60 protein-coding genes (2 of these 60 only partly in view) are annotated in these 56,367 nt (G+C 53.6%); 24 read left to right on the top strand and 36 right to left on the bottom strand.

What is annotated here, in order from left to right:
* The 6 genes from iolC to ACR0IU_RS09020 form a co-directional block, all read left to right on the top strand.
* Positions 1-299, top strand: the 3' end of a protein-coding gene (gene iolC / locus ACR0IU_RS09045; RefSeq protein ID WP_480716014.1) for a 5-dehydro-2-deoxygluconokinase. The gene continues 679 nt to the left of window position 1, outside the view; the window shows 299 of its 978 coding nt (coding positions 680-978); its start codon lies off the left edge, out of view; the stop codon is at positions 297-299.
* A 12-nt stretch (positions 300-311) separates the two neighbouring features.
* Positions 312-1,169: a 5-deoxy-glucuronate isomerase gene (locus tag ACR0IU_RS09040; RefSeq protein ID WP_170542102.1), complete on the top strand. Its 858-nt coding sequence runs from the start codon at positions 312-314 to the stop codon at positions 1,167-1,169.
* Positions 1,166-1,996: a class II fructose-bisphosphate aldolase gene (locus ACR0IU_RS09035; RefSeq protein ID WP_480716013.1), complete on the top strand. Its 831-nt coding sequence runs from the start codon at positions 1,166-1,168 to the stop codon at positions 1,994-1,996. The genes ACR0IU_RS09040 and ACR0IU_RS09035 overlap by 4 nt, the downstream gene beginning before the upstream one ends.
* 1 nt (position 1,997) lies before the next feature.
* Positions 1,998-2,987: an inositol 2-dehydrogenase gene (gene iolG, locus ACR0IU_RS09030; protein ID WP_480716012.1), complete on the top strand. Its 990-nt coding sequence runs from the start codon at positions 1,998-2,000 to the stop codon at positions 2,985-2,987.
* Positions 2,988-3,367: 380 nt separating this feature from the next.
* Positions 3,368-3,712, top strand: a complete 345-nt coding sequence (locus ACR0IU_RS09025; protein WP_480716128.1) for a tyrosine-type recombinase/integrase — start codon at positions 3,368-3,370, stop codon at positions 3,710-3,712.
* A gap of 120 nt (positions 3,713-3,832) precedes the next feature.
* Positions 3,833-4,753 carry a hypothetical protein gene (locus ACR0IU_RS09020; RefSeq protein ID WP_480716011.1) on the top strand — a complete coding sequence of 307 codons (921 nt, stop codon included), beginning with the start codon at positions 3,833-3,835 and terminating at the stop codon, positions 4,751-4,753.
* Between the two features lie 882 nt (positions 4,754-5,635).
* Here the strand turns inward: ACR0IU_RS09020 and ACR0IU_RS09015 are convergent.
* Positions 5,636-6,505, bottom strand: coding sequence for a MurR/RpiR family transcriptional regulator (locus ACR0IU_RS09015; RefSeq protein WP_480716010.1), 870 nt, complete (start codon positions 6,503-6,505; stop codon positions 5,636-5,638).
* A 267-nt stretch (positions 6,506-6,772) separates the two neighbouring features.
* Here ACR0IU_RS09015 and ACR0IU_RS09010 point away from each other — a divergent pair, with 267 nt between their 5' ends.
* The 7 genes from ACR0IU_RS09010 (at position 6,773) to ACR0IU_RS08980 (ending at position 13,616) form a co-directional block, all read left to right on the top strand.
* Entirely contained in the window at positions 6,773-7,291 is a 519-nt protein-coding gene (locus ACR0IU_RS09010) for a TRAP transporter small permease (RefSeq protein ID WP_480716009.1), read from the top strand.
* Positions 7,288-8,571: a TRAP transporter large permease gene (locus ACR0IU_RS09005; protein WP_480716008.1), complete on the top strand. Its 1,284-nt coding sequence runs from the start codon at positions 7,288-7,290 to the stop codon at positions 8,569-8,571. Before ACR0IU_RS09010 ends, ACR0IU_RS09005 begins: the two co-directional genes overlap by 4 nt.
* A 36-nt stretch (positions 8,572-8,607) precedes the next feature.
* Positions 8,608-9,648, top strand: a complete 1,041-nt coding sequence (locus ACR0IU_RS09000) for a TRAP transporter substrate-binding protein (RefSeq protein ID WP_480716007.1) — start codon at positions 8,608-8,610, stop codon at positions 9,646-9,648.
* An 88-nt stretch (positions 9,649-9,736) separates the two neighbouring features.
* Positions 9,737-11,203, top strand: a complete 1,467-nt coding sequence (locus ACR0IU_RS08995; RefSeq protein WP_480716006.1) for a M81 family metallopeptidase — start codon at positions 9,737-9,739, stop codon at positions 11,201-11,203.
* Positions 11,200-12,255: a D-TA family PLP-dependent enzyme gene (locus tag ACR0IU_RS08990; RefSeq protein WP_480716005.1), complete on the top strand. Its 1,056-nt coding sequence runs from the start codon at positions 11,200-11,202 to the stop codon at positions 12,253-12,255. The genes ACR0IU_RS08995 and ACR0IU_RS08990 overlap by 4 nt, the downstream gene beginning before the upstream one ends.
* Positions 12,256-12,310: 55 nt before the next feature.
* Positions 12,311-13,225 carry a sugar kinase gene (locus tag ACR0IU_RS08985; protein ID WP_480716004.1) on the top strand — a complete coding sequence of 305 codons (915 nt, stop codon included), beginning with the start codon at positions 12,311-12,313 and terminating at the stop codon, positions 13,223-13,225.
* Positions 13,218-13,616: a RidA family protein gene (locus ACR0IU_RS08980; protein ID WP_010443239.1), complete on the top strand. Its 399-nt coding sequence runs from the start codon at positions 13,218-13,220 to the stop codon at positions 13,614-13,616. Before ACR0IU_RS08985 ends, ACR0IU_RS08980 begins: the two co-directional genes overlap by 8 nt.
* A gap of 289 nt (positions 13,617-13,905) precedes the next feature.
* Here ACR0IU_RS08980 and ACR0IU_RS08975 read toward each other — a convergent pair whose 3' ends face one another.
* From ACR0IU_RS08975 to ACR0IU_RS08965, 3 genes are all read right to left on the bottom strand, one after another.
* Entirely contained in the window at positions 13,906-14,076 is a 171-nt protein-coding gene (locus ACR0IU_RS08975; RefSeq protein WP_480716003.1) for a hypothetical protein, read from the bottom strand.
* 621 nt (positions 14,077-14,697) lie between these two features.
* Positions 14,698-15,165 (bottom strand): lytic transglycosylase domain-containing protein, encoded by a 468-nt coding sequence (locus ACR0IU_RS08970; RefSeq protein ID WP_260023805.1) that lies wholly within the window; start codon positions 15,163-15,165, stop codon positions 14,698-14,700.
* Positions 15,166-15,273: 108 nt separating this feature from the next.
* Positions 15,274-16,260 carry a DMT family transporter gene (locus tag ACR0IU_RS08965; protein WP_480716002.1) on the bottom strand — a complete coding sequence of 329 codons (987 nt, stop codon included), beginning with the start codon at positions 16,258-16,260 and terminating at the stop codon, positions 15,274-15,276.
* 243 nt (positions 16,261-16,503) lie between these two features.
* Between ACR0IU_RS08965 and ACR0IU_RS08960 the strand changes: the two genes are divergently transcribed.
* Positions 16,504-18,114 (top strand): arylsulfatase, encoded by a 1,611-nt coding sequence (locus ACR0IU_RS08960; protein WP_480716001.1) that lies wholly within the window; start codon positions 16,504-16,506, stop codon positions 18,112-18,114.
* A 118-nt stretch (positions 18,115-18,232) separates the two neighbouring features.
* Here ACR0IU_RS08960 and ACR0IU_RS08955 read toward each other — a convergent pair whose 3' ends face one another.
* The 7 genes from ACR0IU_RS08955 to ACR0IU_RS08925 all read right to left on the bottom strand — a co-directional run bounded on the left by ACR0IU_RS08955 (position 18,233) and on the right by ACR0IU_RS08925 (position 22,195).
* On the bottom strand, positions 18,233-19,111 hold the full coding sequence (locus ACR0IU_RS08955; protein ID WP_480716000.1) for a CopD family protein: 879 nt from the start codon (positions 19,109-19,111) through the stop codon (positions 18,233-18,235).
* On the bottom strand, positions 19,108-19,452 hold the full coding sequence (locus ACR0IU_RS08950; protein ID WP_480715999.1) for a copper resistance CopC family protein: 345 nt from the start codon (positions 19,450-19,452) through the stop codon (positions 19,108-19,110). The genes ACR0IU_RS08955 and ACR0IU_RS08950 overlap by 4 nt, the downstream gene beginning before the upstream one ends.
* Before the next feature lie 12 nt (positions 19,453-19,464).
* On the bottom strand, positions 19,465-19,929 hold the full coding sequence (locus ACR0IU_RS08945; RefSeq protein WP_480715998.1) for a c-type cytochrome: 465 nt from the start codon (positions 19,927-19,929) through the stop codon (positions 19,465-19,467).
* Positions 19,929-20,396 carry a DUF411 domain-containing protein gene (locus tag ACR0IU_RS08940; protein ID WP_480715997.1) on the bottom strand — a complete coding sequence of 156 codons (468 nt, stop codon included), beginning with the start codon at positions 20,394-20,396 and terminating at the stop codon, positions 19,929-19,931. The genes ACR0IU_RS08945 and ACR0IU_RS08940 overlap by 1 nt, the downstream gene beginning before the upstream one ends.
* A 58-nt stretch (positions 20,397-20,454) precedes the next feature.
* A complete protein-coding gene (locus ACR0IU_RS08935; RefSeq protein WP_480715996.1) occupies positions 20,455-20,790 on the bottom strand; it encodes a hypothetical protein in 336 nt (111 codons plus the stop codon).
* A 209-nt stretch (positions 20,791-20,999) separates the two neighbouring features.
* Entirely contained in the window at positions 21,000-21,539 is a 540-nt protein-coding gene (locus ACR0IU_RS08930) for a luciferase domain-containing protein (RefSeq protein ID WP_480715995.1), read from the bottom strand.
* 65 nt (positions 21,540-21,604) lie between these two features.
* Entirely contained in the window at positions 21,605-22,195 is a 591-nt protein-coding gene (locus tag ACR0IU_RS08925) for a YceI family protein (protein ID WP_480715994.1), read from the bottom strand.
* A gap of 124 nt (positions 22,196-22,319) precedes the next feature.
* Here ACR0IU_RS08925 and ACR0IU_RS08920 point away from each other — a divergent pair, with 124 nt between their 5' ends.
* On the top strand, positions 22,320-22,901 hold the full coding sequence (locus ACR0IU_RS08920; protein WP_480715993.1) for a TetR/AcrR family transcriptional regulator: 582 nt from the start codon (positions 22,320-22,322) through the stop codon (positions 22,899-22,901).
* Between the two features lie 810 nt (positions 22,902-23,711).
* A complete protein-coding gene (locus ACR0IU_RS08915; RefSeq protein ID WP_480716127.1) occupies positions 23,712-23,966 on the top strand; it encodes an isochorismatase family protein in 255 nt (84 codons plus the stop codon).
* 237 nt (positions 23,967-24,203) lie between these two features.
* On the opposite strand, the gene ACR0IU_RS08910 is transcribed toward ACR0IU_RS08915, so the two are convergent.
* Positions 24,204-24,824: a TetR/AcrR family transcriptional regulator gene (locus tag ACR0IU_RS08910; protein ID WP_480715992.1), complete on the bottom strand. Its 621-nt coding sequence runs from the start codon at positions 24,822-24,824 to the stop codon at positions 24,204-24,206.
* A 171-nt stretch (positions 24,825-24,995) separates the two neighbouring features.
* Between ACR0IU_RS08910 and ACR0IU_RS08905 the strand changes: the two genes are divergently transcribed.
* The gene (locus ACR0IU_RS08905; protein WP_480715991.1) at positions 24,996-26,390 is read left to right on the top strand and encodes an aminotransferase; all 1,395 of its coding nucleotides are present in this window, start codon (positions 24,996-24,998) and stop codon (positions 26,388-26,390) included.
* 64 nt (positions 26,391-26,454) lie between these two features.
* Here the strand turns inward: ACR0IU_RS08905 and ACR0IU_RS08900 are convergent, their stop codons facing one another.
* From ACR0IU_RS08900 to ACR0IU_RS08870, 7 genes are all read right to left on the bottom strand, one after another.
* Entirely contained in the window at positions 26,455-28,023 is a 1,569-nt protein-coding gene (locus ACR0IU_RS08900; protein ID WP_480715990.1) for a trimethylamine methyltransferase family protein, read from the bottom strand.
* Positions 28,024-28,048: 25 nt separating this feature from the next.
* Positions 28,049-29,248, bottom strand: coding sequence for an aromatic ring-hydroxylating oxygenase subunit alpha (locus ACR0IU_RS08895; RefSeq protein ID WP_480715989.1), 1,200 nt, complete (start codon positions 29,246-29,248; stop codon positions 28,049-28,051).
* A gap of 8 nt (positions 29,249-29,256) precedes the next feature.
* A complete protein-coding gene (locus ACR0IU_RS08890) occupies positions 29,257-31,323 on the bottom strand; it encodes an oxidoreductase (protein ID WP_480715988.1) in 2,067 nt (688 codons plus the stop codon).
* Positions 31,324-31,417: 94 nt separating this feature from the next.
* Positions 31,418-32,473, bottom strand: coding sequence for an extracellular solute-binding protein (locus ACR0IU_RS08885; RefSeq protein ID WP_480715987.1), 1,056 nt, complete (start codon positions 32,471-32,473; stop codon positions 31,418-31,420).
* Complete coding sequence (locus ACR0IU_RS08880) at positions 32,470-33,585, bottom strand: ABC transporter ATP-binding protein (RefSeq protein WP_480715986.1); 1,116 nt, start codon at positions 33,583-33,585, stop codon at positions 32,470-32,472. The genes ACR0IU_RS08885 and ACR0IU_RS08880 overlap by 4 nt, the downstream gene beginning before the upstream one ends.
* Positions 33,586-33,605: 20 nt before the next feature.
* On the bottom strand, positions 33,606-34,400 hold the full coding sequence (locus ACR0IU_RS08875; protein WP_170568088.1) for an ABC transporter permease: 795 nt from the start codon (positions 34,398-34,400) through the stop codon (positions 33,606-33,608).
* Positions 34,397-35,260 carry an ABC transporter permease gene (locus ACR0IU_RS08870; RefSeq protein WP_480715985.1) on the bottom strand — a complete coding sequence of 288 codons (864 nt, stop codon included), beginning with the start codon at positions 35,258-35,260 and terminating at the stop codon, positions 34,397-34,399. Before ACR0IU_RS08870 ends, ACR0IU_RS08875 begins: the two co-directional genes overlap by 4 nt.
* Before the next feature lie 191 nt (positions 35,261-35,451).
* On the opposite strand from ACR0IU_RS08870, the gene ACR0IU_RS08865 reads away from it, so the two are divergent.
* Both ACR0IU_RS08865 and ACR0IU_RS08860 read left to right on the top strand, forming a co-directional pair.
* Complete coding sequence (locus ACR0IU_RS08865) at positions 35,452-36,093, top strand: TetR family transcriptional regulator C-terminal domain-containing protein (protein ID WP_480715984.1); 642 nt, start codon at positions 35,452-35,454, stop codon at positions 36,091-36,093.
* A 322-nt stretch (positions 36,094-36,415) separates the two neighbouring features.
* Positions 36,416-36,748, top strand: a complete 333-nt coding sequence (locus tag ACR0IU_RS08860) for a hypothetical protein (RefSeq protein ID WP_480715983.1) — start codon at positions 36,416-36,418, stop codon at positions 36,746-36,748.
* Positions 36,749-36,820: 72 nt separating this feature from the next.
* Here ACR0IU_RS08860 and ACR0IU_RS08855 read toward each other — a convergent pair whose 3' ends face one another.
* From ACR0IU_RS08855 to ACR0IU_RS08830, 6 genes are all read right to left on the bottom strand, one after another.
* A complete protein-coding gene (locus ACR0IU_RS08855; RefSeq protein WP_480715954.1) occupies positions 36,821-37,495 on the bottom strand; it encodes a DUF411 domain-containing protein in 675 nt (224 codons plus the stop codon).
* A 212-nt stretch (positions 37,496-37,707) separates the two neighbouring features.
* Positions 37,708-38,943, bottom strand: a complete 1,236-nt coding sequence (locus ACR0IU_RS08850; protein WP_480715953.1) for an adenylate/guanylate cyclase domain-containing protein — start codon at positions 38,941-38,943, stop codon at positions 37,708-37,710.
* Positions 38,944-38,993: 50 nt separating this feature from the next.
* The gene (locus ACR0IU_RS08845; RefSeq protein ID WP_480715982.1) at positions 38,994-40,013 is read right to left on the bottom strand and encodes a glutathione S-transferase C-terminal domain-containing protein; all 1,020 of its coding nucleotides are present in this window, start codon (positions 40,011-40,013) and stop codon (positions 38,994-38,996) included.
* A gap of 10 nt (positions 40,014-40,023) precedes the next feature.
* Positions 40,024-40,590, bottom strand: coding sequence for a hemerythrin domain-containing protein (locus ACR0IU_RS08840; protein WP_480715981.1), 567 nt, complete (start codon positions 40,588-40,590; stop codon positions 40,024-40,026).
* 372 nt (positions 40,591-40,962) lie between these two features.
* Complete coding sequence (locus ACR0IU_RS08835; RefSeq protein WP_260023721.1) at positions 40,963-41,778, bottom strand: alpha/beta fold hydrolase; 816 nt, start codon at positions 41,776-41,778, stop codon at positions 40,963-40,965.
* A 201-nt stretch (positions 41,779-41,979) separates the two neighbouring features.
* The gene (locus ACR0IU_RS08830; protein ID WP_170495084.1) at positions 41,980-42,825 is read right to left on the bottom strand and encodes a LysR family transcriptional regulator; all 846 of its coding nucleotides are present in this window, start codon (positions 42,823-42,825) and stop codon (positions 41,980-41,982) included.
* 86 nt (positions 42,826-42,911) lie between these two features.
* On the opposite strand from ACR0IU_RS08830, the gene ACR0IU_RS08825 reads away from it, so the two are divergent.
* The 4 genes from ACR0IU_RS08825 (at position 42,912) to ACR0IU_RS08810 (ending at position 46,359) form a co-directional block, all read left to right on the top strand.
* The gene (locus ACR0IU_RS08825) at positions 42,912-43,379 is read left to right on the top strand and encodes a c-type cytochrome (RefSeq protein WP_170782186.1); all 468 of its coding nucleotides are present in this window, start codon (positions 42,912-42,914) and stop codon (positions 43,377-43,379) included.
* 13 nt (positions 43,380-43,392) lie between these two features.
* Entirely contained in the window at positions 43,393-44,301 is a 909-nt protein-coding gene (locus ACR0IU_RS08820) for a c-type cytochrome (RefSeq protein ID WP_480715980.1), read from the top strand.
* A gap of 153 nt (positions 44,302-44,454) precedes the next feature.
* Positions 44,455-45,336, top strand: coding sequence for a cation diffusion facilitator family transporter (locus ACR0IU_RS08815; protein ID WP_480715979.1), 882 nt, complete (start codon positions 44,455-44,457; stop codon positions 45,334-45,336).
* 159 nt (positions 45,337-45,495) lie between these two features.
* Positions 45,496-46,359 (top strand): hypothetical protein, encoded by an 864-nt coding sequence (locus ACR0IU_RS08810; RefSeq protein ID WP_480715978.1) that lies wholly within the window; start codon positions 45,496-45,498, stop codon positions 46,357-46,359.
* A 75-nt stretch (positions 46,360-46,434) separates the two neighbouring features.
* Here the strand turns inward: ACR0IU_RS08810 and ACR0IU_RS08805 are convergent, their stop codons facing one another.
* The 11 genes from ACR0IU_RS08805 to ACR0IU_RS08755 form a co-directional block, all read right to left on the bottom strand.
* Complete coding sequence (locus tag ACR0IU_RS08805) at positions 46,435-47,082, bottom strand: response regulator (protein WP_260023726.1); 648 nt, start codon at positions 47,080-47,082, stop codon at positions 46,435-46,437.
* The gene (locus tag ACR0IU_RS08800; RefSeq protein ID WP_480535661.1) at positions 47,079-48,482 is read right to left on the bottom strand and encodes a sensor histidine kinase; all 1,404 of its coding nucleotides are present in this window, start codon (positions 48,480-48,482) and stop codon (positions 47,079-47,081) included. Before ACR0IU_RS08800 ends, ACR0IU_RS08805 begins: the two co-directional genes overlap by 4 nt.
* 103 nt (positions 48,483-48,585) lie before the next feature.
* The gene (locus tag ACR0IU_RS08795; protein ID WP_480715977.1) at positions 48,586-48,852 is read right to left on the bottom strand and encodes a MerR family DNA-binding protein; all 267 of its coding nucleotides are present in this window, start codon (positions 48,850-48,852) and stop codon (positions 48,586-48,588) included.
* Positions 48,831-49,265: a hypothetical protein gene (locus ACR0IU_RS08790; protein ID WP_480715976.1), complete on the bottom strand. Its 435-nt coding sequence runs from the start codon at positions 49,263-49,265 to the stop codon at positions 48,831-48,833. The genes ACR0IU_RS08795 and ACR0IU_RS08790 overlap by 22 nt, the downstream gene beginning before the upstream one ends.
* 227 nt (positions 49,266-49,492) lie before the next feature.
* Positions 49,493-50,134, bottom strand: a complete 642-nt coding sequence (gene otnC / locus ACR0IU_RS08785; protein WP_170547443.1) for a 3-oxo-tetronate 4-phosphate decarboxylase — start codon at positions 50,132-50,134, stop codon at positions 49,493-49,495.
* Complete coding sequence (otnK, locus tag ACR0IU_RS08780) at positions 50,131-51,408, bottom strand: 3-oxo-tetronate kinase (RefSeq protein ID WP_480715975.1); 1,278 nt, start codon at positions 51,406-51,408, stop codon at positions 50,131-50,133. The genes otnC and otnK overlap by 4 nt, the downstream gene beginning before the upstream one ends.
* Positions 51,402-52,202, bottom strand: a complete 801-nt coding sequence (locus tag ACR0IU_RS08775; RefSeq protein ID WP_480715974.1) for an N-acyl homoserine lactonase family protein — start codon at positions 52,200-52,202, stop codon at positions 51,402-51,404. The genes otnK and ACR0IU_RS08775 overlap by 7 nt, the downstream gene beginning before the upstream one ends.
* A complete protein-coding gene (locus tag ACR0IU_RS08770; RefSeq protein ID WP_480715973.1) occupies positions 52,199-52,486 on the bottom strand; it encodes a putative quinol monooxygenase in 288 nt (95 codons plus the stop codon). Before ACR0IU_RS08770 ends, ACR0IU_RS08775 begins: the two co-directional genes overlap by 4 nt.
* Complete coding sequence (locus tag ACR0IU_RS08765) at positions 52,486-53,997, bottom strand: tripartite tricarboxylate transporter permease (protein ID WP_170547435.1); 1,512 nt, start codon at positions 53,995-53,997, stop codon at positions 52,486-52,488. Before ACR0IU_RS08765 ends, ACR0IU_RS08770 begins: the two co-directional genes overlap by 1 nt.
* 4 nt (positions 53,998-54,001) lie before the next feature.
* The gene (locus ACR0IU_RS08760) at positions 54,002-54,751 is read right to left on the bottom strand and encodes a hypothetical protein (protein ID WP_480715972.1); all 750 of its coding nucleotides are present in this window, start codon (positions 54,749-54,751) and stop codon (positions 54,002-54,004) included.
* 57 nt (positions 54,752-54,808) lie between these two features.
* Positions 54,809-55,816, bottom strand: coding sequence for a Bug family tripartite tricarboxylate transporter substrate binding protein (locus ACR0IU_RS08755; protein ID WP_480715971.1), 1,008 nt, complete (start codon positions 55,814-55,816; stop codon positions 54,809-54,811).
* A gap of 135 nt (positions 55,817-55,951) precedes the next feature.
* Here ACR0IU_RS08755 and ACR0IU_RS08750 point away from each other — a divergent pair, with 135 nt between their 5' ends.
* On the top strand, positions 55,952-56,367 hold the 5' portion of the coding sequence (locus tag ACR0IU_RS08750) for an isocitrate/isopropylmalate dehydrogenase family protein (protein ID WP_480715970.1). Its footprint extends 673 nt past the window's final position; 416 of the gene's 1,089 nt are visible here — the first part of the coding sequence; its start codon is at positions 55,952-55,954; the stop codon falls past the right edge of the window.

Here is a 56,367-nt window from a genome sequence, read left to right as displayed (position 1 = left end):
ACGGCAAGATGGTGGTCTACAAGATGGGCCATGAAGGAGCCATCACCCTGACCGACGGGCAAGAGATCCGCACTGGAATCTACCCGGTCACCGCGGTGAAACCCAATGGCGCAGGCGATAGCTTCTTGGCCGGTCTGCTGGCCTCAATCGCGGCGGGGCATGACCTGCGCAATGCTGTGCTGCGCGGCTCGGCCTGCGCGTCCATTGTCGTGTCGAAACCCGGTTGTGCCGGGGCCATGCCGACAACGCCCGAACTGGACGAATTTCTGGCCCGACACCCGGGCCCCACGGATACCTGAAAGGAGACGCAGATGCATATCGCGCCCCATGACAACCAGAACAAACCTATTGTCGATGCCGACAATGATCTGGTGCCGCTGAACTATTTCAACATCGTCAAGCTAAAAAAGGGCGAAGTGTTCGAATACGCCGTGCCAGGCTATGAGACTTGCATTGTGCCTGCCACCGGCACTGTGGATGTGGATGTGGACGGCGCGATTTATACCAACCTCGGCAACCGCACCATCGACGTCTGGGATGGCGACCCCGAAGGTGTCTATGTACCCGTCGGCGCCAAAGTTCGTGTCACCTGCGTGACGGACGAGACCGAGACCTTCATCGCGGGCGCGAAGTTCGACCGCGTGCTTGAGCCTTTTGATGTCCGCGTGCCCGAGCTGGATCTGGTTCAATACGGTTCTGACGACACCAAAACGCACCGCAAGATCAAACACATTCTTGGCGCAAACCACCACGACAAGGTGGGTCGCCTGCTGGTGTCTGAACTTTTCACCGTGGGTCAAGGCGGTTGGTCTGGCTTTCCTAGCCACAAACACGACACCGACCGCAAAGGTGACGATGGCGAGATGATCGAAACCCGCCATGACGAGACCTACAATTTCCGCTTCCGGCCCGACTATGGCTCGGGCATCCAGATGCTCCAGCGTGAGGACAACAAGCCGGGTGATGCCTATCACATCATGGATGGTTCAACGATCATGATCGACAAAGGCTATCACCCTTGCGCGGTTCTGCCGGGGTACGAGATGTACTATTTCACCATCCTCGGCGGCCTCAGCCAGCGCTCGCTAAAACAGTACTTCCAACCGACCCATGCAGCCCAGCTGCACACCATCCCCGGAATCATGGACATGGTGGCCAAGTTCAAATGAGCCTTGTGACATTATCGGACTTGCTGCAACCCGCGCTGCGTGGCGGCTATGCCGTGGCCGGGCTGGTGACTTTGGGCTGGGAGGATATGCGCGCCTATGTGGCCGCTGCCGAAGCCGAAGGCGTGCCTATCATCCTACAAGCCGGTCCATCCTGCCGCGAACACACGCCGCTGCCGGTTCTGGGCAAGATGTTCCGCCATTTGGCCGAGGGGGCAAGCGTACCTGTGGTGGCCCATCTGGATCACGGCTACACCCATGAAGACTGCCGCATCGCCATCGACAGTGGCTTCACCTCGGTCATGTTCGACGGTTCGCGCAAACCATTGGCGCAGAACATTGCCGAGACTGCAGCGATTGCCGAAATGGCCCATTCTGCCGGTATTTCCTGCGAAGGAGAAATCGGCTTTGTTGGCTATTCCGGCGGCGAGGGCTCGGACGGAACCGATCCGGATGAGGCCGCGCAATTCGCCCGCGAGACCGGTGTGGACGCGATGGCCATCTCGGTCGGCAACGTCCATCTGCAGCAGAATAAAGAAGGTGGCTTGGACGAGGCCCGCATCCGCGCTATCGAAGCCGTGACTGAAGTACCGCTGGTGATCCATGGCGGTTCAGGGGTACCAGTCGCACAGCGCTCTGCTCTGGCACGCGGGTCGAAAATCTGCAAATTCAACATCGGGACCGAATTGCGGATGGCATTTGGTAATGCCTTGCGTACTGCCGTGAATGCCGACCCGGACAGGTTCGACCGGGTTCAAATCTTGAAAGAAACACATGAACCGGTGGTCGAGGCGACACGCCGGGTTCTACAAGCCTTCAAAGGGGCATGAGATGCTGAATATCGGCTTACTGGGTTGCGGGCGTATCGGGCAGGTTCATGCGCGCTCGATAGGGCAGATTGATGGCGCACGGGTCAGCGCGGTGGCAGATGCATTTGCGGATCCTGCTCAGATGCTGGCCGACAAAACCAGCGCACAGGCCCTGTCGGCGGAAGACCTGATTGGAAGTGCGGATGTTGACGCTGTTGTCATCGGCACCCCGACCGATACCCACTATGATCTGATCCACAAAGCCGCGAATGCTGGCAAAGCGATCTTCTGCGAAAAGCCAGTTGATATGTCCGCAAACCGCATCCGCGACTGCATCAAAGTTGTCGAAGCCACCGGCGTGCCCTTCATGACGGCCTTCAACCGCCGCTTTGATCCCAGCTTTGCCAATATCCAGTCCCGCATCGCCAACGGCGAAATCGGTAACGTCGAGATCGTGACCATACTGTCCCGCGACCCCTCGCCGCCACCGATCAGCTATATCGAAAGCTCGGGTGGGCTGTTCCGCGATATGATGATCCACGATCTGGATATGGCGCGCTTCCTGCTGGGTGAAGAACCAATCAGCGTCTACGCGGTTGGCTCATCACTGGTCGACCCCGAGATCGGCAAGGCCGGAGATGTCGATACCGCTGCTGTCACCCTGACCACGGCGAGCGGCAAGATTTGCCAGATTTCAAACTCGCGCCGGGCAAGCTATGGCTATGATCAACGCATTGAAGTTCATGGTGAGAAGGGCATGTTGCGGGCTGAAAACATGCTGGAAAATGCGGTCGAGATTGCGACACCTGCCGGGTTTCAGAAAGCTCCCGCGCAACATTTCTTCCTTGAGCGATATGAAAGTGCCTATCGGGCAGAAATGGGACACTTCGTTGATGCGGTGTCTCGCGCATCCTCTCCCTCTCCGGGTATCGTTGACGGGTTACGGGCGCAGGAACTGGCAGATGCGGCAGACACTTCCTTGAAGCAGGGATCGGTTGTGAAGCTCGCGTAATACCTCACACACTGAAATGAGGGATAAGGTACGACGCGCTGCACTCGTACCCCCTCAAGAAATCATCAGACATCCTCCAAGCGCGCCGTAACTGTTTAGTATCTGCATGAGATGTCCGGAATGTGTCTGAAAGATTAAATTTTTCGGACGGCGGTACCTGACGGCTTGCGCAATGAGGTTGAGTAACCGCCAAGTGGCAGGACATTGGTCCCGATAGTGACGTATGGACGAAGTCGTCACATCTCACCAAACAAAAGCGGCGCGAGCATCTGCGTCTCTCTTCAGCGGCCATCACGCGGTTGTCGAAAACGCAAGCGGCGCGCGCACCACAACGTCCATGGCTCTTTCCTGGACGCGTTCTTGAACAGCCGTTTTAGGATCTGATAAAGTTCTGGCGGTCAGTTACCAAGTCCAAAGGTTTTGCGAAATATCGATTCCATGATAGCTATCACACGCATGCACAACACTTGGTGCCCAGCGGCTTGAGCCTGTTTTTTGTTGGTGAGATTTTAGGGCACACAAAACCATCGACCACTCAGAGATACGCGCATCTTGCTGACGACCCACTGCGTCATGCCGCTAATGTCAAGGAAGAAAACAAGCGAAGGCGAGAATTCACAAAATCCCGATTTGTGAATCTTTTGTCGTCTGCAGAACGTAAAGTCCTGTGGTCGGCGCGACGGCACCGTCTCAGCCAACATCGTTACAATGAAATAAAGCGTTAACGGCAGGTATGTCGAGTTTGCATTGTAAGCCTCAACATCGAATGCTAACCCACATCTAGTGAATTTGCCCTTTTAGCCGCTCAGATTTCTTGCGGTGTAAAAGTTGTTGGGAATAATCTGATGGCGAAAATTAAAAATACTTGGTCAACGCCAGTGCGCGCGCACTATGACGTGAAATCCAATCGACTCGGAATGCAAGTTTTTCGAGTAATTGGATATGAAATTCAGTTTTGGTTTCGAAAACTGTTCTTGAAGCGCAGCCGCACCAAATCGGAGCTCTCGCGTCGCGTGGAGCTTGATGGCTATGTCGTTATCGAGAATTTTCTTCCTCCGGATGCTTATAAAATGTTGAAGGAGCGGTACTATGAGCTTGTCGAAACAGCGCCAAAGCCGACTAACAAAGGACCAAAGATCGTCGCTCCGGTGCTATGCAACCCACGCACCGCGCAAGTGGATCCGGTAATCAATAAATTGTTTGTCGAAAACGATACTATCAATGAGATTATCGAGAGCACGTCGGCACACCGGCAAAACATACTCCCCCTTATTCGACTGCATCACTATTGGGTGGAACAAGACGACCTGGGCGTTCGGGAGAACGCCCGCACGGATGAGTTGCATTACGATGTACCGCTTAAAAACATGCGTGGGTTTTTTTATATAGAAGACTGTGATCAAACCAACGCGGCCTTCGAATATGCGCCAAAAACTCACGTATTCGGATTGAAGCGCCTATACATGGAATACATTGACAGCCTGGTGCAGTCACGCGCGCGGGAAGGCCGCCCCGAAGCCAAAGTTCAGCCAATTCGAGATGATCTTAAAGAGATTTTGAGAGCTGAACCGAAGCCTCTCGAAGCTAAGGGAAATTCTCTGATCATTTTCAATACGATGGGGCTGCACCGGCGCGGAAGATTTCAGAAAGTCGGAAGCCGAGAGGCTATACTTCTAGATTACCGGTATTTGGACACCGTGGCCAACTATAAAAAGTACCCCGCGCCGATTAAATGGTTGATGCGCGAGCGAGAAAAAACTGCGTGACGATCAATTCCTTCGTCTCGTTCTAGGTATTCCTGCTAGCAACGACCATATCGGCCACCCCTTCGGGAGAGCCAGCACATGCGCTGCAATTCAATCCGCAGTGCCGCTGTTCTGAACAGCCTCGCCCAACGGGATCAGCAAAGCAAGTAGAAAAACTGTGCTCCAACTTATCGACACGTGGGCCTCATCAATCGATAACACCCGGCTCAAAACAATGCCAACAGCGCCAATGAACAGGCACAACGACAAGCGCAGTTAAGAAAATAGAATCAGGCTCAACGCGATTGAGAAGAATGCGAGCGCCCATCCGACCTTGTGTGGCCACAACCCTTCTTGAGGAAATTCCGAGTTAACGACGCCGAAAATCTGCTATGTTTCAGCGGCAGCTTGCTCGCAGACGATAGAGAACATAGTGAAGATGTTCGCAAAGCGACCAATTAATTTTATGATGTCAGATCGGCGATTGTTCACGGTCCTAGCGATGAATATTGAATGCGGTTGATGCAGGATCGGGCAATCATTCCGCAGTGGATTTAATCTCGCTCAGCAGGCATACTTCAAGCTTCTTCATGAACGTCACAAAATGTGGTTCTGTGATGCTGCACACACCTGCAAAAACGAATGACTTGTTCCGACCGTCCCGCAGGTCGGGTATGTATGCTTTGCGCTGCGACCCGTCGCTTGTGGGAGGTGCAGTGAATGATGGTCGTAAGCACATCGTCGCCAATGCAGCTAGAGATATCTGGGTCAACAACGCGCACCAGGATTCAACACTCGCAAGGCGCTCCAACTAAATGGCTCACAGTTGCCTAAGATTGCCGGGCAGGTCAGAACTAATATTGATCAGCTGCGCTTAGACAAACTAATGTGTTCGTTCCTTGGTTAGTCGCCCAAAGGCTGTGGACCAGTTCTTCCATGGTAAGCCGTCAAGGACGCACGAATTCGACGAAGATTCTCCTTTGTTTCGTCGGTCATCTCCTGCGCCACGATCATGGCCAATGCGTCAACAATTGCGAGGTGGGCATATCGCGAGGCTGTTGGTTTGTAGATGTCGCTGTCTTCAGGCAATTCCGTGAGCAGGGCAATTTTGGATATGTCTGATAGTCGGGTGTTGGGCTTGGTGATGCTGATTGTGGTCGCGCCGTAACCATTAGCGACTTCCGCCGCACTAACGATGGCGTCGGCTTCACCGCTCGCCGAAACAAGGAAGAGAACGTCTTCGGGCCCAAGCGCGGCCGCGCGCATTTGTAGGACATAGCTATCATTGACGAAGAACGATGGAATCCCGAGCCTGAAAAAGCGATTGGATGCTTCCTGAGCGACAAGAGAGGATCCTCCTCCTATTCCCGCAAAAAGGATCTGCCGTCGGTCCAGGCAGGCATCCCTTGCTTCTTCAAGCTTCTCCGTGTCGATTTGACCGCGCATGACATCCAGGGTCGCGAACAAGGCCCCCAGGACTTGGTCAATCGCTGAATTCGCGTCAGAGCTTTCGTCACCGGCATTTCTGTATAAGTACTGAGCGCTGACGGCGACGTTCTGGGCCAGGCGAAGCTTGAAGTCCCGAAAGCCCTCACAGCCGAGGCTACGGCAGAACCGCACAACTGTTGGCTTACTGACCGAACAACGTTCCGCGAGATCTCCGATGGTCATCGAGCTAATTTCGTTGAGGTGGTCCTTTACGTAGTCAGCGACTTTCTGCTCCTGAACCGCCAGTTTGGTCTGCGAATTATGCAGTGCCGGGATTAGATCCACAGCGCCAATGCGGCCCTTATGGGGGCGCGCGTTTTCATCTGAGGCAGGGCGCGGATGGTTCGGCATGTGCGTGGCATTCTCCTGGCTTTTCATGAAACTTAGTTACACATATCATCGTGGGCTAGCAAGAAATTCGCCAATATTCGCGAGAATTCCCCAGTTTGAGCCGCTAAAAAGAAACTAAATTACATTTTCTCGTTGAATACTCCACATTGATCGCGCAGGATGTAACCAAGTTACAGATTCGGGTCCTGGGGAGGAGTGCGAATGTCAGACTGGTTTGCCAGCGCAAGCGCAAAGATAAATTCAGTCGTCGAGGGTATCGTCGCCGCGTTGATGTTGTCCTTGGTGCTGGATGTCTGGCTTGGCGTCGTCGACCGCTACTATTTTCACTGGCAACTACCGTGGCCCGAGGTGCTGGCGCGCTACCTGATGATCTGGGCCGCATTGCTCGCCGTTTCTTCCGGAATCGCGCGCAGGGACCACATCGGATTGACCGCATTCATCATGATACTTCCTGTCGGTTTGCGCCGTACTCTGTTGGTTGCGATGGACGTTTTGGCGCTGGCTTTGTTCTTATACGTCGCGTTTTTTGGGATCAGCTTCGCCGAAAGCGGAGCTCCCCGCCAAGCGATGATTTTTGGCGCCAGCCTGGCTCCGTTTTACGCAGCCATTCCCGTCGCGGCGGCACTGTCATCTGTACAGCTGGTGCTGGTCCTGTTTCGGGATTTGGGGTCGCATATTGACGAGCCACCCTTTGCCACTGAGGCGGAGGAAACGCTGTGATCGTCGCAATCGTTTTTGTCGCCCTTATCCTGTTCGGGATGCCGATTGGGTTTGCCATTGGCCTTGCTGGCGTCGTGGGTCTGATTGACATGGGCGGAACGCAGTTCTTGGCGATTGGCCCCAGCAAGATATTTAACGGTCTCAATATCTTTCCCTTTCTTGCCATGCCGTTCTTCATTCTGGCCGGTGAGATCATGAATGACATTGGGATCACCAGTCGTCTTGTGAAACTGGCTCAGGTTCTGGTTGGACGGTTCCGTGGTGGGCTGGCCCATACCAACATGCTGGCTTCGGTTTTCTTCGCTGGACTAACCGGCTCGGCGACTGCGGACGCGGCGGCCTTTGGTCGGACACTTGTGCCTGCAATGGTAAAAGAAGGCTACAAACGTGATTATGCCTGTGCGGTCACGGCAGCGGGATCCATCATCGGCCCAACCATTCCGCCCTCGGGGCTGATGGTTGTTTATGGGTCGCTAATGGGTGTTTCCATCGCAGGCCTGTTCGCAGCAGGGGTTTTGCCGGGCCTTGTGATCTGCATCGTCTGCATGGCTGTCATCGCCATTGGTGGCAAGCGTGAAAACCTTCCAAAAGCACTGCGCGGTGCGACCCCTCGCGAGGTCTGGGACACATTTGTTTCCTCACTGACCGCGTTGGCGATGCCTGTGATTATCCTGGGGGGCATTCTGGGCGGGATCGTCACCCCGACAGAGGCTGCGTCGATTGCTGTGGCCTACGCGATGTTCATCGGGATTTTTGTCTATCGGTCGCTGACGTTCAAAGGCTTCTATGCGATGCTTGTCCGTACGGCGCGTATCACTGGCGTTATCTTTGTGATTATCGCCTTCGCTGGCATTCTCGGCTGGTGGATGAGCTTTGAGCGCATTCCTCAACTGATTGCGGAAACCGTTCTTGGCCTTTCAGATAACCGGTATGCCGTTATCGCGATCATCATCGGATTGCTGCTGATTGTTGGTATGGTTATGGATATCACCGCCATCCTGATCATCCTTGCACCGGTGTTGGTTCCGCTCACACAGCAGGTTGGCCTGGAACCTATTCACGCCGGGATCATCTTTGTTCTAGCTTTAAACATATCGTTGATGACCCCGCCGGTGGGCGCTTGCCTGTTTGTTCTGTCTTCCGTGACCGGAGAAAAGCTGGAACGGATCTCAATCAAGCTGTTTCCGTTTCTGATCGCCGAAATCGCTATTCTATTTGCCTTTGCATTTTGGGAGGACGCAGCCCTTTGGCTGCCCCGGATGTTGGGCTTTGCTCAGTAAAATCCCCACGAAAACCAAACCAACAGGAGAAGAACAATGAAGACTATTCTGACAGGTGCGGCGCTTACCGCAACCATGCTTGCAACCAGTGCGCTGGCCGAAGGTGGCGTCATCAAATTCGGGCACGACAACAAAACAGATCCATTTGAGAATCCGGCGCACGCCTGTACGGCCGTGTTCTCCAACCTCGTGAATTCCGGCACCAATGGCAGCGTCACGGTCGAAGTGTTTGGATCAAACCAACTGGGCTCCGCCGCCGAGCATGTGCAGCAGGTGCGGGACGGCATCATTCAGGCAACCCTGACATCGACTGGCGCCTTGGCAAGCTACTACCCGCGGATTGATGTGCTGAATCTACCATTTGCATTTAGTGGCAACGCATCGACCTACGAAGTCTTTGACGGCGAGTTCGGCGAAGCCTTGGCCGCAGATATCGAAGCAGAACTGGGTGATGTTGTGGTGCTGGGCTTCCCTGATACGGGCGGGTTCTTTGCGGTCACCAACTCTCAGAGACCTATTGCGGACCTAAAGGACTTTGATGGCATTCGCATCCGCACAATGACATTGCCGTCGCATCAGAAGATCGTGCAAGCCTTGGGCGCCGAAGCCTATCCCCTCTCGTGGGGCGAAGTGTATTCCGGCCTTCAAACCGGCGTGATTGACGGCCAGATGAATCCGGTCCCGATCATCTCCTTCGCCAATTTTGCCGAAGTTCAGCAGTATCTGACGCTGACTAACCACCTGTTTTCGCCGTACACTTTCATGATCAACCGCGCCTTCTTTGAGGGCCTGTCCGAGGCCCAGCAGGCCACGATCCGTACGGCTGCAGAAAACTGCGTAACTGCAAGCCGCGGTCTGTCACGGATCATCGAATCCTCAGATAGAGGTCTTGCGGGCCTAATGGATCAGATTGAAGTAACGGCCCTGACTGACGAGCAACGCAGTTCCATGGCGGCTGCAACGCAGCCTGCTTTTGAAGCGCATGTTCAGGAAAACCTGGATGAGAAAGCGGCCGAGCTTTTGGCAAGTTTCAAGGCTGCGGTAGAGAACGCGAACAACGCGTCTTACCTCGATTGATCCTCCCTGACTGCCGGAACCAACCGGCAGCACCTCTTGTCGGAGATCAGTTTCTGGTCTCCGACCCAAACAACGAATTGGATTAGACATGCGGGTTTTCTGTGCGTCCATTGCGACCGAAACAAATACGTTTTCCCCCCTGCGCACGGATTTTTCCGATTTCGAGCAGAGCTTTTACGCACCACCCGGCGAACATCCCATTACCCCCACGTTGTGCAGCGCTGTGTTTCCGGCACTGAGAAAACGGGCGCAGGCGAACGAGCTGGAGTTGATCGAGGGCACCGCCACATGGGCGGAACCGGGCGGGTTGCTGAACCGCGAAACATGGGGACGCCTGAAGCAAGAAGTGCTGGATCAGGTCACGGCTGCGCTTCCTCTGGACGGTGTTGTTCTAGGTCTGCATGGGGCGATGATTGCCGAAGGGTGTGTGGATTGCGAAGGTGATTTGATCGAAGCCGTTCGTGCTATTGTCGGCCCTAAAACGGTTATCGGAGCCAGTTTCGACCCGCACAGTCATCTCAGCCAGAAACGTGTATCGAATGCGGACGTAATCACTGTGTTCAAAGAATTTCCGCATACTGATTTTGTTGAAGCAGGAGAAGCCTGTGTCGATCTGACACTGCGCACGATCAAAGGAGACATTCGGCCCGTTATCTCAGTTTTTGACGTTCGTATGTTGGATGTCCTGCCAACCAGCCAAGAACCGATGCGCGGATTTGTCGATCAGTTGAACCAGATGGAGGCAAAGGAGGAAGTTCTTTCAGCTTCTGTCATTCACGGGTTTATGGCCGGCGATTCCCCAGATGTCGGCGCCAAAATCGTCGTTTTGACAGATGATGATCAGGCCAAAGCCGACAATATAGCCCGGAATTTGGGGACGGAGCTGTTTTCGTTCCGAGGACAGACAAAGCCAGACTACCTGTCTCCGGTTGAAGCATTGAAAAAGGCTCAGAAAGCCACGCATGGACCCGTAGTCGTAGCGGATGTGTGGGATAACCCGGGCGGAGGCGTAGCAGGGGATTCAACCCTGATCCTTGAAGAGGCCATTGCTCAAAACCTTAAATCTGTCGCTTTCGGCACGATATGGGATCCCATGGCTGTTCGCCTATGCCATGCGGCCGGAGAAGGCGCAGTATTCGATCTACGCTTCGGCGGCAAAACGTCGGCTCTCGCAGGTAACCCAATTGACGCCACGGTCACAGTTGTCCGCAATCGACGCAATGCAGTTCAAAGCTTTGGTGCATCCATCGTTCCCATGGGAGATTGCTCGGTCATTCGTTTGGGTGGGATAGAGGTCGTTTTGAACTCAAACCGAAGTCAGGCGTTCTCGCCAGACCTGTTCACTAACCTCGGCATCGATGTCACTGAGAAAAAGATACTGGTCGTCAAATCTACAAACCATTTCCATGGTGCGTTCTCCGACGTCGCTACCGAAATTATCTATGCAGCCGTCGAAGGGCCCTATCCGAATGATCCCACCAAAACACGCTACAATAATCTGACACGCCCAATTTGGCCTATCGTCAAAAACCCTCACGAGGAAATTGTGGAATGATTTTTCCTGATATCGACACACCGGCCGTACTAGTCGACCTGGATATCGCCGAAGCGAACATCGACCGCTTTCAGGGGCATTGTGCGAAACACGGACTCGCCGTCCGCCCGCACATCAAAACCCATAAACTACCTATGCTGGCCAAACGGCAGATACAGGCCGGTGCTATTGGCATAACCTGCCAGAAAGTGCGTGAGGCCGAGGCAATGATTTCTGAGGGTGGTATCGACGACGTGCTGATAACCTTTAATATCCTCGGTGACGCCAAGTTGGCGCGGTTGCGTGCCCTGTCAGAGAAAGTGAGATTGTCTGTTGTCGCGGACAACACCGAAACCGTTGACGGTTTGTCGAAATCTTTTGCAGATGCTGCGACACCACTGGGTGTACTAGTGGAGTGCGACACCGGCGCGGCGCGTTGTGGCGTAACCACCCCTGAGCAGGCGCGAGATCTGGCACGTTATATCGATAGCCAGCCAGGTGTTACATTCCTCGGTCTAATGACCTATCCGCCGGCGGGCCAAGAGGTTGCTGTTCAAGAATGGCTCACCAGAGCCAAACGAGAAATCGAAGAGATCGGGTTGCCGGTGCACGTGGTGTCCCATGGCGGCTCACCAGGAATGTGGCAGGCGCAGGATGTTCCAGTTGCAACTGAATATCGGATTGGCACCTACATCTATAACGACCGCTCCCTTCAGGCACAGGGCGTCTGCACGTGGGAGGACTGTGCGCTGAGCGTCCTCGCAACGGTGATCTCAGTCCCTGCAGACAATCGAGCTGTGATTGATGCGGGATCTAAAGTGTTGACCTCAGATCTGTTGGGACTGGAAGGCCACGGATACGTGATAGGTCGCCCGGACATTCTGGTTCAGGGTCTGTCAGAGGAACATGGCGTTCTGAAGGCTGATAAGATCAATCTGAAAGTTGGCGAGCGCATCCGGATTATTCCAAATCATGCCTGTGTTGTGACCAACATGGTTGATCAGATTGAGACCATTCGCGGCGATCATTCGCTGGGGCCTGTTCCAGTCGTGGCGCGGGGCAAAGTTCAATAACGGCAAAACCGTAGCCCAAAGACGCAGCCAGCGTCGGGCAACAATAAGGTGCAACATGGCTGACCTCATATGTTTAGGGGAACCCCTGTTCGAATTAAACGCATGCCAGGATGGACTGTTCAAAGGGGGATTCGGCGGAGATGTTTCCAACGTCGCTGTCGCTGTCGCCAGACAGGGGATTGACGTCGCTTTGATTGCGCGCGTCGGAGACGACCAATTTGGCGAGAAGCTTCGGGGTTTGTGGTCCCGAGAAGGTGTGAACCACGAGCACGTGTTATCTGCCACAGGTGAGGATACGGGGCTCTATTTTGTCTTTCACGATGGAGACGGGCACCATTTCGTTTACCGTCGAAAGGGCTCCGCCGCCAGCCGGATGTTACCGGAACAAATTCCAGGCGATGCAATCTCCAATTCTAGGATGTTCTATACTTCCGGGATCAGTCTTGGAGTAAGTCCAGAGCTACAATCAACAACTCAGGAAGCAATCCACACAGCGCGGCAGTCAGGCGTATCAATTGCTTTCGATCCCAATTTGCGGACAGCTCTTTGGCCGTTAGACAAGGCCCGGCAGGTTACTCACGATGCAATGCTGCGCTGCAATATCGTACTGCCAGGGCTCGATGACGCCCGTCAATTGACGAGCCTTCAAAGCCCCGATGACATAATTGGCTTCTACCACAATCTTGGTGCTGAAATTGTGGCTCTTTCGCTTGGTGCGGACGGAGTATCCGTATCCGACGGGCAAGGCATTCACACAATTCCTGGAGTAACAGTCCCGGCGGTCGACGCCACCGGCGCGGGAGACTGTTTCAACGGAATTTTCTTGTCCGCTTACCTGAAAAACAACGATGCCGTGAAATCTGCTGAACTCGCGAACCGCGGCGCGGCCCTTTCGACTACGGGCTTTGGTGCCGTGGACCCCATTCCTTACGGAAATGACCTAACAGAAGGAAATCACTTCAATGACTGAGAAAAAGATCGTGCGCCTGGGCGATGACAGGACCGGTGCAGGTGGTCAACCGCTACCTTTTGCTCCAGCTGTAAGAGCCGGCGACTTTGTGTTCATATCCGGGCAGGTGGCAATGAAAGAAAATGGGGAAATAGAAGCGGGAGGCATCGAGTCACAAACCCGAAAAACGATGGAAAATCTGATAGCAGCTTTGGCGCTGGCTGATTGCACTCTGGATGATGTAGCGAAAGTGGGCGTCTGGCTGGACGATCCTCGTGATTTTTGGACGTTCAACCGGGTCTACGCGAGCTACTTCCCAAATGGCGGCCCGGCGCGCTCAACCGTCCGTTCGCAAATCATGGTGGACGCCAAGGTCGAGATTGATGCGGTCGCATACAAACCGCTGGGCTAGCTCCGGGATGCTCGCTCCAATTGCAAAAAGCTGGCACTTTTTTGCCAGCCTACGTAGTTGAAATATTACAGAGCACCATTTTTGGAAGGACGTTTTGTAACACTCCAGAGTAATCGCGGACGCTAAGTAGAGTTAGGCTCAGTGTACCAATTCTCTGCGGCAAATCGAAGGCAGGAAAGTCTCACAAAGCTGAAATTGCAAAGTCTTGTTTTGAATGTCCGGTTTAGGCTGCCACCGGTCAACCGCGATCACCGTGGAGAATGGCAACACTGAGCCGACACCTACGATTTTACTGCGAGACGGAGAGCGCCATTTTTCGTTCGACGCTTCGCCAACTCACGATATAGCCGGAGGGCGTCACTTCGTTCCAATCGGCGTCGTGCACCCATTCGCCTTCTTCCGGTTGACCGTAAAGTTCGAGATAGGCATCCAGCCGATCTGTCACCCTTCGCAGGCGCATGATTTCAACGCGGGTTGAGCAACGCAAAGGGCCATAACTGTGACGGCTACGCCAAAAACTGATTGAATTCATCGCTTAGGCAGACAATCGCGCTGCGCAAAACTATGGGCGAACTACGCAAACTTATTGGGTGCGCGAAGTGTTATGCGCAAACTTACACTAGATGTAGGTGCGTGCTTAACGCTGCATTCCTATCATTGATTTTATTCAGAAAATCTGGGTGTCTTTGCCCATAATTTTGCACAGCACTTGCGCATAAGTCTGCACGATTTGCCCATAAGTTTGCACGGTTCACTATACGCGCTCAATTGTCGATTGTCGTAACGTGGCTCGATCAACTTGGACACACCAAACTCAATCTATAGTGCATTCTTCTTGGAAGTATTCAATCCAAAACTGAACAACACAACTCAATTGCGAGGTTATGGTAGATCCCTTTCAATGTAGCGCGGCTCGGTCGGCCTTCTCGCAGGCAGCCAACTAGTACTTTGGCGACATACAAGTTTTGCAGCAACTCTGCAAAACGCGCAATTACATGGCTCCGTAGTGCGAGCCCAGTCTGTTTGGAGGAGCTTGTTTACGGTTAATCTGAAGCAGTATCTAGCTCCTGTGGAAAGGGCTTCAGCCGCAGTACTTTCGTACCTCAGTATCCCTAAGCCCGGTGGCCACAAGCATGCATCTGTTTCGCGCCTCGTAATAGTACCCACGAGCATACCACATGACCGCTTCGGGCTCGTTTCCATCTGAAACCATCCAAGCTCCACGCAAGTATTTCACGGCGTATGTCAGGTTGGTCTGAGCGTCCAAGAGGTCGGAAGGCTGTCCGCGAAATCCCATCTGGCGCGCTGTCGCAGGCAGAATCTGCATCAGGCCGTAGTATGGGCCATTTCGAGCATTGGGACGATAATCGCTTTCTCGTTGGATCACACGGTGGACTAGGCTGCGCGGTACTCCGTTTGCGTCCGCAGTTTCGTCGATCATCACACGCAGCTCAGGGGTCTCACCGGGATAAAGTCGGGTAATTGGCTCTGCGGGTTCCTTGCCGCAAGCGGTAATAAATAGCGCAGCAAGAATGACTGTGTATCGCATCAAAATTCTCATCTCATTAATCACAAGATTCATCAGCGCTCAAATACGATTGATATTCAATATCCCAAGGTATTGTTGAGCGGGATTTGGCCAGATTTGATTTGGCACCTAGTACCGACGGTGCACTCTCTTTTCAGTAACGACATGCCTCTTTTTCTGACGCTCACGCAAAAAGACAAACAATCCTGACCCCAAGATCAGTGCGATACCGATAGCGACAGGCAGGTTTGGGAGCTCGCCCCAGATGACCCATCCCCAGAAAATGGCCATGGGAAGTCCGACATATTCAATCGGTGCCACTGTAGCCGCGTCTGCCATGCGGTAAGCCTGGCCAAGGCAATACCCGATGATTGCAGAATTGAATCCTAAGCCGATAAACAACCAGCGATCAGACCCTTCGGGCCAAACCCAAGCCCGCAGCAAAAAGATCAAGCTTTCGTTCTCGAACTCGTTCGCAAAGCGCCCATCCCCTGCCACTGACCAGAACAACAGGCTGACAACGATAAAGCACGCCTGAATGTAAACAGCCATTGCTGAGGCTTTGGACTTTGCGCCAAGGAAACGGGTTAGCACGTTGTTGAGGGCATAGGTGAAAGCAGCAAGAATCGGTAGGGCATACATAAACAGACCAACTTCACGCTCTCCACCGGCCTCCCATGGGCGGGTCATGATCACTACGCCCAAAAATCCGACAAGCACGGCGCCAATCCGCATCGGCCCAACTTTTTCGCCAAGCAATGGGATACTCAGCAATGTGATCATCAAGGGGGCTACGAAGAAAACAGCGGTGGCTTCTGCCAGCGGCATTACCGCCAGAGCCGTAAAGAATGTCAGATTGGCAATGACAATCAGCAGCCCCCGCAAAAGGTGAAGTCCCGGCTGATCGGTTTTCAGGATGCGCCAACCGCCCTCCATCTGGACAAGGGCAAAGCTGAACCCGATCCCGATCAACGATCTAGTAAACACCATTTGGTGCAAGGGGTAACCGCCAGACAGAAATTTGATCAGCATATCATTGATAGAAATCGCCAATATTCCGATCAGTACGAACGCAATACCAGCTGTCGGGTTATGTAGTTTTTGTTCCGCTGTCATGAAGTGCCCTTTCATTGGGCCACTACCATGGGTCACACAGTAGGTCACGTCGCTTTGCGACACGGCGGTTCGCTCAAGTATCCGCGGCGCGTAATCGGAGCCGCTTCCATTCTCGCTCTCTAAGCCTCTGTGCCGACGGCCGTGGTCGTCAACCTCCCTCTCCCCACTATCGTCGCGTCGCTTGGAGACAAGATCATCCCCGATAATGAGGTAAGTTCATAAGTGCAGCAATGGAGCCTCCGAATGCCGACAAGAAAACGACCGAATGTGATACTGATCCTGGCTGATGATCTGGGTTTTGCAGATTTGGGTGCCACCGGATCGGAAATTCGCACCCCAAATATCGATGGCCTTGCAAGAGATGGTGTGCTGCTTACAGCAATGTATAACTGCGCCCGCTGTTGTCCTACGCGGGCATCTCTTTTGACCGGGTTGTATCCGCACAACGCCGGCGTGGGTCACATGGGGGCCGACCTGGGTACATCCGCATACCAGGGGTTTTTACGTAATGACAGCGCCACCATAGCGGAACACCTACGTGCAGGTGGCTATCGGACATTGATGTCCGGCAAATGGCATGTCGCCGGTGACTTCATGGCGCGCGAAGTCGACAGCTGGCGGGTCGGAGATGTTGAGCATCCGACGCCGAGACAGCGCGGGTTTGATCGCTTCTACGGGATCGTCGATGGCGTCACCCACTTCTTCTCGCCCCACTACATGCTCGAAGATGACAGCCGTGTCATGACATTCCCGGATGACTTCTATTTCACAGATGCAATCACGGACAAAGCAATTGAAATGATCGAGGAAACACCCGACGGCCAGCCTTTTTTTCTTTATCTCGCGCATACTGCACCACATTGGCCCCTACATGCCCATCCCGAGGACATCGCTCGCTATGACGGGGTGTATTCAGGCGGTTGGGACACAATCCGTACCGCACGGCACGAAACCATGAACAGCATGAACCTGTTTCATAGAAACTGGGAAATTTCTCCACGTGATATTGCCGTTCACCCCTGGGAGGCCGAACACAATACCGATTGGGAGGCACGAAAGATGGCCACCTATGCTGCGATGGTAGACCGGATGGATCAATCTATCGGTAGACTTATCGCTGCGTTAAAGCGTTTGGGGCAGTTTGAAGACACCTTGATTTTGTTCCTGTCTGACAATGGTGGCTGCGCTGAATTCATGGCGGAAGACGGATGGGCAAAATTCTTCCCGGATACTACAAATGACGGCCGCCCCATTGAAATGGGAAACCGCCCCGACATTATGCCGGGCGATGCCCAGACATATCAGAGCTACGACAAGCCGTGGGCAAATGTCTCGAATGCACCGTTTCGGTTGTTCAAGCACTACGTTCATGAAGGCGGTATATCGACGCCACTAATAGCGCACTGGCCCAATGGGTTTGCCTCAGAAGCAAACGCGCACGCCGCCTGTCATGTCGTTGATGTGTTACCCACTATTTTGGAGGCAACGGGATGCCAGTATCAAAGTGAGGTAGGTGGTCACGAAATTCAACCAATGCAAGGGCGGTCGTTGATGGACTTGTTCCGCGGCAAAGATTGGGCGCGAGATGAGCCTATCTTTTTCGAACATGAAGGAAATTCGGCGGTGCGGCTGGGTCAGTTCAAACTTGTCAGGCAGCATGGGCAAGATTGGGAACTATATGACATCGAAGCGGATCGCACGGAGTTGACTGATTTGAGAGGGAGCAACGCCGACTTGGAGGCAGACCTGATTAGTCAATACAATAACTGGGCCAAACAGACAGGTGTTATGGATTGGGATCTTGTGCTTCCGAGGCTGCTAGCGGCCTGGAAAATTGAAACAGCAGAGGGATAGTTGGCTTAACGCAGGGATCATAACCGTCCATCTCTGTACTCCAAGTAAATGACTGCCCTCAGCCCAAACCGGTCATTCGTCACAAGGCTTTGCAGTTCCGGCTTCGGACTATAAGCCATCAGAGATTGATGGGAGGTGTCGTCACACTGGTTAGCATCGCCGTTGCAAACAGGATCAGGACAATAGCCAACATCTCCATTGAAATCGACCGCCGGAGAGCAATTTCCGCACCACGCTTCTCAGTCCTGAGAGCCGGAACAAATCTCAGCTTGTTCAGCGCCGCGAGGCCAAGAAGGGCAGAAACGATCACGACCTTGATCAAAAGCCCCAATCCATATGCCGTCCCAAACAAGGCGGCTACGGAGCCCGAAAGCAACCACGCGAGCGCTGCGCCCGCAACAATCAGGACGGCGACTCCATAACCAGCGACACTGCCAAAGTGGTGCAGTAGATCGGCCCCTGTGGGAGTGAGAGCTGCTTTGCACAAGGGCAGGAGAGCACCGACCCAAAACGCGGCAGCCAGCAGATGAAGAACAAGCAAGACCGCGAGAGCCGCTCTAGGCTCTCCGAGCGAGTGCCCCACCTGGGCAAATGAAATCGCAATGGCGAGGCAACCTGCCAAAGCTACCCACTGACCTACACGGGGGAGCAGGATTGCCAATATCGCGAGTTCACCCACCCCTCGCCAAATCGCGGCGGTGCCAAGCGGACTATCCCAAACAAAACCAAGCATCATTGGGTCCGTCGCGCCCTCAAAGCCCATCCCAGATATCCGCGCTGCTCTGATGCCAAAACGTAGAGCAAGTACGGCCAAACCGACAATCGCAGCTCCGACCGCGAGGTGCCGCGCAAGGCGTAAAACAGACTCTTCCGCGCGCTTGGCAAAGAGGGCAGTGAACAGGACGCTACCCATCGCTAGCAACACCGCACCGTAGCCAAGTGCTTTCGCCAGAATGGCCAAGACGACAACACCGTCAATGGCGGCCAGTCCAGTCATTTAGCGACTGTGAAAGAGAAGCTGCCCTGCATCGGGTGACCGTCGGAAGCCATACCGCGCCAGTCGAAGCGGTAGCTTCCGGGTGCAAGCTTTTCCAACGGCACAGCCCGGAATTCTGTAGCGGGGTCCATACCCGTTTCGCGGTCAATTTCGACGTCGCCATCTGGTGAGGTCAGCGTGACCGAGATGATGCGCATCGGATCATCGAACCGCATGGTAAGCTCCGGCACGTCCGTGACAGTCGCGCCGTCAGCCGGCGTCGTTTCTTCGGACTTGGAATGCGCGGCCGCAAGTATTGGAGCCATTGCTACGACCAAGCCGATAAGAGTTTGTTTGATCATCTGAGTTTTCCTCTATTCGGAATGGGCATTCAGCTCGTCGTGGTACTCACGAAGGTCATTGGGCCAGGTTGACTTGATATAAGAAAGGATCGCTATGATTTCGTCATCGCTGAGCACACCTTCATAGACCGGCATACCGGTTGGGGGCGCATTTTCCATCAGTCCGGCCAGGCCAAATTTGGTCAAGGTGAAGAGCGCTTCATCATCGTGGTGCCACGTATGCCCTGTGGCGTCATGCGGCGGTGCTGGTAGCAAACCATCCTCGCCGTGTTTCCGCCAGTTTGGCTGTCCTTCAAGGTTCTCACCGTGGCAGGTAGCACATTCGTCCGCGTAAATATCTTGGCCAATGGCGACAACTTCCGCGTCATCAGGTGTCAAAAGACCGACCGCTTCAGAGGCTTGGGCCAGAACGAACGCTACTGTGAAACCGGCGAGCGCAAGCCCACCGGTAACCAAGAGTGTTGTACGCCCTACCATCAGGTGTCGAACGGCTGAGCTGTGCCCGCGCGGTAGTACACCGTTCCGGTCCCTGCCTGTCCCCCAAATGCAACGACGTCGTAGCGGGCGGACGGATCGTCGCCCATACCAGGAGAGCCCATTGGCATGCCAGGAACAGCTAGCCCTGTGATGTCAGGCCGATCCTTCAACACGGTTTCCAGTGCTTCGAACGGCACATGGCCTTCAAAGACATAACCATAGGCTTCAACGGTGTGACAGGATGCGAGGTTCAACGGGATACCCCGCGCTGACTTCTGTGCCTCGGGGGCGGTCAGTTCCTCAACGGTTACGGCGTAGCCACGTGCGCGAGCCAAGTCGGCCCATGCGTGACAACATCCGCAACCTGGTGAGCTGAGCACGTGCATTGGAGTGCCTGCACGGACGGGAAGAGCGGTCGCGATGAGAGCAGTTGCGGACAGTGTGGTGAAGTGACGACGTGTGATCATGTCTGTCGGTCCTTTGATGTGAAATTTGAACGGATTGCGGGCGGGCGCCCGTTGCCGTTCAGGCTTTCGGAGGACCGGTGGGGACGCCCATTGCGAGGCCCGAAAAATCGGAATCAGCGTGCATCACACCACCCTCTGAGATCACCGATGGAGCAATCGGCGAAATCCCCGCCGTGGCGACAAGATCACTAAAACAGGATGCTGAACCCATGCCGCTGGTGGTGTCGCAACAATCCGCAACAGCTTTCTCGGCATTAGCCAACGGATCGTCGTCCGCCATTTGAGCATGAAGACCAGAATGATCCGATCCATGGGTCAAGCCATGCTTCACGGACGCTGCGGATGCGCCAGAGAATACAACAACAAGAAGTATCGACAGGATCAAGCGAAACATACCAAATATCTACTGGGGGTATGTAGTTTTGACAAGTTACGAGGATGTGTCGAAGCAAACGATCCTAGTTGCATCCATTGAAGTTGCCCCACATCTCTGGATCCGGCCCGTCTAGAGCGGTGGTACATGGATCATCTGAAATTCCGGTAAAACTGAATTTTGACTGACCTGCGCATTAGTCAGCAACGGAAAGGTCAGCAGGTGGGTGTTTAGCCCAGAGTGATGCCGGTGATGAAGGTGTACGAGCTTTCAACCAGATCGATGACGACATCCAGCTCTTCGGGTGTGGTTGGAGTATAGATCATGACAAAGCCGCTCCACCCAGGACGTTGCTTGGCCCAAGGGTGAGCTACGGCCCACCCAGCCTCAATTGCCCTTCGGGCCATTTCTGGGTCGAGCGAGGCATGCAAGCTGCCATCAGGATGCATGTGCGCAAACTCAAACCCACCGACGATAGAGTTCGGTTGGGACAACAACATGTCGGGATCAAGCTGAAAGCCAATCGCGCCTGGAAGCGATATGCGTGTTGGGCCAAGCGTGACCCCTGGGAATTGCGCAAAACGCTCCAGCAATAGCTTGGCCAAATCGGCATCAATTTCGACACCAATCTGAGTATGCGGTACTCCGCTTGTCGTTTCAGGGCGGGGTGAAGTGCGCTCCGGTAAGGAGCGCTCTTGTGCGAATGCCAACGGGCACGTCAACGCCACCGTTATCACAGCAACCGCCAGTAGTCTAAGGAACACATTCATTTTGTTGCCAGCCCGTCAAAAGTTGAGAATGAGCGCTCAGCGCAGTATCAGCGCCCTTGCACACATTACTCAGCCTTTAATGCTTCGATATTGATCAAGAGCTCGATTTCGTCGCTCACCGCTGGCGCAAATGCCCCAAGTCCGAATTCAGACCGCACGATAGTCGCCCTGGCAGCCAGCCCCAAGGTCGGCGTGCCCTCCTTTTCGCCAAAAGGGTATGGCGCTGACTTGTTAAGCGTTGTTTCCAGAACAACAGGTTTGGTGACGCCATTCATGGTCAGGTCGCCAGAAATATCCGCGGTGTTTTCACCGGTCACTTCAATGCTGGTTGAGGCGAATGTGACCACGTCACCGTCACTCACGCTAAAAAAGTCATCGGACATGAAGTGTTGCAAACGGGCATCCCAGCCCGTGATCATGGATTTTACAGGCATAGACACTGTGACAGACGACGCAGACGGATCATCTTCGTTGAACTCTATCTCGCCGCTAAAACCTGAGAACATTCCAAACGTTTCTGAGAAACCGATGTGGTCGTAGCTGAACAATACCTGGCTGTGTCCAGGATCCAGCTCGTAGCTGCCACTCTCGGACAATGCGGTTGTCGCGCCCATCGTTAAGAGTACCGCCAGCGGGGTTGCTGCCACTTTGAACATTGATACGCTCCTATTTTGAAAAGACGTGTTCGCGAAATCGAGTATTGAGCTTTAGCTTTTAGCTGGCCATACTTATAGAACATACTGTTCTACTACGCAACAAAATGTTCTATAGGAGGGGTGATTGAAAGAAGATCCTAGGCTGATCGCCACACGGCAGGCCGCGCTTGATGCGGCGCAAAGGATACTGAGGGATGAGGGCGTACTGCACGTAACTCATGGTGCAGTTTCGAAGGCAACTGGCATTTCGCGCAGCACACTTTACAGGCACTGGCCAGATGCGCGTTGTCTGCGTGATGCAGCGTTCAGGCGCATCGCAACACCGCCGAACATACCGCCCAAAACCGATGGCCCGCTGCGATCTGACCTGCGCTGGTTACTCGGCGTACTGATGGGAGCCTTGAATGACACACCATGGGGCCAAATCGCGCCTCAGGTGGTCGCTGCTGCGTCCACCGACGAAGAAGCGCGGTTGGTGATCACTGAATTCATGAAAGACAGGTTCGCAAGTGTTGAAGCAGTATTTGCAGCCGCAATAGACCGCGGTGAGATCGCCGCGGATGTTCCGGTTGAACAGCTTATAGAACTAGCAGTCGCGGCACCTTATTTCCGCAAACTCATACGTCACGAAGCACTGGACGAGGATTGGTTGGATCGACATGTTGATCTGCTTTGCAGTATCGCGAAAACCAGTTCGGGACAGTGACCATCGCCTGACTTTGCAATCAAAGCGACCTGCAACAGGCGCGAGACTTCGGCAGAGCAGCAAATTAGATCAAAAGCATATCCAACCAGTTCCCAATAGCGGTTGCTCCAAAAGGTCTCGGCAAAGATTCGCAATGATCGTTCTTCAAAGTTTGCAAAGTCCGCTTTCTGCGCATCGCAGACCTTCGCGTGAATCCCAGGTTCCTCAGGGAGGCCCTTTGCGGGATTGAGTAATGCAAAGGGCCATAAACGCGACGACTAAGCCATAAACTGATTGAATTCGTCGCTACTGCAGACAAACGCGCAGCGCAAAACTATGGGCGAACTACGCAAACTTATGGGGTGTGCGAAGTGCTATGCGCAAACCTACACTAGATGTAGGTGCGCGCATAACGCTGCGTTCCTTCCTTTGATTTCATTCAAGAAATTCAAGTGGGCTCGCCCATAACTTTGCGCGATGTTTGCGCATAACTTTGCACGATTTGCCCAAAAGTTTACGCGGCTCAATGTACGCGCTCAATTGAAAGTAGTTTCTGTACAAGTCCCACAACTTCATAGCATTTTCCTTCAATCATAACTGCGCTTTGATCGGCAAGTTTCAACCTTTGTTTGATGATCGTAGTTCACTTACACGCTTGCGATAGATCCCGAAATTAAACTCCGGCGGTGAGGGCTTGATATGCATTCGGCTGATACATCACGTCATAGAACATATCAGTAGAGACGGAATAGTAGACCGGAAAACCGTGGAAGATCTGATGCGGACCATCGAACCGTCGCAGCTGGATGGTATAGCCCTGCTCAGAACGACCTGAACCTGCAGTTGCGCAAGCGCAAGATCGACAAGGTGATCCTTGCGGGGATGTCGGCGAACCTGTGTACGCAAGCGCATCTCTACGAGCTGCTGGAGCTGGGCTACGAAGTCGCTGTCGTTCGCGATGCCACAGCCGGGGCCAAGGTGCCTGAAGGTGACGGGTATCTCGCCGCCATAATCAACTTCCGAATGGTCGCCAACGGCGTCTGGTGGACCGACGACGCGGTTGAGCGCATTGGCCAATCGGCCTGACCCAAATCGATCTTCAAATTTGATCCTGACATCCTGAAAGGACATATGATGACACGCATCTTTACATTTCCCGCACTTACAACAGCGTTGACTCTCGCCCTTGGCCTGGCGGCGCTGAACAAGCTGCGGCTTGTTCCGGCTCTCAGGGCTGAGAAGCGTGGCGTGTCAATTATTTTCCGGCGGTTAACTTCGGTAGAATTGTTGGCCGTTGTCCTGATCCTGTTTGCAACGGCGACCCTAACCAGTGTCACGACACCTCTCGTCAATCTCTGACGGCTTAAAGTGTTTAGGAAACATCGACTGCAGCACAAACAGGCAGATCTTCAAAGCCTCAGAGGGTTTGAAAATATCTGAGTGCAAATGGTAGTCGGTCCAAAGCCCTTCCAGCAAAGCAACCAACGCGTCTGTTGCAAGTTTGGCGCTTACATCCTCATACTCGCCTTCGCCCTTTATTTGTTCCAACAACTCCAGGATCACCGCGCGGAAACCTTTGTCTCGCGAGTCGATAAAAGGAAATATGTGAGGGTTTGAGAGCGCTTCAGCCCGAAAGGAAAACCAGATCGCGACGTCCCGCGCATTAAGGACCAAGGGGTCGAAATCTGCCTTTATGATAGAGACTAGCTTGTCTGCCGGGTCTAACTCTGGATGGACTGCAATGGCCTTCCACTGTTCCGCGTAGCGGACTGACAACTCCTCAGCCACCGCAAGCAGCAGCTTTTCCTTGGAACCAAAGTGTAGGTTGACCATCCCTTGCGATAATCCCGACAATTCTTGGATTCTTGCCGAAGTTGTTCCGCGTATTCCGTATCTATAAATGGCGTCCGCAGCCGATTGGATCAGCTGTTTTCGGTTCTGCAATTTACCCAGATCTCGGGCATTGGTTGGGGTATCACGCTCGAGAGTAATCTTATTTCTCCTTCGCTGGGGTAGTCGCCTTTGTCTTCTCGCATTTAGCAATACGACAGTTCAAGGATTGACATTGAATGAATGCTTGTTCATTTTGTGATTTATATTACATTAAGGTGCTGCATGACCCTTTTCAACTCCGACTTTCGGTCCATACGAGAATGGGACAACGAACACTTCTTGCACCCGTGGGAAGGTATGTCACACCTTGGTCAAAATGAACGAACCTTTGCCGAAAGCGGACTTGGCGTTCATGTCGTCACAGAGGACGGAAAGCGCCTGATAGACGGCCCTGCTGGCATGTGGTGCGTTCAATTGGGCTATGGAAACACCGAGATTGCCGATGCAATGGCTCAGCAGGCGAAAGAGATGGCGTATTTTTCGCCCTTCAACAACGCCAACTCAACTCCGGCCCGTTTAGCACATGAAATCGCCAAGAGAACGCCGGGCGATTTGAACCATGTGTTCTTCACGACCGGTGGTTCAACGGCCGTGGATAGTGCGCTGCGGTTTGTACAGTTCCGCAATAACCTGCTGGGAAAACCTCAAAAGAAAATCGTGATATCGCGACAGAAAGCTTATCACGGATCGACTTATCTGGCGGCGTCAGTGTCCGGAAAAGAGCGCGACAAAGGTTGGCTGGACCAGGTAAGTCACCTGACGCGTTTCCTACCGAATGTGAACCCGTATACACGTCGCTCCGATCAGACGGTCGACGATTTTCTGGACGAGAAAACAGCGGATCTGGAAAACATGATCCTGCAGACTGGAGCAGACAAAGTCGCCGCTTTCATCGCAGAACCGATCCTGTGCTCTGGAGGCGTCATCGTGCCGCCGCGGGGGTATCATCAGCGCTGTCTTGAAATCTGCCGGAAGTACGACGTCCTTTACATTTCAGACGAGGTCGTAACCGGGTTCGGGCGACTTGGGCATTGGTTTGCATCCGAAGACGTCTTTGGGATTAAGCCCGACATCATAACCTGCGCCAAAGGCATGACGTCTGGGTACGTCCCCATGGGGGCTTGTATCATCTCTGACCGGCTGATTGCAGATGTAAGCGGAGACAATGCGCAGAACGCCACGTTTTCAAACGGCTTCACTTACTCAGGCCATCCAGTAAGCGCGGCGGCAGGCCTGAAGACGATTGAAATCATGGAGCGCGACGGCGTTCTGGAACATGTCCGTGCAATCAAGCCGCTCTTCGAAGAGCGCCTCCAGGCTCTGGCAGATTTGCCGCTCGTCGGTGATGCGCGCGGCATGGGGCTGGTTGGCTGCGTCGAATGTGTTGCAGACGCAAAAGCTGATAATGCACTGGACCTAGATAAATCTGTCGGCGCCCTGATTGATCATCATTGTCAGGAGAACGGGCTGATCCTGCGGCCGATTATCAACATGTGCGTGTTTTCCCCACCTCTGATCATTACGGAAGGTGAATTGAGCCAGATGTTCGACATCCTTGAAAAAGGTATCCGGCTGGCAACCGAAGACCTAAAGCAGCAGGGTACGTTCAAACCTTAGGAACTGCCCCGGCGCGCCATCGCAATTTTCATGGTTGCGATGCCTTCGCCTAAGTGCGCTGCGTTTACCCTGCCCGCATCACCTCTGGTGGCAATTTGATCGGGAACTTGGACCGAACCTCCGCATCCGCCTTGCTGCCAAAATAGTTTGGATAGTGATTGGATAGAATATCGTTCACGACTGACCGGCTCCGTTCAAACATATCCTGACGACCTGCTTTTTCCCAAGTATCGGTTAGCTCCCGATCCATCAAGGTCGGATAGACATACTCAGTCTCCATGTATTGCAAGGTCTGCGTGTTGCCGAGGAAATGACCGGGATCAATTGCACATTCGTGGATGACGTCGACCGACAGTGTGTCGTCGCTCACCTCGATACCACGCAGGGTTCGTGAGATCATGCCCGCTGCCTCGTTGTCGATGACCATGGACTCAAAGCTGCAACCCATCAGGCTACCGAGCATGCCACCAAATTCGCAGAGCCTGTTGGCCCCGGCATGGGCCGCCAATGCGAAAGTTAACGCCTTTTCCAGACCGTATTGTGCGTCAGGGATCTTGGAATCCGTCATGCCGCAACCGACGCTGGTCGGGAGGTTGTAGAAATTGCCCATTTGGATAGCCGCCGCGGATATCAACGCCTGCTCACCACTGCCACCCGTGAATGAACCAGTTCGCAGATCAGTAATAAACGGCCAAGCTGCAAAGACGACGGGGGTGCCCGGGTTAATCAGATTGGCAATTGCGACGCAAGATAGGGTCTCGGCTACGGCTTGCGCCAAAGTCCCGGCCAGAGGCGCAGGCGACGTCGCCCCAGCTTGTGGCGGAACAGCCAAATCGCAGACAAGCCCCATCTTCGCTGTATCAATCAGGATCTCCAAGTTTTCCCGCCCAAACCGGAGCGGGGATACTATGGGACAACCGCCAAAAATGACCGAGGGTTTCTCGAGGAATTTACCCTCGCCGCCTGATGCCAGATCGAACAGATGAATCGCGTCCTGAATATGCTCTCGAGTGCGGAACGTCAGACAAGATGGTTTTTCGCTACCCGCCAGAATGGCGTAGAGCATGCTCATGTCGTGCTCGTAGTCCTGCGGCACATCCGTTGCCAGAACTGTATCACCGGTCATGTGGATGTTGTCGAGCCGGTCAACCAATCGGGTAAAGTCGTAAATGTCCTTGAGCGTTGACGGCCGGTAACTGCGAGTCTCCGCGTCGAAAGTTGTAACGGCAGTCCCGGAGTTTGCGTAATACACCTTGTCCTTGGTGCAGTGCATATCGTCCTTACCGGCCCTAGATCCGCGCGCATGGACATAAAACTCGCTGGCCGCCCTGGCCAGAAGGTCTTCCATCAACGCGCGAGGGAAGCACAGCCTACCATGCTCGTTCACCACCGCCCCTTTAGGCATCACGAGATCAAGAACTTCCTGCGTTGGATCACCGACACCCGTACGCTCCAGAATGCCGAGGGCGGCTTCATGAATGCGCGACATGTCAGCGTCTGAAAGGGGCTTGTAGCGACCACCCGAAATGCCCGGCCAGATCGCTTGCGAAGCGACGTTGCTGGTTCGCACGGCGGCTCGTGCTTCACGTCCACCCGCGCGCCGTCTTGATCTGCGCTTCGTTAACTCTGTCATGGTATTTCTCCGAATTCTGAGCGTGTCAGATCATGCTGAAGTAATTGCGATAGAAGCCTGGAATGCTCCATTCCATCTCGGACAGCGGTCCCGGCACGAAGTGGTGGGAGTTCACGCCTTCCTGATTGTGCCGTATGATCCGCTCATCATCGAGCGAAGTGACATGCCAGAGCCATGTCAACGCGTCCTTATCGTAGTCACGACCCTCTTGAGCGTCGCCGCGCACATACCAGACGATCTGAATATCCGTTTCCTGCAGGGCGCGCGGGACGAACCGGTAGCCAACAACGTGATCTGCATAAACAAGGAAATAGTTCAGTGTCCCGATCCCCAGATCGGTGGCACCACCATCGTGACCTTTCAGTTCACCCAAAGGCGGCGCCAGCGGCGCTCCATCTTTGCTGCCGGTCACATAGCCGGGAAACAGCGGATAGCGGCGCCAATAGACATCTGCACCCGGCGCGAGCGCGTTTTCTCCGGTCAGGTCTAGCTCCTCCAAGGGAACTCCGATTTCTCCCATCCGCTCATGAAGAGCCCCGCCGAACTCCAGAACCTGAGCAGGATCCTTCAACGAATGACTGCGCGAATAGTCCTGATGAGACGGGGCGCAGTGATAGCATTCCAGGTAATTCTCCAACGCCAGTTTCCAATTTGCTGGAACCGGGTATGAGGCTTCATGAGCGACCTTCAGGTTTTCAAAGTCGAACGGTTTTGACGGTAGGGCCAACCGCTCCAACGCAGCATCTAACGGCGGGGCGTCTTCAGCTACGCAGACAAATATCAGGCCCTGGAATATCTTCACCTGAACCGGGAATAATCCGTATTGGCCCGGGTCGAAATCCGACCCCATTGATCGTCCGTTTCGTAGCTTGCCGTTCAGGTCAAAAGTCCACGCATGATAGGGGCAGATGAAATTGCGTGCCTTGCCTTTCCGTTCAATGCAAACCCGCGATCCCCGGTGGCGGCAAACGTTCAGATGCGCGCGCACCTCCCCCTCGCGATCCCGAACGACAATGATGGACTCGGGCCCATAGTCGAACAGGAAATAGTCGCCCGGTTCAGCGACCTGACTAACATGACCGACCCAGATCCAGTTACGATTCCAGAACGTACTGATATCGTTCTCGTATACTGCCTGAGACGTATAGAAGTGACGTGGCAAGGCGAAGCCTTCCCGCTGCGCGTCCATCAAGTCGCGCATTACTTGCAAGTCGTCTTTTGGCATGGCGCACCTCACACAGGTTCAAGGGAAACGAGTTCCCGGCGGAAAAATTCGCGGTCGATGTCGTCTGCGTTACGTTCGAAATTTCGGGCAGCCATGTGACCCGAATATACAGCATCCGCGATCAAGCCAGGGTTGGCGGCATCTCCGATTAATTCCAACGTATTCAGCAAACCCGCATTCGTACCGCAAAGCTCGTCGTAAAGGGTGGTCTCTCGCATTCGCTGCGTCACCAGCACGACGGAGCTGCATTCAATGGAATTCTCTCGTCCCGTGTAGACGCACTGCAATGTCACCTGACCCGGCGCGACATTGGCCAAGGTCTGGGACAGGTTCAGGTGAACGCCTTTTTCCAACAGACTTCGTTGCACTTTAGTCTGCTCCAACGTCAATTCGGTAAACGGCGAAACTAGTGAGGCCGGTGTTACAAAGAAAACCTCTCGCCCGGCTTGAGCCAAATGATCGGCCAAGACTCCACCGAGATAGGCTTGATCATCATCGTAGACCACAACCGGGCCGTCCTCCGGCACGACCCCGGTCATAATGTCATCTGGAGTAAAAACCCGAGAACCTAAACCGATTGATACACCGTGAAATGCAGATTTCCCGCGCCCGTCTCGTCGCCATTTTGCGCCAGTTGAAACAAAAACGTTCGGAATACCCAGCTCGACGACTTCACTGGCTGACAAAGGGCTGTCGGTGAACAGCTGAACGTTTCCGCGTTGTTGCAGGTCGTAGATTCTGTGATCTGTCACGCGCTTCCAAGCGGACAGCCCGGTCAAGCCAGCTTCCTGCAGCACACGGCCGCCAAGCTCTTGCTTTGCCTCAGCCAGAGTTACCTCGTAGCCTCGCCGCGCCAATTGCATGGCGCATTCAAGTCCGGCTGGTCCGCTGCCGACAACAAGAGCAGCTTCTTCTTTCACCCGACGCTCAATGATCTCAGGATGCCATTTCCTCCGCCACTCTTCGCCCATAGTAGGGTTTTGAGTACAGCGTATGGGGACGCCGAGAGAGTCAGATGAAACACAGATGTTACAACCAATGCATTCGCGGATTTCTTCGATGCGACCTTCCTTGATCTTGTTGGGCAGAAACGGATCAGCGATGGACGGTCGCGCCGCGCCGATAAAATCAAGGACGCCCTTCTTGACCAGTGACGCCATCAAGTCCGGAGACGTAAGACGCCCGACGCCCACAACAGGCTTGGAGGTCACCTGTTTCACGAACTCGATATATGAGGTCTGAAAGCCGTCGCGGGGCTCGAACCGGGTCGTTGCGGAATCGTTGCTCCAATCCGCCACATTAACATCCCAAAGGTCTGGAAGCTCGGCCAACATTTCGACTACAGCACGGCCTTCTTCCTGCGCTTGCATCCCCTCTGACCCGAGCATTTCATCAACCGCAAACCGAAGGGCAATGGCGCAATCATCTCCAACCTCTTCCTTGGTTTCTTCCAGAAGCTCGCGGGTCAGTCGCACCCGGTTCTCCAACGAACCTCCATATTCATCCGTCCGATCATTGAACTGTGGCAGCAGAAAATGATGAGGCAATGTCATGTGATGCCCCGCATAGACATACACAATGTCGAACCCGGCTTCGCGCGAGCGACGAGCCGCCGCGCGATGCCACCTGCGAAATTCTCGAATGTCCGCCTTGTCCATTGCCCTTGCCTGTTTCGGGTATGGAGTCTGCAAGACAAGTTCTGATGGGGCCAGCAGAGGCGCGCGGGTCAGGTGGTTTTGGGCATGGTGCCCGTTATGCGCCAATTGGATTGCCGCGAGCGAGCCCTTCTCATGAATTGAGTTGGTTATCAGACGCAGTGCAGGAATATCCTGATCGTCCCAAATTCGGTTTTCAGAATAAGGAGACAAATCCGAAGTCGGATGAATCTCGGCCTCCTGAGTGGACACCACTGCCCAACCGCCCTCGGCTTTCATCGCCCGCATGGCAGCTTCGGCCTGAGGTCGCAAATGACCCAAACCATTGCAGTGGGGCACCTGGTAGAACCGGTTTCGAGCCGTTACTGGCCCGATCTTGACCGGTTCGAAGAGAACAGAATATTCGTCAGCGCCTGACATTGCCGCGCTTCCTCCAAGGAAATTGGAAATTGGTTCGTGGGAATGGAAGGATTTCTACGCCCCCACCATTCCCGGCTGTGTTGTAAGAGTGCCCTTAGAAGCCAGCTTTGATGCGCTCGAATTCCTTCAACATCTTGGCCTCCAGCTCGGGGTTAACAGCGTCAAAGAACAGGCTGCCTTCAAAGAAGCTGTCCACATCCGAAAACCCGTAGGTTTCGATCAGCTCTGGGTCTGACTGTGCAAAAGCGTCTTCATTGGCGTGGGCGTAACCCCAGCTTTCAATGATGTATTTACCGCTTGCCGCAGAGCTGAGCGCGTTCAGCATGTCATAGACTTGCTCATCCGACTGCTTGGCAGATTTCAGATGCACATAACCGCAGACCCAAGTTGCGATACCTTTGTCTACATCACGCATCATGACCGCTGGCGTTTCGTTCCAGATCAGGTTCAGTTCCGATTGGTTCCATCCCCAACCCAGCGTGACCTCACCGCTGGCAATTGCCTGATCCAGTTGGCCGGCGTCAGACCAATAAAAGCGCACGTTCGGATGAATCGCGCGCAGGTAGTCCGCCGCTTTTTGGAATTCCTCGTCACTCATATCGGTATAGCTGGAGGCGCCAGTTGCCAATGCCGCCATTGCAAAGGCACTGGAAGCGGCGTCCGGAATGGCGACTTTGCCCTGATATGCAGGATCGGCAAGCAATTGCAGGGAAACATCATATGCCGAAATCATATCTGTTCGATAGATAAGACCAGTATTGCCCCATTCGAACGGAACCATGTAGGTCTGCCCATCAATGGTGATGCCATCGACCTCTTTGATCTTGGGCATCAGCTTGTCCCAGTTTTCCAGCTTGCTTGTGTCAATCGGCTTGATCATGTCTGCCGCTACCCACTTTCTCAGTGCATCCGTGCAGGGATGGGCCAAATCAGCTTCAAAACCGGACTGAAGCTTTGTGAACGCTTCTTCCACGCTGCCAAAATAGGTGTAACTAGGCGCGCCGCCGTACTTTTCGACATAGTCGCCGTAGAAACCCTGATCCTCATATCCGGACCAGTCAAAAACGGTCAGATCAGCGGCGTTCGCCAGAGCTTGGCTGGCGGCAAAGGTGGCAACTACTGCTGCCATAAGTGATACTGTTTTACTCATTTGTCTCCTCCCAAAGATTCACGTTTACCCAAGTCAATTACCGAGGCGCTTTGAACGCCAAGCCAGACGGTATCGCCGCGCGTGTGATCGACCGTGTGAAAGTAGTTTGGTACTGCGACGGCGATACTGTCTTTCAGACCATCGACGCGCACATAGAAGTGGACACTCTCTCCATAAAAGGCGACGTCCGAAACCTCGCCCTGAACAAGAGCATCGTACCCATCCGGCTTTTCCGCACTGATTTCCAATTGCTCAGGACGAACGCCGACAAGAAGTTCCTTGTCATGCACCTGGACGTTGGGGTTCACCCCGATTTCCATCTTCCCAAAGCCCTTAACGTTGACTTCAAGCGTTTCAGCATTCTCTGCAGTCACTTCGGCATCCAGAAAGTTCATTCCACCGATGAAAGAAGCCACTTCCCGGTTACACGGTTGGGAATACAGGACCTCTGGCTTATCCACCTGCTTGAGCTGCCCCGCAAACATGACGCCTATACGGTCGGACATGGTCATCGCCTCGTATTGGTCATGCGTGACCATTACAAAAGTTATTCCAAGCTTCTGCTGAAGACGGCGCATTTCCAATTGCATCGCTTCGCGCAGATTTTTGTCCAACGCAGATAAAGGCTCATCTAGCAGTAAAACCTTGGGTCGCATGACCAGCGCACGGGCGAGCGCCACTCGTTGCCGCTGACCTCCCGACAACTCGTTGGCCTTACGGTCCTGCAGGCCGCCCAGTTCAACCATCTCAAGCGCCTCGGCAACGCGTTCTTTAATTTCCTTCCGCGAAAGCTTGGTCTTGCGTAATCCGAAGCCAACATTGTCGCCGACATTCAGGTGCGGAAAGATCGCATAACTTTGGAACACCATATTGGTAGGACGCTTGTTCGCAGGCACCTCTCCCATCGTTCGACCATCGATCCGGATCTCGCCCTCTTCGTGATCCTGAAAACCCGCGATGATGCGCAAAGCCGTCGTCTTGCCACAGCCCGAAGGGCCAAGAAGCGAAAAGAACTCACCCTCTTTCAAGGTCAGGTTCAGATTGGACACAGCAACAAAACCTCCAAAGCGCTTCTCAACGCCCTTGATTTCGATGATGTTCTGTTCGCTCATCTTGCTTGTTTCCTTTGGCTTCAATCTGACGATTGGATGGAACGGCGGCGGAAATATTCGGCGATCAACAACAGCAGGACCGAGGACAGCAAAAGCAGCGATCCTAGGGCCAACGTGTTGGGCAATTTTGCCGGGAAGCGGATCTGGCTCCAGATATAGACCGGCAATGTCGGGCTGTTCCCGGATAAGAAAAAGGCCAGGACGAACTCGTCAAACGACACCGTAAACGTGACCAAAAGGCTGGCGACAATACCCGGCGCTACGATTGGGAGAGTAACACGCCGAAACGTTCCCACGACGCTTTCACCAAGGTCGAACGCGGCCTCCTCCAAGGACTGGTCGAAATCGTCAAATGCAGATTTCATGATCGACACGGAAAATGGCAACGCCACGAACACATGCCCAAGGATCACGGTGGTCAGCGATGGTTTCAGGCCGATGCTGATGAACAGAACCAGCATCGAACTGGCCACGATGATGCCGGGAATGACCAGTGGAAGCATGACCAGTCCCTCAGACAACTCACGCCCCGTGAAACGATACCGAACGTAGGCGCGAGCTGCGAAGAGACCCAGAGATGTTGCCATCAGGGCAGTCACGCTGCCGACGATCAACGAGTTCACCATAGCCTGTAGCAGCGTGTCCTGCTGCCCCAACTGTGCGTACCACTTCAACGTGAATCCCTTTAGTGGGAAGGCTACGATAGTTCCGTCGTTGAACGAAAACAGTGGCAATAGCAAAACCGGCAGGTAGAGAAACACCAGATAGGCAATCGCATAAACCAGCAACCATGAGAAACGAAATGCCTTGGTCATCTGATCCTCCGGCCCAATGCGGTGACGACCACCACGAACAGGATTGCAACGCAGCCGACCGAAAGCATGGCAAGAAGAGACAGGGTTGCACCCAACGGCCAGTTATTGGCGGCACCAAACTGCACTTGGATCAAGTTCGCCACCATTTTGCCCTGCGATCCACCGACTAAGGCCGGAGTGACGTAATCGCCCACCGTTGGGATGAAAATGATCAGGCAGGCCGCAATGACCCCCGGCACCGTCAGAGGCAGTGTCACGCGAACGAACCTTTCAAGCTTGTTGCAGCCAAGGTCGGTTGCAGCCTCCAATAGGCTGCGGTCGATCTTTTGCAGCGATACATAGATCGGCAGGATAGCAAACGGTGCCCAGGCGTGGGCGAGCGTAAGGACAACAGCGAATTCGTTGTAGAGCAAGAATGTCAGCGGCTCTTGTATCAAACCAAGTGAAATCAGCGCAGAGTTCAACACCCCATTGAAGCCAAGAATTAGTTTCCAGCTGAACACGCGCAGAAGGTAGCTGCTCCAAAAGGGAATAGTGATCAGCAACAGCCAGAGGGTCTTCTTCTGTGTCCGAAACGCGATGAAGTATGCAATCGGATAGGCAAGACAAACCGTTGCCAATGTCACCGCGCCTGCAATTGCGACCGAACGGATCATTAGGTGTCGAACCAATGGGTCGGTAAACGCCTCTTGGTAGTTTACCCAAGTCAAGGTCCGGTCGATCTCAACATAGGTCTGGGTCCAAAAACTGTAAGCGACGAGAATGCAAAGCGGCACGGCGACAAGCAGACCGACGTAGAGCGTCGCAGGTGCGCTCAGTGCGAGGCCCTTGCCCGTTTCACTTCGTAGTACTCCGGCCATTCTTCCCTGCTGAACTTTGCTTTTTGGTGGCGCGACCATGTCGATCACAAAATGGACAATCGTCCATTTAAATCTGGAATTTTTGGACTAGTTGTGTCAACTGATAATTTCGAAACCGGGGATGGCCAATTTCACACTGGCCGCTAGAAGGCACCGCAAGAGACTGAAAACAAACAGAGCCGCCTGAACCAATGACTGGAAGACGACAAGAAATACGCGAGCGAAACCGCCTTTCCCTGATCGAGGCAGTACTCGACTCGGTTGCAGAGAAAGGGATTTCCGAGACCTCAGTCAGCGAAATCATTCAACGGGCCGAGCTGTCCCGTGGCATGATTCACCTTCATTTCGGCGGCAAGGACAACTTGGTTGACGAAGCCGCCCGCTACTCATCCGAACAATACTACAACGGAATTTATGACTTGTTGGAAACGACCGGGCAAACCGGACAGGAACATATTGAGATGATTGTTCGGGGCGACTTGAGTGAAGCTATTCTCAATAAGAAAAACGTTTCCATTTGGTACGCGTTTCGAGGCGAGGCCCGAAATAGAGCAGCAATCGCTGCGTTTTCAGATACCCGCGACGCTAAGCTTCGTAATCTGGTTTTCAACGCTTTCGCTCGAATTGCGAAAGAAGCCGGAACCGAACACCCTAATCAAGTTGCCAGGGACGCTACACACGGCACACTCGCAATGCTGGAAGGCATGTGGACCGATTACCTACTCCACCCGGATTCATTTGACCGCGACGAAGCGATGAGAATTGTTTTTCGTTTTCTGCGGGCAATGTTCCCGAAGCATTTTGACCTGAGCGGCGCTTTGTTGTCTGAGTAGAGCTAGAGACAGGTTTCCCATCTAGTCACTAAAGGACCGGAGAATTCACATCTTTCAGCCATCATGATGGAAGCACGGTACGAAAGCAAAAAATTCAATTAAACAGGCGCTATCCGCAAATCAAAGTTGATGAATGGTGTCTTAAAAATCTGCGATAAATCCATAAGGGAACGGTGCGAAGTTCAGTATCCGGGCTAAAATACAATGTGGAAGGCGGCGTGGCGGAGGTTGAGGTTTTGCTCTACCTGCGGAGCTGAATGGCAAACCAGGCCCAGCACACTTGCTCGAATTGAAAGACGAACTTGGACTCTCGAAAGATCAGGTGAAAACAATTGAGACGATCCATTCTGAAATGCGCGAACAGGCAATCGTCGCAGGCGAACGGTTTATTGAGGCCGAAGCGGCGTTAAGTGAAGCGTTAGCCGGTGACCAGCTAGACTTAGCCGAGCTATACAAACTTGTTGAAGCGACCGAAGCTGTCAGGGCCAAATTGCGAATGGTTCCTCTGTCCCGGCACCTGCAAACAACACCACTGTTGAGCGCAGATCAAATCCAACAGTACAGCATTCTAAGAGGGTATGCGAACGACCCGTGCTCCACAGTGCCTGAAGGCCACGACCCAGCCATGTGGAAAAAACACAACGGTTGCAACTGAATCCTTTTGAGATCAGAGCAAACAAATGCTGGGCACGGATCTAGAAAGTCTGATTGTCCTTCATCCAATCGCTCAGCTGTGTCGAGCAAACACACTCGTCGTCCCATCCAGACCAACAAGCAAGGTTTCATAGGGCTCTCGCTCGTCTGAAAAATCCATGCCGGGTGAACCCATTGGCATGCCTGGAACTGTTAGGCCGAGGCCTTCAGGATGTTCGGACAAAAGTCGATAGATATCTTCTGCCGGGACATGACCTTCGACAAAATAGTCCCCAACAATTGCAGTGTGGCAACTGGAAAGCTCATCTGAGATTTTCATTTGTTCTTTAAGCGACCACAGCTGCTCCTGCCCTATGTCTAGCGTATCGGTACGAAATCCTGCGGAAATCAGGTGATCTACCCACGCGGCACAACAGCCGCAGGTTGGAGTCTTGTAGACTTTGATGAGTGGGGCTTCTTGTCCGACGGAAGGAGTAGCCAACACTGCTGCTGTACCCGCTAATAGAAATTCGCGTCGTTTCATTGGTCTCTTCTCCGCTTCCTCATGGGAGTACAAAGATATTGTGCCAAGGCCAAACTTTTCAATGTTACCGGACTGAGCATCAAACGGGCAGTTTCGATACAAGATCTGAATCTCAATCCAAATAACACTGGTTGCCAAACGTTTTGTGAGTTGCATCGCGTATGGCTCAAGTTCACTCGAGCGTTCGGCAATGGACCTCGCGATCAACGTCGTGGTGAGGTCCATAGCAACCTTCTAAGCCGTGGCCATGCCAATTGCCTTGGTGGTGCCTGCCCGTGCACCCTGACAATGCAATCACTATGACCAAGAATGCCGCTCTTCGCGGGTGCTTGATCCAACAGTTCTGTTCCATGTGCAAACCAACCTAGTAGCAATCCGGCTACCTTTGCTTTGACGCAGGTCAACACCCCATTGCGGCAGCTTCCAAATAGCGGCAGTTAGTCTATCGTGAACAGCTCCTGTCTTTCAGCAACACCGCGCAATCTGTATTGCCCCAGGGAAACAAGACTTGGAATGGAGCCCACCAAGTCGCCCGCCACCTTATCGGAAACCACAATGTTCTGATCAAGCGCGCTGCACATGCCTAAAATGCGCGAAGTTGTATTTACCGCTGGGCCGACCACTGTGAAATCCAAGCGAGACCTACCGCCAATATTACCGTAAAGAACATCGCCTGCGTGCAACGAGAGAGTGAAGCCGGTCGTTGGCAAACCATCAGCTTGCCGTCGTTGGTTGAGCTCCTCAAAGGTTTTTCGCAACTCCGCGGCCGCGTGAATTGCGACGCGGCGAGCGTCCGGAACTTGATTGATATCGAAGATGGCAAGCATTCCATCTCCCATGAATTTCAGAACGTTACCGTCATTGCGTTCGACTACGTCAACAGCTTCCGCGAAGTAGTCGTTCAGCAATTCTATGATTGAGTCCCCCGGAAGCGCCTCTGATAATTTGGTAAATCCTTGTAGATCAAAGTACCAAATCACGGCTGAAATGGTTTCGGATGAACCTCGGGTGATGTCCCCGGAAAGAACGCGCCTACTGGCGTCTTTGCCCAGATATGCGGCTGTAATATCTGCAGCCATCAATCGGTTCGCCCCACATTTCAGCGTCAGGCAAAGTGGAGATATCAGTTGACGCAAACCATCAATTTGCTCGCTTGTGAAGCCCCCACTCGCGTCGGTTGTCAACGAGATTATAGCACCTTCATAGGCCTGCATTGGATCGACTGGCGTAGTATTGTCCTGAATAAGGAAAAACCGTTTAACCGCGAAGTAGTCAGTTGCGCCGCGCGCGCGAAGTTCGTCGAAGATCGGAAAGTTGAGTGCGGGTTCTTCGACTGTCAGATCTTGTCTGATCTCTTCAACGTTGTTTGCCAAAAGATAATAAATTGGGCTTAGAACGTATTCCTCAGGCGCATCCGTTCTTCGGACAAAGTTCTCTCGCTCACGACCGCCATCCCTGTGCCAGCGAAAAGCGACAGTCCCAATCTCGGGATGATGAGCGCGAACAGTGATGTTTGCTCTTTGAAGCGGAATTCTTGCCGAAACAAGACGGTTGCAGAATGCTTCGAGCCAGAGCTCCACAGGCGCATTCTCTAAGCCCTGTTGAACCAGCCAATCTGCTATGTCCTGGATGGCGGCGGTCAGTTCCCAGTTTTGGACTAAAGGAGCTGCCATGATGTCCTCTTAATGAGCTATGCTGCGAAGGCAATACACCTTGACGAGGCCTACAGTGTTGCGAGGTCAGGGTGGCGATAGGCCTCTGGATACGACATTGGCTTGAAAGGCCCATTGGGCACAACGCTATTCCAACTGCGCCCGAAATAACCTTGGCGGCAGTGCACAAGAGAACCTGCCTCGGCAATTCCGGGCAACGCGTACACACGGCACAGCCACCGCCACAAGTATGGGTAATCTAGAATTCTCGCACCATTAAGCTTCATTCTCACATAGTAGACGGGATCGTGGCGATAGAGAGTTGGAAACAGGCGAAGATCTACTTCTGAAAAGTGTTTGCCTGTCAAATAGGGCCTACCATCTGAGAGATGCTCCTCCAAATATTCGAGTGTCTCAAAATAGGCGTCAAAGGCTGTTTCATAGATCCTTTGATCAGACGAAAACCCGGCCTTGTAGGCACCATTGTTAATCGCAGTATAAATCCGTTCGTTCAGGTCGTGAATTTCGTGACGCGGCACTTCGTCTGGGTAAAGCCTAGCGCGTTCAGCTGCCGGGATTGTGCTGCCAAGAGAATCCGCTGAGGCGTTCAGCATTCGGACAATTTCAGCGCTTTCGTTGTTAACAATGCGCCCTTGTATCTTGTCATACAGGATGGGAAGGGATTGCTCTTCAGAGCCTTCGGCACGATAGATCTCTCTGGCAAGACGTAGTCCTTTGCCGGTGCCGGTCTCACTCGTGCATTCTGGCAAAGTCTCACCTGTGAGCGATGCAATCCGATCAGGTGCAAACTCCCATAGGTTTGGTGCCTCTGGGTCATCGTCGCCGGTGCGGTTTGGAAATGCAACGTCCATGGTGATGCTGTTTTGAAGGCCCAACACATTTCGCGCCAGCGTGACTCTGTGACACCACGGACAATTCAGTGCTACGAACAGGTGATAGCGATCAGGTTCTGCCGGAAACACAGGATCGCCAATGGCGTGGCGAAAGCCGCTGACACCGCGCACGAATTCACCCCGTGCGCGGCGCTTATTGATATCGGTCTGGTCTTCTTCGGTAGATGTGTCCGTCATGACTTCAGCATCATCCTCTGAGCCGGTGGTGCAAGATAATTGGCACGGCCAATTCCTCTTCATCGCTGAGATGCCGTTTCAGGAACGCTTCAATCGTATCGCTCGTCGCATGAAGCTGTCCGGCTTCGTCGTAAGCTTGCGCCTCATCAAGTGCGGATAGTTTGATCACACGGTTCGCAGTGCCGGTGAAGTCACTCAGCACCTTATCCAGATCGGAGTGATCCTGCTCCAGCAACTCAAGCCCCGCATCAAAACGAGGGTCCGCATCCGATAGTTCAGGGAAATAGCTGCGATCTTCCCAGCCGTGATGACCATGCAGGTTTCCAACCAGATTGCCGCCATAGTAGGACAGCCGCCCCACGTAGTCGTCCAACCCCATCTCGTTGCTCAAAACCCCTTCTGTATCCAAGCGAATACGTTCCGCAACACGGCGGAACATCTCATGCGCGCCGAGCCAATGCTTGGTTTTTTCTTTGAAACCTGGATGGGCTTCCCAACTGTCGCGGGGGTATTGGTCCAAGAGAAACCGCATTTCTTGAGGCATGTCGTCTTGGCGAATGGTATATGTATCGAGCATCGGTTGTCTCCTTTCAGGCAAAAGATGGGAGGTCGGGCAACTGCTCGCCACTAGCGAGAACGCACAGTCACTATGCGTCAGCGAACCCCTGCAAAGTCGGTCCAACACAAACCAGCGATCTTGCGCTTCTAGGATTCGATGCCTTGGTGGATGAAACCTTGCGGGTCTCCACGGCTAAAGGTGCGGGCGAAGACGTAAGCTTCGGAAGCGAGACTCGCCTGATGTGCCAATAGACGACTGCACGACTTGGAAATCAGGTTTTCATCTGGGCTTGAGGCGCAAAACTCCGACCCGCCTTTGCAATGCATAGCCAACCCAATATCGCTTGCGGTAGCTCGCGTGCCGATCTTGGCAGCCAACTGCTCATCAGCTTCAGTTTTTTTGGCGGTTCGCTCTTCGGATTGTGCGCTCGATTAGTTCCGTCACCTGGCCAGGCGTTTCAATGGAAGATGAGTGGCCCGCTCTTCGAAACACCACCAGTTCAGAACTCTTGATTTCTCGATGGATGCGCTCGGACCTTTCGGGAACTGTCGCCACATCTTCGTCCCCGACGCCAATCCCAACGGGAACTTTAATGTTGACGAGTAGGTCAATGCAGCCCGCCCGTTCGATCACCCCTTTGACTGCACGTGTAATGCCGATCCGATCATTTCCAGTAATAGCCTTGGACCATCTGGTTTTTTCCTCAGTGCGTTCAGTGTCCTCGAGAAACGTGCGGCCAAACACAATTGGCATCACCCGTCCAATGACAACCCATAGTCCAATCCATCGTGCCACAAAGTTCAGCATTCTGTAGCGCGGTGCGTTTTGGGAATCTTCAGGATCGGCGCTTGTTTCAAGCAGGGTCAGTGTTTTGACCAGGCTTGGCTCCCGCGCGGCCAATCTCATCCCTACAAATCCGCCCATGCTTAGTCCAACAAAATGGCACGGCTTTGCATCCAGATGCTTGATCAGTGCAGCTGCGTCCGAAGTGAGTGTGTCAATGTCATAACCGGCATCCGTAACGCCACTCCTGCCTTGCCCTCGATGATCGAATGTAATGCACCGATAGCGATCTCGTAGTTGAGAAACCTGCGCTTCAAACATCGCTCCACTGAACAAAAGGCCATGAGAAAAGACGACCGTCTCTCCTTTGCCACCCGTATCATCGTAGTGGATCTGTGCACCGTTTAGGCTAACCGTCGGCATTGAATTCTCTTTGCTTAGGAATGACGAAAATAACAGAAATCTGGCGAAAGTTCACTAGAGCGTTCCAAATTTGGTTCGCAAAGCCTTTTCCCAAGCCCAATCCAATGGACTGTTTGCAGCCCAAAGCGGGCATTTCCGACTGGACTTTGCAAATTTGGAAAGTCAAAATTGCAAGATATCGAAAATCTGTTTTGCATCAAATCACTTAGCTAGCGCTTCTGATATGCGTTCAACTAACGCCTTCTGAACAACGGCAAACCTTGGGGTTTGCGCAATTTCCTCTAGCGTCGCAACCCACAGGGGAACCTCAATCTTAGGACATACGACCTGCGACCTTTTAAGGCGGGTATCGACGTCGCCAAAAAATGACGGCAGAAAAGTTTTACCAGCTCCTGAGGCAGCCATCTGCTGTAGCACCAGAAAGCTGTCTGCTCCGTTGGTCATTTCGTCAGGGTCCACATTCTCCGCTAGCCATTTAGCTGGGAGGGAACGGCTCAAAGCTCCGTCAAGCCTCATCCACTTGCGATTGGGGCAACCATCGTCAAAGACGCCAAATGACAGCGTTCCCGCGCGCTGCCCGATCAGTCCTTCCCCTAGCTTTATCGATGGGCGCACAGCAATGTCTGCTGTCAGTCGGGAAAGATCATGGTGGCTGTTCTGGCTTAGCAGAGTCAGTTTCAAACCTGGGTAAAGGACTGAGATCTCGTTTATGATGCGAGGGAGAACAAACTGACAAAGACTATCGGTCGATGTAATGCGCACCTGACCCATAGGAGAGCGATTTGCTCCGACAACTGCCCGCTCCACGGACAGCACTGCTTCTTGCACGCTTTCCATGGCCGAAAAGATCGCACTGGCTTCGGGGAGAATGGAGTATCCTGACGGGCTTTTTTGAAAAATCCGGCAGCCATTGCGCTCTTCGAATGCGGCCACCCTGCGCAAGACTGTGGCATGCGTGACGCCCATGGCCGTCGCCGCCGCGTTCAACGAACCGTATTTGCTTACGGCTAGCGCGTATCGAATATCGTCCCAGTTTTCGTTGTTCATAAATTAACAAGTGACGACCAATAACAAACAATTACAAGAAAATTCGTTCAAGCTAACATTCGGAGCATTGAACAGGGAGACACATCATGATGAAGCAGTACTCAATCTTCGCGGCGGGTCTTTTGTCATTGGCCGCAATTGGCACAGCCATCGCCCACGAAAGTGAAAACCCGGCTGTGAAGGCTCGAACCTCGATCATGCAGCTCTATGCCTTCAATCTTGGTACACTTGGCGGCATGGCCAAAGGCGAGGTGGACTATGATGCCGAGGCCGCAACACGGGCTGCAAACAACCTTCTTGTGCTAACGCAGATCGATCAATCCGCAATGTGGCCCCCGGGATCTGACAATGTGTCCGATCCGTCCTCCCGCGCGCTACCTGCGATCTGGGAAAACTTCCCTGACGTTGGTGCGAAAGGGCAGGCCATGGCAGACGCCGCGGTTGCGATGCAAGCTGCGGCTGGCCAAGATGTTGATGCCCTGAAAGCGGCTATGGGAGATCTGGGTGGAAGCTGTTCGGCATGTCACAAAGCGTACAGAGCACCGAAAGACTAAATGGTAAAAAGCTGTGAAGCGGTTTTTCCTTTTCACTGCTTTCGCTGCACTTTTGGTTGGGTTGGCCGGTTTGGTGCTGACCCGACCACAAAGAATGGATCAATCTCAACTTGACGATTTGAACCCAGATCACGCCAGAGGTGAAATCGTTTTCTACGCCGCAGGATGCGCATCCTGTCATTCAGCGCCGGATGCGGTTGGCGAGGACAAGCTCATGCTCTCCGGTGGTCGCCGGTTTGAGACGGAATTCGGCACGTTCATTGCCCCCAACATTTCCAGTCACCCAGAAGTTGGTATTGGATCCTGGTCTGCCCTGGATCTGGCCAACGCCTTGATCCATGGGACCGGACCTGAAGGGCAACACTATTTTCCAGCGTTTCCCTATACATCTTACGCCAACATGTCAGCGGACGACGTCGTTTCGCTTCACGCATTCCTCGACACTCTGCCACCAGCCACAACTGCAAGCGTTCCGCATGAGGTAGGTTTTCCTTTCAGTGTTCGTCGTGGATTGGGGGGATGGAAACTGTTGTTCATGACACCAGGCTGGGTAGTCGAAGGTGATTTGACCAACCAACAAAGACATGGAAGGTATTTAGTCGAGGCGCTGGGTCATTGTGCTGAATGCCATACCCCGCGAAATGGCTTAGGTGGTCTGAAACGAGACCTTTGGCTGACAGGTGCACCAAATCCAAACGGGAAAGGTCGCATCCCGGGCCTCACCTCAGACCAGCTTGATTGGTCCGAGGCTGACATCGCCGAGTACCTGAAATCCGGCTTCACGCCGGACTATGACAGCGCAGGTGGTGAGATGGTGGACGTCATTGAGAACACATCGCGCCTCACGGATGAGGATCGTTTGGCGATTGCCGCCTATCTCAAAGCTGTTCCTGTTTCGTCGGCGGGGCCTCTATCCGAGTAACAGTCTGTTGGCGCAACGCTGCGGCAGTGCTGTCGCTGGTAGGAAGCCGTGAGGCCTATTCCCTTTTCACCAAACACCTGTTTTACGTTTTGAGCATCGGAGCTCACCAATCACCCGAGTTTCTGTTCATGATTGACTGAGGGTCGCGGCCAAATGACAGAAAAAATCGCTCTTTGGTCCATTCCAATATCCATTGCGGTACTGGCCCTAAAACTGTTGGCTTGGTGGCTGACGGGCTCAGTGGCTTTGTTGTCGGACGCAATGGAATCTACCGTGAATGTCGTTGCCGCGCTGTTGGCGTACTTCGCAGTTCGGGTCGCGAACAAGCCCCCTGATGAAAACCACCCGTTTGGTCACAAAAAGGCCGAGTATCTTTCCGCTGTCGTCGAGGGCGTGCTGATTGTGCTGGCGGCGTTCTTGATCATCAGAGAAGCTGTGCTGGCGCTCCCAAACCCGCATCTGGAGGATGCGCCGCTGCTCGGCATCATTGTCAATGTCATTGCAACGGGTGTGAATGGCGCATGGGCCTACCTATTGCTCAAAATCGGCAGGCGGGAGGGGTCGCCTGCTTTGGAGGCAAGCTCTCGGCACATTTTTACGGATGTCCTGACTTCAGTTGGTGTTATCGCAGGTCTGCTACTGGCGCTTGCCACCGGCTGGCTGATCCTCGACCCGATCCTGGCAATTCTTGTTGCGCTGAACATCTTGTGGGAGGGCTGGAAGTTTATTCGGGCGTCTGTCGATGGCCTGATGGATGTGACCCTTTCGGATCATGACTTGCAGACTGTTTCCAACGCAATCGAAGCAAATCTCGGCGCGGCCTTAGAGTACCACGACCTCAAAGGGCGCAGATCCGCAAATGTCATCTTCGTGGAGTTCCATCTTGTTGTGGACGGCACAATGCCAGTCAGCGCGGCGCATGATATTTGCAATGACATCGAGGACGAATTGGATCGTTTGTATCCGGACTCCGTCTTTGTCATTCACCTCGAACCTGATGACGAGCTGAAGGGTGACGGGGTTAGATCCCACTAAACTGGTCACATGGCTCCGCAAAAACTCTATTGGTTTGACTGATCTTACTAAGACGTTCGGCTTGAAATTCGTCAGACTTAAGCCCGATGTGGGAAAGCCGAACCAGAAGTAACCTGTCTCCAACGTCACTAAACGTGATGCTCAGAATTGGAGGCGAAAATGAAAATTCAAAGAAAGCTGGGTCAACTTCTAAGTACTGCGGCGTTGGCTTCGTTGATCGCGGCGACGCCTTATGTGCCAGCGTTCGACGCCGATGGTCGCCTACATTTTGAACCGTCATATGCCTTTGCCAAGAGCGGCAGGGGAAGCGACGGGGATGGTCGCGACGATGATCGTGACGACAACTCTGGGTCTGGCAATAGCGGCCGTGGTGGTGACAGTGACGGTGACCGGGACGACAACTCAGGTTCGGGCAATAGCGGCGGCGGTGGCGACCGGGACGATGATCGGGATGACGATAGAGACGATGATCGCGACGACGACCGAGATGATGATCGTGACGACAATTCTGGATCAGGAAAAAGTGGTCGCGATGACGATGATGATGATGACTCCAATCGCTCCAACAAAGGCAGCGGAAAGAAGGATCGGTCTCAAACAGGGGGAAAACCGTCGGGTTCGGCTGGGATAACAAAGGTCGAAACAAACGCCAACGGCATTGAAGTGCGGTACGCCGACGGAACCAAGGAGGAGATCGAAAACGGGCGTTATGAGAGGAAGAATGCTCAGAACCGAACTGTTGAAGAACGCCCCGCGACCGGCGCTGACGTCTCAAGGCTTCGGTCTTTGGCGAATGGTATCTCAATCGACAACGTGCGCTCTTCTGGGCAAAGCGGCACTGCTGGAAGTCGGCCCACGAAAATCGAACGCCAGGGCAATAAAATCGAAGTGAACTATGCCAATGGTTGGAAAGAGGAGATCGAGTTTGGGCGCTACGAGTTGAAAGACCCGTACAACCGGACTGTTGTTGAAAGAAACGCAACGGCCTCTGATCGTCGGAGGTTGCAGTCGGTTGCCAACTGAACCGCAACTTTAGTCAATACTCCGTTGGCGGCGTCTCTTAGTGAGAGGCCGCCATCGCCGTCAAAGAGACCGATTTTAATCTCCCTTGTTCCAAACATCATGGGCAATAAGCGCGGCCTCTACCCGATTTCGCGCATGAAGCTTAGACAGGATTGCCGTCATATAGTGCTTCACGGTCTTTTCCTGAAGGTCTAACTCATCAGCGATTTCACGATTACTCAGTCCTTTGGCCACACGTCGAAGTATTTCTTCCTCACGATGCGTAAGGTCATCGAGAATGCAGCTGTTAGTAGACATGCCGGTGTCAGCATTGATTTGCAGCAATACTCGTGAAGCCAAGCCCGGAGAAACGAACCCTTCACCTGCGGCGATGCTGCGTAAGGAAGCGGTTAGTTCGCTTGCGGTTACTCCCTTCACAATGTACCCAATCGCGCCCGCCTCCAAGGCGTCCGCGACATCGCTGCTGTTCTCTGAGACCGTCAAGATTGCAATGACGGGTGGATTTTCCATCGCCGCAATTTTACGCGTCGCGCTTATCCCGCCACCGGGCATAGAGAGGTCAAGAACAGCTATGTCCGGCTGATGCGTGCCGACCAGCGATACTGCCTCTTCAGCGTTGGACCCAGCGGCCAAAACTTCGAAGCCATCAGCTTCATCCAACGTTCGTTGCAAGCCATCCCTGAATATCGGGTGATCATCAGCTATTACGACAGATGTAGTCATGATGTGCCTAACTTTCTGGGAAAGAGTGTCATAGCTATGGTGGTGCCTTCGCCCGGTCTTGATGCGACTTCGAACCTGCCACCAATACTCTCGACCCGATCTCGCAAGCCCATTAGCCCCTGGCCACCATCGTCTCGCAACGCGGTTTCTTCTGACCTGTCAAATCCAGGTCCGTCGTCTTTGACCTTTACAACTATGCGGTCGTTCTGCGCCTCAGAGATAACCGTGCACTTGGATGCTGGAGCATACCTCGCGGCATTGGAAAGCGTTTCCTGAAGGAACCGAAAAACGCACAGTTTGTCGGACAATGACAACTCTGGGGCCTGGCTACCCAAGAATGAAATATCCGGTCGCAATGGGCTGTGTTCGGCGTGATCTTCTACGGCTCTCTTCACGACATCGACGAGTGACAGACCATCGATATCCGGCGCGGACAGCCCTCGCGATATCGCGCGAATTTCAGCCAGAGATTTTTGCACAGATTGCTGAATTTCCACTGCCTCTTTAGGCATTTCGGACTCTTTGGCAAACGCCGCCTCCAATCTAAGGGCGGCGAGTGACAAGTATTGCGCAGGACCATCATGTAGCTCGGAGCCAAGTTTCTTGAGGAATCGATCTGTTTGCGTGGCATATCTTTCCGACGCTTCGACCACACGCGACCGCAGCAGGGCATTCTGCTCCGCCATCCTCTCACTTTCTGTCAGGCGTTGTTTAAGAAGAGACCCCTGTCGTCGAATTGTTTTGTCGCCAATTGCGACGATGGAATACAAAACAATCGTACTTGCTAGAAATGCGGAACCGACGACCAACCAGCTTGTTCGTCTGGCCTTGGCTAAGTCTAACTCCAGCTGATCAGCTCTTTCATAGAACTCCGCAACTGCGATGATCTCGCCAGACCAGAGTTCGCGGATCGGGCTGTAAACCTCAAGTAGTGGTATCCCCAATGCCGCCTCAGCGGCGCTTTCGGCATGATCAAGCTCTTCGAAAGAACCGGAGATGTCACCGCTCCACGCTCGCCTTAGATCATCCGTTGGATTGAAACGGTTTCCAATGATGTCTGTATCCGAGGCGTGCGCAATCACACCGCCTTGCTTCCAGAATTTGTAGGAGACAATGCGGTCTCGCATGGGCTGAGTCATGAAAATCTCGTCCAGCGCCAGGCTCGCTTGCTCCGAAAGGCGGTCGCCATGTGCCAATTCCTGGCTGAGCGGGGATACTACACTTTCCATATACAGCGCCGCAGAGTTGGCAGAGTTTTGCACGACGGCGTTCTGGATTCGATTAGACACCCAGACCCCGACGATTGCGGTAGCAGTACCCATCACGAAAATGCTGGCCGCAAGGAAGACTCGCGACAACGACCAATTGCCAATCGTCAGGTCAGCTACTTTCGTTCTCATCGTGAAATCGACTATGAACTACAATCTGTTATCGCACCACAGACCTTGGTCTGACGTCATTTAGCTAAATCTCAGACCCTGAGCTTCCGCGCAGCGGCCACAGTCAGATATCATCCATCGTTCTCACTCTTTGCAGCATCGGGCAGTGAACCTTACCACTATCACAATTGGCTGTAAGCTCACTCAAGGCACGCTCCAGGCGTCTGAGCTCATTTATCTTGGTTCGAACGCTGGCAATGTGAGCCTCGGCCAATTCTTTAACTGATCGGCAGTCGCCGGCGCTTCCTTCTGACAGCTCCAAAAGCGCCTTTGCGTCTGAGAGAGAGAACCCCAGGTCGCGGCATTTCTTCAAAAATCGAAGTCTTCCCACATCGTTTGCCGAATATCCTGAGACAGCTTCTTTGCTATCTCTCTTAAGAATTTTCTGTGTGCAGATTTCAGTTCTTGAAGTTCCTTTACCTGGGCCTCAGGCAAACCGTCTGGGATTTCCGAAAAAGGGTCGAATGAAAGGCTCTCAGTGTTGTCTAACTGTCCGCTTTCATTTTGATGTGGATCACCCTTGGACCAGTTTGCTTCTACCTCAGCAAATATTTTTGCAAATTTCGGATCCGCTTCAAGTTTTTTTCGCAACTCATTTTGCGACTGAGCAACTTTGAGTATCCCGTCAATGGCCCACCTTTGCATATTGAATGGATGTGCCAGCTCCAAGCTTTGCCTGTATTTACCAAGCTCGGCAGACACATGATCCGCAGCTTGTGATATTGCTTCCTCAGTTGATTTCATCACGCGGTTACAATGGACAAGGCCTTCTCGTAAATCGTGCAAACTTATGGGGTGCGTGAAGGTTTGTGCGCGTCCCTACACTAGTGTAGGTCTGCGCATAACGCTGCGTTCCAGTAATTGATTTCATTCATGAAATTCAAGTGTGCTCGCCCATAACTTTGCGCGGCGTTTGCGCATAATTTTGCACGATTTTCCCAAAAGTTTGCACACTCCCCCAAGGTGACCGATTACATCCTTCCGAAAGTCTCTTTGAGTTCTGTGACTTGTGCTGCATCCAACATCCGGGTTGGCATGCCCCGCAAGGCCACGAGCAGCTTGGCGGTTTCTTCCAACTCTTCTGCTGCACAGACCGCCGAGAAGAGGTCCTTTCCTGAAACGACGGGGCCGTGATTAGCCAACAGAACCGCACTATACTTACCGTCTAGTTCACTGATCAAATCACCAGATTTCGGGTCACCCGGCTTGACGTATGGAACCAGTTTGACCGTTCCAACGCGCATGACCACGTATGGTGTCAGTGGCGGAATACAGTCATTGGGATCGGTGTCTTCCAAACACGACAGTGCGGTGGCCCAGGTCGAATGTAGATGCACCACTGCACCAGCTTCTGGCCGCGTTTCATAAAAGGCTTGGTGCAGAAAAACCTCCTTGGTCGGCTTGTCGCCGGAGACGTGGTGCCCATCCAAACTAATCTTGGCGATGCGCTCGGGGTCGATATCGCCCAAGGTGGAATTGGTTGGTGTCATGAGGATCCCGTCATGTAAACGCGCGGAGACATTGCCCGCCGTGCCGACGGAAAAACCACGTGCAAACAGCGAGGCGCACAGCTCTGACATCTGCCGTCGCAGTGTCTGTTCTTCAGAACTCATTTACCAGACTCCATCATTCTGAGAGCCTTGGCGAAAAAGTCCGGAGCGCCGAAGTTCCCAGACTTCAAAGCCAGCGCAATCGGTTCAGATTTCCCAACGCTCAGGACTGGCACGCCCGGGTCGATCTCTGGCCCAATTGACATGGCTGGTGACCCCAGTGCCTCAGAGACAGCATTGGCGACAGCTCCCGACGTCTCTCCTCCCGCCACCACCAATCGCTTGTAGCTCTTCTGAACAAGCTCGCGCGCGGTATCAGCAAAGAGATTGTCCAGCCTGTCCGCAACCGCTTCCTGACCATATTTGTTTTGGATCGCTCGCACCTGATCCGGGCTTCCTGATGAGTAAGCGAGAGGGGCCTCACCCAAATGCGTTTCAAAGAATTCCAGAAGCGTCTGCGTGGTCACATCCCCGGACATAACACCTGGCACATCAATGGCGAAGGACGGATGGGATTGCGAATGAACATCAATCTGCCCACGGGTCGCACCCGAGCAAGACCCGGCAAGGATCGCGGCAGGCCCAGCGATACCGGGGAACACTCTGCCAGCACTTTTGGATGAAGTCTCTCTCAGGAAGTTTCTTGGTAGACCCAGCGCTATACCCGATCCCCCAGTAATGAGCTTGGCATCCCTTAGAGCTTCGCCCCAGGCCAGCAAATCTTCGTCCGAAATCGCATCACCGATCACAAAGCGTTCGTTTGCGTTCTGCAACGCATCAGCAATCGCCTCTGGTCCTTGCTTCACGGTGTCAACTGACACCAACCCGACCGTTTCTTCGGTCTGATGCTGCAACCATCGCCGGATGTTGGCATCCGTCATCGGAGTGAGAGGGTGGTTTTCCATCCCGGATTCATGCAACAGCTTACCGAGTACAAAGAGATGACCGTAATAGACAGTGCGCCCCGTTGTCGGAAAGGCCGGACAGAAAACCACCTTTTGCGCACCCAGGTCGTTGGCCAGTGATTCCGCAACGGGGCCGATATTTCCTTCCGTCATGGAATCGAAGGTGGAGCAATACTTGAAGATGAACTGCTTGCATCCTTGATCCTTAAGCCACCGCAGAGCGCGCAAGCTGTCCGCTACCGCTTCCTCAGTCGGTGCGGTGCGGCTCTTGAGTGAGATCACACCCGCTTCGATCTCCTCGTCGGCTGGGGTCGTCGGAATACCTGGAAATTGAGCCGTTCGTAACCCACCTTCCGGCTCAACGCCCTTTGCTAAGGTGTTCGCAATATCACTCGCACCAGTAAAGTCGTCCGCTATGACACCGATTAGCATAGTTCAATGTCCCGGGCCGGCCCTGGATCCAACCTATGGATATGCGGTGCCACGCCCACGGGAAATACCTCACGCACAAGTGGATCATGGCCGGGCACGATAAGCCTAGGATGCGAAGCCAACCTCTCAAGTGTCTCGAAACCATCCATCATGTCTTGCAGGTCGACGACGATGGGAAAGGCTTTGCGCGCCATGAAATTCTCGTAATAGTGCGAGGCATCAGAGGCGAGTACCATCCACCCGGCTGCCGTTCTTACGCGAACGCATTGCAACCCGCGCGAATGCCCTCCGATGCAGTGCACCGTTACCCCATCTGCAATCTCGGCTTCTCCATCGTAGAACACCACCTTGCCTGAATAGAGACGCTTTACGACCTCGCAGACATGGCCAGCCGTGAAAGGCGCACGCAGGTGGTCATGGCACATGCATGGACCTGTGGCGAAGGCCATTTCCGCCGACTGCATGTGCAATTTCGCGTTAGGGAACATATGCAGCCCCCCTGCGTGGTCATAATGAAGGTGGGTCACGATGACCTCAGTCACCGCTTCTGGCGCAATGCCCAGGGGCCGCAGAGCTTCGCGAGGGTCCATCGCGATGGGACGACCACGAGCGGCGGCCTCATCGGAGTCGTAGCCAGTATCGACCAGAATGACTTTGTTGCCGCGTTTGAGCACCCAAACAAAATAGTCCATTGCATGAGGCGCGTCGTGATTGTCATCCAAGATGAAGCTATCGCGTCGAGTGCGGGTATTGCGATCCGCGTATTTGACAGCGTGGATTTCCCAATCGTTCATCGTATGACCTCGGAATATTGGTGAACTGTCTTGGTTGCAATCATATCAACCACTGCCTTATCGAAGGACTGAAAATGCGCGCTTTCTAGGTGGGCAGAGAACGCCACGCTGTCATCATAAACCTCATAGAGAAAAACTGTCTCGGGATCGTCGCCAAGGCAAACGTCAAACTGATGGCATCCGGATTCTTCACGCAAAGAAGTTGAAGCGTTTTCGACCATCAGCGGCAAGAAAGCGTCTCTCTTACCGGGTTTGAGAGTGAAAGTGGCAGTGACTACAATCATCAGACAGAAAGTCCTTTCAAACGTGAGAATGCGCGCTTTGCGACGGGCAGTTGGCTGAGGATCAGACCAATGTTGAGCACCAGCAGAATGGCCGCACCGGGTCGTGAAAAGAAGACCGAAAGATCCCCGTCCGACAAGAACAGCGACCGGCGGAAGGTTTCGTCAAACAGGCTGCCCAGAATAACCCCGATCACCAACGGCGCGATTGGGTACTTCATCAGGTTCATGAAATAGGCAACGGCACCGACGCCGAGCATCAGGTAGAGATCATTGATGCCCCCGCCAACGCTGAAAGACCCAATTGTTGTCAGAACCATAACGACGGGCAAAAAGATGGTCTGCGGGATGGCAAGGATTTTGATAAATACCCGAGCGGTGAAAAGCCCCATCAGGAACATCGTGAGGGAGGCCAGCACCAGGATTGCAACCACGCGCAGAATGATCTCTGGATCTATCGTCGGGCCGGGAATCACGTTGTTGATCTTGAAAGCCCCCATCAAAGCGGCGGCTGGTGGTGAGCCAGGAATGCCCAGCACCAAAAGTGGGATTAGCGCGCCGCCAATACAGGCGTTATTTGCGGTCTCAGAACACAGCAGACCTTCCAATGACCCTTTGCCGAACTTGTTGCCCTCAGTAGATACGGTCTTGCCAACACCGTAGCTGACCCAACCGGCGACATCTTCGCCAACTCCGGGAAGTGCTCCTACCCCTGTCCCGATCACGCCTGACCGGCCAATGGTGGGCAGGTAGCGCCGAATAGAGCGAAGGTTCGGAAGAATGCGGCCTTTCAGGGCCAGAACTTTCCCGGCCTCAACGTGCCTCAAACCGTCAATGATTTGGGGAATGGCAAAGGCCCCCATCAAAACTGGCACGACCTGAAACCCGCTCATCAGGTAAGACCAGCCGAAGGTATAGCGCGGCTCAGACAACAGAGGGTCGAGGCCCACCATGGACATCGCAAGCCCGATCAAACCGGCGATCCATCCCTTAATCACCAGGTCTTCGCTCATCAAAGTACCAGAAAGCAGAATGCCGAACAGGGCCAGCAATGCTTTCTCCGGGCTTGCGATGTTCTTTGAAACCAAAAGCAGCGCCCAGACAAAAATCAAAAGCGTGATGGTTCCGATAACTGTGCCAATGAAACTGGCCGTCGTGGTCAGCCCTAGTGCTTCGCCCCCTCGACCCGCTTTGGCCAAAGGGTAGCCATCCATGGCCGTCGCCGCGCTGGCTGCCGTGCCCGGAATGTTCAGCAAAATAGACGGGTAAGAGCCGCCGTAAATCGCGCCGACATAGGCCCCGAGCAAAGCGATGAGCGAATAGTCGAGCGGGATTTTGTTGCCGAAGAAGCCCGTCAGGATCGTCACGGCCAGGGTTGCCGTAAGGCCGGGCAATGCGCCGAACGTGATGCCCAGGAACACGGATGCAATCAAATACAGATAGGTCAGCGGGTCCACTGCCAGGCCCACGAATGCAGTCCCAAATCCAGCCAGTTGCGAAAGAATAAAGTCCATCCGGTCAGTCTTTCCATAGCGGACGAAGCGTCACGTAGTAGTGGTATTCGATTTGCTTGAAGATCAGCCCGCAGCGCGCGGGCACGTTCTGCCGGAAAACAAAGGCCATCGCACAAACGAGGATGAGCGGGGCAAGTATTGCCACCAATGGAACGAACCGCAAAACGCGTTCGGAAGCCGCTTTGGTCAACACCACTAGTGTTAACGCGACCCACAAGGCCAGTGTGAACCAATCATCACCGTGTGCATTCCAATCCGCCTGAGCAGGAAACACGGCGAACGCAAACAAACCGGTGACGACAACTGCGACACAGGCCACCAAAGCACGCCGCGCGTGACCGCCGTAGTAGCCGTAAGTCAAAGCTGTGATTAGCAAGCCAGAACACAGAATGAAGTCCACTCTTGGAACCAACCCAACGACATATGCAAGAAGGATCAGTCCTATGGTTGAAGCTCGATAGGCTTCAGACTTATCCCACCCGATGCCCAAAGCACTGAGCGCGTGTTGGGCTGCACCGGCACGAATCGAAATAGCCAACAAAACGAAAGACAAAACAAGTAGTCCACCGAAGATGAACAACGGCACAATTGCAGCCGAGTTGTACCAATCCGATCCACTTACACCTGCGCGGTTTTCGCCCCAAAGAGGGATGTCCAACGTCTTCCAAAGGAAAAATGTGGAAATTGCTATCAGACCAATCGATGCCCAGAAATCGCGCGTCCGCATGATCAGTGTATCGTCAGGTTTGTCCATTGCCTGCCTCTTGTCGGAAAGGGCGCGATCAGGCGCGCCCTTTCAAAAGTGATCGGATTATGGCTTCTCGATACCCAGCGACGCCGGATCGACGGTCGCTGCGCCCAGATCTTGCAAGGTGTAGGCAAATGTCGCCTCAAGGTTCGCAAACAGCTCTTGAGCTTCTTCGCCGTGTTGACCACCGACATCGTAATTGTTTGCCACGGCCCATTCAGCGACGGTGTCGGAGGCAATCGCTTGCTCGAAGGCATCACCAAGTGCGGCCTTTACGTCGTCCCCGGCTGAACTGTGAACTGCAAACCCGATGGCCTGTTTGAGCGGTAAATACTGATCGAGACCGTCATAAATCCCAAAGGCGGAAGGCACCGTTGCCCCTGCAATCTGCGCTTCTTCGGGCGTCAGCATCGCGAGAGGCTTCAATTGACCGCCTTCGATCAACGGGGCCTGTTCAGCTAGAGAAGTCACAACCAACGCAACTTCACCCGCTATCGCTGCTTCCTGCCCTGGCGCGGAACCTTTGTATGGAACAAACTTGAACTCTGCACCGGACCCTTTTTCGATGGCCAGAAGGTTCAAGTGGTGGATCGAACCTGCGCCGGAAGCCGCCGCTGGAATAGTGCCAGGAGCAGCTTTCGCAGCGTCGACCAGTTCTTCCAGAGTATTGTAAGGGCTATCCGCTGGGACCGAGATCAGATCGGGTGAGCCGCCAACAATAAACGGATACCAAAAGTCGAATTTCTTATCCCAACCACCCTGCACAGCAGCGGTGACGTTCGATTCAGACAGACCAACCAATGTGTAGCCATCGTCTGGTTGGTTCATGACGTAGACCATGCCGTTAGAGCCTGCGACCCCACCTGTTTGATTGATCACATTGATAGAAACCGGAAGGTGTTTTTCCATCTCGGCCATGATCATTCGGTTGATCGTGTCCGTGCCACCACCGGCCCCCCAGACCACAGCTGTGGTGATATCACGATAGGGATAATCCTGCGCAGCAGCAGCCCCAGCAATCCCCGTCGCCATAGCAACCGCGGCCGCCAACCGCCCTAGCTTCAGTTTCATTTCCAAGTCCTCCCAAACATCTTTGCGTTTATTATTGCATTTATTTACGTATACATTAAAGAATGCGTTGTCAACGGACTGTAGTGAAAGTTGCTATCGCGCTATGAATGCGAAACGGGAAGGAAGCGGGCTAAGATGAAGAAAAGTTATGATGTGGCAGTGTTCCATGGGGACGGAATCGGCCCTGAAATTATGGCCCCTACGCTTGAAATCCTGCGTCAGCTCTCGCACGGCAGTCCTTCCTACAAACTGGTGTTTACAGACGCTCCGGCGGGCGCAGGCCACTACGCCAAAACTGGAGAATCGTTTCCGGCTGGGTCACTCGAAACTGCACGCAACGCTGACGCGATTCTGCTATCTGCAATGGGTTTGCCGGATGTTCGCTACCCTGATGGAACCGAGATTTCACCGCAGATCGATCTGCGAAAGCAACTGGGACTTTTCGCTGGGGTGCGGCCAGTAAAGGTAAGCAACGGGCAAACGACCCCTTTGTCGCTCCCCAGTGGAAAAGAGATCGACTTTGTCTTGATCCGTGAAAGCACCGAAGGATT

It is taken from the genome of Ruegeria sp. CL5 (assembly GCF_056536485.1).
This window is presented reverse-complemented; position numbering and strand designations above follow the sequence as displayed.

Bases quoted from the DNA above. Each gene is read 5' to 3' on its own strand.
- ACR0IU_RS09040 (WP_170542102.1), top strand. From the start codon at position 312: ATGCATATCGCGCCCCATGACAACCAGAACAAACCTATTGTCGATGCC.
- ACR0IU_RS09035 (WP_480716013.1), top strand. From the start codon at position 1,166: ATGAGCCTTGTGACATTATCGGACTTGCTGCAACCCGCGCTGCGTGGC.
- iolG (WP_480716012.1), top strand. From the start codon at position 1,998: ATGCTGAATATCGGCTTACTGGGTTGCGGGCGTATCGGGCAGGTTCAT.
- ACR0IU_RS09020 (WP_480716011.1), top strand. From the start codon at position 3,833: ATGGCGAAAATTAAAAATACTTGGTCAACGCCAGTGCGCGCGCACTAT.
- ACR0IU_RS09010 (WP_480716009.1), top strand. From the start codon at position 6,773: ATGTCAGACTGGTTTGCCAGCGCAAGCGCAAAGATAAATTCAGTCGTC.
- ACR0IU_RS09000 (WP_480716007.1), top strand. From the start codon at position 8,608: ATGAAGACTATTCTGACAGGTGCGGCGCTTACCGCAACCATGCTTGCA.
- ACR0IU_RS08995 (WP_480716006.1), top strand. From the start codon at position 9,737: ATGCGGGTTTTCTGTGCGTCCATTGCGACCGAAACAAATACGTTTTCC.
- ACR0IU_RS08990 (WP_480716005.1), top strand. From the start codon at position 11,200: ATGATTTTTCCTGATATCGACACACCGGCCGTACTAGTCGACCTGGAT.
- ACR0IU_RS08985 (WP_480716004.1), top strand. From the start codon at position 12,311: ATGGCTGACCTCATATGTTTAGGGGAACCCCTGTTCGAATTAAACGCA.
- ACR0IU_RS08980 (WP_010443239.1), top strand. From the start codon at position 13,218: ATGACTGAGAAAAAGATCGTGCGCCTGGGCGATGACAGGACCGGTGCA.
- ACR0IU_RS08975 (WP_480716003.1), bottom strand. From the start codon at position 14,076: ATGCGCCTGCGAAGGGTGACAGATCGGCTGGATGCCTATCTCGAACTT.
- ACR0IU_RS08970 (WP_260023805.1), bottom strand. From the start codon at position 15,165: ATGCGATACACAGTCATTCTTGCTGCGCTATTTATTACCGCTTGCGGC.
- ACR0IU_RS08965 (WP_480716002.1), bottom strand. From the start codon at position 16,260: ATGACAGCGGAACAAAAACTACATAACCCGACAGCTGGTATTGCGTTC.
- ACR0IU_RS08960 (WP_480716001.1), top strand. From the start codon at position 16,504: ATGCCGACAAGAAAACGACCGAATGTGATACTGATCCTGGCTGATGAT.
- ACR0IU_RS08955 (WP_480716000.1), bottom strand. From the start codon at position 19,111: ATGACTGGACTGGCCGCCATTGACGGTGTTGTCGTCTTGGCCATTCTG.
- ACR0IU_RS08950 (WP_480715999.1), bottom strand. From the start codon at position 19,452: ATGATCAAACAAACTCTTATCGGCTTGGTCGTAGCAATGGCTCCAATA.
- ACR0IU_RS08945 (WP_480715998.1), bottom strand. From the start codon at position 19,929: ATGGTAGGGCGTACAACACTCTTGGTTACCGGTGGGCTTGCGCTCGCC.
- ACR0IU_RS08940 (WP_480715997.1), bottom strand. From the start codon at position 20,396: ATGATCACACGTCGTCACTTCACCACACTGTCCGCAACTGCTCTCATC.
- ACR0IU_RS08935 (WP_480715996.1), bottom strand. From the start codon at position 20,790: ATGTTTCGCTTGATCCTGTCGATACTTCTTGTTGTTGTATTCTCTGGC.
- ACR0IU_RS08930 (WP_480715995.1), bottom strand. From the start codon at position 21,539: ATGAATGTGTTCCTTAGACTACTGGCGGTTGCTGTGATAACGGTGGCG.
- ACR0IU_RS08925 (WP_480715994.1), bottom strand. From the start codon at position 22,195: ATGTTCAAAGTGGCAGCAACCCCGCTGGCGGTACTCTTAACGATGGGC.
- ACR0IU_RS08905 (WP_480715991.1), top strand. From the start codon at position 24,996: ATGACCCTTTTCAACTCCGACTTTCGGTCCATACGAGAATGGGACAAC.
- ACR0IU_RS08900 (WP_480715990.1), bottom strand. From the start codon at position 28,023: ATGACAGAGTTAACGAAGCGCAGATCAAGACGGCGCGCGGGTGGACGT.
- ACR0IU_RS08895 (WP_480715989.1), bottom strand. From the start codon at position 29,248: ATGCCAAAAGACGACTTGCAAGTAATGCGCGACTTGATGGACGCGCAG.
- ACR0IU_RS08890 (WP_480715988.1), bottom strand. From the start codon at position 31,323: ATGTCAGGCGCTGACGAATATTCTGTTCTCTTCGAACCGGTCAAGATC.
- ACR0IU_RS08885 (WP_480715987.1), bottom strand. From the start codon at position 32,473: ATGAGTAAAACAGTATCACTTATGGCAGCAGTAGTTGCCACCTTTGCC.
- ACR0IU_RS08880 (WP_480715986.1), bottom strand. From the start codon at position 33,585: ATGAGCGAACAGAACATCATCGAAATCAAGGGCGTTGAGAAGCGCTTT.
- ACR0IU_RS08875 (WP_170568088.1), bottom strand. From the start codon at position 34,400: ATGACCAAGGCATTTCGTTTCTCATGGTTGCTGGTTTATGCGATTGCC.
- ACR0IU_RS08870 (WP_480715985.1), bottom strand. From the start codon at position 35,260: ATGGCCGGAGTACTACGAAGTGAAACGGGCAAGGGCCTCGCACTGAGC.
- ACR0IU_RS08865 (WP_480715984.1), top strand. From the start codon at position 35,452: ATGACTGGAAGACGACAAGAAATACGCGAGCGAAACCGCCTTTCCCTG.
- ACR0IU_RS08855 (WP_480715954.1), bottom strand. From the start codon at position 37,495: ATGGACCTCACCACGACGTTGATCGCGAGGTCCATTGCCGAACGCTCG.
- ACR0IU_RS08850 (WP_480715953.1), bottom strand. From the start codon at position 38,943: ATGGCAGCTCCTTTAGTCCAAAACTGGGAACTGACCGCCGCCATCCAG.
- ACR0IU_RS08845 (WP_480715982.1), bottom strand. From the start codon at position 40,013: ATGACGGACACATCTACCGAAGAAGACCAGACCGATATCAATAAGCGC.
- ACR0IU_RS08840 (WP_480715981.1), bottom strand. From the start codon at position 40,590: ATGCTCGATACATATACCATTCGCCAAGACGACATGCCTCAAGAAATG.
- ACR0IU_RS08835 (WP_260023721.1), bottom strand. From the start codon at position 41,778: ATGCCGACGGTTAGCCTAAACGGTGCACAGATCCACTACGATGATACG.
- ACR0IU_RS08830 (WP_170495084.1), bottom strand. From the start codon at position 42,825: ATGAACAACGAAAACTGGGACGATATTCGATACGCGCTAGCCGTAAGC.
- ACR0IU_RS08825 (WP_170782186.1), top strand. From the start codon at position 42,912: ATGATGAAGCAGTACTCAATCTTCGCGGCGGGTCTTTTGTCATTGGCC.
- ACR0IU_RS08815 (WP_480715979.1), top strand. From the start codon at position 44,455: ATGACAGAAAAAATCGCTCTTTGGTCCATTCCAATATCCATTGCGGTA.
- ACR0IU_RS08810 (WP_480715978.1), top strand. From the start codon at position 45,496: ATGAAAATTCAAAGAAAGCTGGGTCAACTTCTAAGTACTGCGGCGTTG.
- ACR0IU_RS08805 (WP_260023726.1), bottom strand. From the start codon at position 47,082: ATGACTACATCTGTCGTAATAGCTGATGATCACCCGATATTCAGGGAT.
- ACR0IU_RS08800 (WP_480535661.1), bottom strand. From the start codon at position 48,482: ATGAGAACGAAAGTAGCTGACCTGACGATTGGCAATTGGTCGTTGTCG.
- ACR0IU_RS08790 (WP_480715976.1), bottom strand. From the start codon at position 49,265: ATGAAATCAACTGAGGAAGCAATATCACAAGCTGCGGATCATGTGTCT.
- otnC (WP_170547443.1), bottom strand. From the start codon at position 50,134: ATGAGTTCTGAAGAACAGACACTGCGACGGCAGATGTCAGAGCTGTGC.
- otnK (WP_480715975.1), bottom strand. From the start codon at position 51,408: ATGCTAATCGGTGTCATAGCGGACGACTTTACTGGTGCGAGTGATATT.
- ACR0IU_RS08775 (WP_480715974.1), bottom strand. From the start codon at position 52,202: ATGAACGATTGGGAAATCCACGCTGTCAAATACGCGGATCGCAATACC.
- ACR0IU_RS08770 (WP_480715973.1), bottom strand. From the start codon at position 52,486: ATGATTGTAGTCACTGCCACTTTCACTCTCAAACCCGGTAAGAGAGAC.
- ACR0IU_RS08765 (WP_170547435.1), bottom strand. From the start codon at position 53,997: ATGGACTTTATTCTTTCGCAACTGGCTGGATTTGGGACTGCATTCGTG.
- ACR0IU_RS08760 (WP_480715972.1), bottom strand. From the start codon at position 54,751: ATGGACAAACCTGACGATACACTGATCATGCGGACGCGCGATTTCTGG.
- ACR0IU_RS08755 (WP_480715971.1), bottom strand. From the start codon at position 55,816: ATGAAACTGAAGCTAGGGCGGTTGGCGGCCGCGGTTGCTATGGCGACG.